This window comes from Micromonospora sp. NBC_01405, assembly GCF_045040155.1.
In the GTDB taxonomy this organism is placed as follows: Bacteria; Actinomycetota; Actinomycetes; order Mycobacteriales; family Micromonosporaceae; genus Micromonospora.
The window spans coordinates 176,564-232,344 of the sequence record NZ_CP109532.1 but is presented as its reverse complement, the minus strand read 5'-3'; the positions used below and the strand labels follow the sequence as shown (position 1 = coordinate 232,344).

The 55,781-nt window shown below is 74.3% G+C and carries 51 protein-coding genes and 3 pseudogenes (1 of these 54 cut by a window edge); 29 read left to right on the top strand and 25 right to left on the bottom strand.

Annotated features, from left to right (window positions below; genetic code table 11):
* The first annotated feature begins 9 nt into the window (after positions 1–9).
* Positions 10–600: a GNAT family N-acetyltransferase gene (locus tag OG559_RS01100; protein ID WP_405111206.1), complete on the top strand. Its 591-nt coding sequence runs from the start codon at positions 10–12 to the stop codon at positions 598–600.
* 168 nt (positions 601–768) lie between these two features.
* Here the strand turns inward: OG559_RS01100 and OG559_RS01095 are convergent, their stop codons facing one another.
* Positions 769–3,390 carry a glycoside hydrolase family 9 protein gene (locus OG559_RS01095; protein ID WP_405111203.1) on the bottom strand — a complete coding sequence of 874 codons (2,622 nt, stop codon included), beginning with the start codon at positions 3,388–3,390 and terminating at the stop codon, positions 769–771.
* Between the two features lie 221 nt (positions 3,391–3,611).
* Here OG559_RS01095 and OG559_RS01090 point away from each other — a divergent pair, with 221 nt between their 5' ends.
* Positions 3,612–4,340: a PP2C family protein-serine/threonine phosphatase gene (locus tag OG559_RS01090; RefSeq protein WP_405111200.1), complete on the top strand. Its 729-nt coding sequence runs from the start codon at positions 3,612–3,614 to the stop codon at positions 4,338–4,340.
* A 15-nt stretch (positions 4,341–4,355) separates the two neighbouring features.
* Here the strand turns inward: OG559_RS01090 and hrpB are convergent, their stop codons facing one another.
* Positions 4,356–6,890, bottom strand: coding sequence for an ATP-dependent helicase HrpB (gene hrpB, locus OG559_RS01085; protein WP_405111197.1), 2,535 nt, complete (start codon positions 6,888–6,890; stop codon positions 4,356–4,358).
* Between the two features lie 305 nt (positions 6,891–7,195).
* On the opposite strand from hrpB, the gene OG559_RS01080 reads away from it, so the two are divergent.
* Genes OG559_RS01080 through OG559_RS01070 form a run of 3 tightly spaced genes read left to right on the top strand, consistent with a single transcriptional unit; the run spans position 7,196 to position 9,980 of the window.
* Positions 7,196–7,822, top strand: a complete 627-nt coding sequence (locus OG559_RS01080) for a GPP34 family phosphoprotein (protein WP_405111194.1) — start codon at positions 7,196–7,198, stop codon at positions 7,820–7,822.
* A 41-nt stretch (positions 7,823–7,863) separates the two neighbouring features.
* Positions 7,864–9,390 carry an APC family permease gene (locus tag OG559_RS01075; RefSeq protein ID WP_405111191.1) on the top strand — a complete coding sequence of 509 codons (1,527 nt, stop codon included), beginning with the start codon at positions 7,864–7,866 and terminating at the stop codon, positions 9,388–9,390.
* Positions 9,387–9,980: a GNAT family N-acetyltransferase gene (locus tag OG559_RS01070; protein ID WP_405111189.1), complete on the top strand. Its 594-nt coding sequence runs from the start codon at positions 9,387–9,389 to the stop codon at positions 9,978–9,980. Before OG559_RS01075 ends, OG559_RS01070 begins: the two co-directional genes overlap by 4 nt.
* Positions 9,981–10,083: 103 nt before the next feature.
* Here the strand turns inward: OG559_RS01070 and OG559_RS01065 are convergent, their stop codons facing one another.
* On the bottom strand, positions 10,084–10,911 hold the full coding sequence (locus OG559_RS01065; protein ID WP_405111186.1) for a SigB/SigF/SigG family RNA polymerase sigma factor: 828 nt from the start codon (positions 10,909–10,911) through the stop codon (positions 10,084–10,086).
* Positions 10,912–11,381: 470 nt separating this feature from the next.
* Between OG559_RS01065 and OG559_RS01060 the strand changes: the two genes are divergently transcribed.
* Entirely contained in the window at positions 11,382–12,134 is a 753-nt protein-coding gene (locus OG559_RS01060; protein ID WP_405111183.1) for a hypothetical protein, read from the top strand.
* On the opposite strand, the gene OG559_RS01055 is transcribed toward OG559_RS01060, so the two are convergent.
* Positions 12,083–13,672 carry a phospholipase D family protein gene (locus tag OG559_RS01055; RefSeq protein ID WP_405111180.1) on the bottom strand — a complete coding sequence of 530 codons (1,590 nt, stop codon included), beginning with the start codon at positions 13,670–13,672 and terminating at the stop codon, positions 12,083–12,085. The two genes, OG559_RS01060 and OG559_RS01055, sit on opposite strands and share 52 nt — an antisense overlap.
* 145 nt (positions 13,673–13,817) lie before the next feature.
* Between OG559_RS01055 and OG559_RS01050 the strand changes: the two genes are divergently transcribed.
* Positions 13,818–13,946: a hypothetical protein gene (locus tag OG559_RS01050; RefSeq protein WP_396673967.1), complete on the top strand. Its 129-nt coding sequence runs from the start codon at positions 13,818–13,820 to the stop codon at positions 13,944–13,946.
* A gap of 54 nt (positions 13,947–14,000) precedes the next feature.
* Here the strand turns inward: OG559_RS01050 and OG559_RS01045 are convergent, their stop codons facing one another.
* The gene (locus OG559_RS01045; protein WP_405111177.1) at positions 14,001–14,987 is read right to left on the bottom strand and encodes a pirin family protein; all 987 of its coding nucleotides are present in this window, start codon (positions 14,985–14,987) and stop codon (positions 14,001–14,003) included.
* 10 nt (positions 14,988–14,997) lie between these two features.
* A complete protein-coding gene (locus OG559_RS01040; protein WP_387018878.1) occupies positions 14,998–15,477 on the bottom strand; it encodes a MarR family winged helix-turn-helix transcriptional regulator in 480 nt (159 codons plus the stop codon).
* 154 nt (positions 15,478–15,631) lie between these two features.
* On the opposite strand from OG559_RS01040, the gene OG559_RS01035 reads away from it, so the two are divergent.
* Positions 15,632–16,162: a GNAT family N-acetyltransferase gene (locus OG559_RS01035; protein WP_405111173.1), complete on the top strand. Its 531-nt coding sequence runs from the start codon at positions 15,632–15,634 to the stop codon at positions 16,160–16,162.
* Positions 16,163–16,279: 117 nt separating this feature from the next.
* Here the strand turns inward: OG559_RS01035 and OG559_RS01030 are convergent, their stop codons facing one another.
* A complete protein-coding gene (locus tag OG559_RS01030) occupies positions 16,280–16,870 on the bottom strand; it encodes a general stress protein (protein ID WP_405111170.1) in 591 nt (196 codons plus the stop codon).
* Positions 16,871–17,095: 225 nt separating this feature from the next.
* Between OG559_RS01030 and OG559_RS01025 the strand changes: the two genes are divergently transcribed.
* Positions 17,096–18,940 carry a glycoside hydrolase family 15 protein gene (locus OG559_RS01025; RefSeq protein WP_396673963.1) on the top strand — a complete coding sequence of 615 codons (1,845 nt, stop codon included), beginning with the start codon at positions 17,096–17,098 and terminating at the stop codon, positions 18,938–18,940.
* On the top strand, positions 18,940–19,719 hold the full coding sequence (locus tag OG559_RS01020; RefSeq protein ID WP_405111167.1) for a glucose 1-dehydrogenase: 780 nt from the start codon (positions 18,940–18,942) through the stop codon (positions 19,717–19,719). The genes OG559_RS01025 and OG559_RS01020 overlap by 1 nt, the downstream gene beginning before the upstream one ends.
* Positions 19,720–19,824: 105 nt before the next feature.
* Here OG559_RS01020 and OG559_RS01015 read toward each other — a convergent pair whose 3' ends face one another.
* Positions 19,825–21,201, bottom strand: a complete 1,377-nt coding sequence (locus OG559_RS01015) for a glycoside hydrolase family 6 protein (RefSeq protein ID WP_405111164.1) — start codon at positions 21,199–21,201, stop codon at positions 19,825–19,827.
* 129 nt (positions 21,202–21,330) lie between these two features.
* Between OG559_RS01015 and OG559_RS01010 the strand changes: the two genes are divergently transcribed.
* Positions 21,331–21,843 (top strand): metallophosphoesterase family protein, encoded by a 513-nt coding sequence (locus tag OG559_RS01010; protein ID WP_405111161.1) that lies wholly within the window; start codon positions 21,331–21,333, stop codon positions 21,841–21,843.
* A 123-nt stretch (positions 21,844–21,966) separates the two neighbouring features.
* Here OG559_RS01010 and OG559_RS01005 read toward each other — a convergent pair whose 3' ends face one another.
* Complete coding sequence (locus OG559_RS01005; protein ID WP_405111158.1) at positions 21,967–22,566, bottom strand: helix-turn-helix domain-containing protein; 600 nt, start codon at positions 22,564–22,566, stop codon at positions 21,967–21,969.
* A gap of 230 nt (positions 22,567–22,796) precedes the next feature.
* Between OG559_RS01005 and OG559_RS01000 the strand changes: the two genes are divergently transcribed.
* Positions 22,797–23,762 carry an NAD(P)/FAD-dependent oxidoreductase gene (locus OG559_RS01000; protein ID WP_405111155.1) on the top strand — a complete coding sequence of 322 codons (966 nt, stop codon included), beginning with the start codon at positions 22,797–22,799 and terminating at the stop codon, positions 23,760–23,762.
* Between the two features lie 188 nt (positions 23,763–23,950).
* On the opposite strand, the gene OG559_RS00995 is transcribed toward OG559_RS01000, so the two are convergent.
* Positions 23,951–25,228, bottom strand: coding sequence for a cation:proton antiporter (locus OG559_RS00995; RefSeq protein ID WP_405111153.1), 1,278 nt, complete (start codon positions 25,226–25,228; stop codon positions 23,951–23,953).
* A 161-nt stretch (positions 25,229–25,389) separates the two neighbouring features.
* Here OG559_RS00995 and OG559_RS00990 point away from each other — a divergent pair.
* Positions 25,390–25,554: pseudogene (locus OG559_RS00990) on the top strand (Scr1 family TA system antitoxin-like transcriptional regulator); the annotation flags it as partial.
* A 204-nt stretch (positions 25,555–25,758) separates the two neighbouring features.
* Positions 25,759–25,944, top strand: a pseudogene (locus OG559_RS00985) (DUF397 domain-containing protein); the annotation flags it as partial.
* A gap of 58 nt (positions 25,945–26,002) precedes the next feature.
* On the opposite strand, the gene OG559_RS00980 reads toward OG559_RS00985, so the two are convergent.
* Complete coding sequence (locus OG559_RS00980) at positions 26,003–28,129, bottom strand: SpoIIE family protein phosphatase (RefSeq protein ID WP_405111150.1); 2,127 nt, start codon at positions 28,127–28,129, stop codon at positions 26,003–26,005.
* Positions 28,130–28,340: 211 nt separating this feature from the next.
* On the opposite strand from OG559_RS00980, the gene OG559_RS00975 reads away from it, so the two are divergent.
* Positions 28,341–29,228 (top strand): mechanosensitive ion channel family protein, encoded by an 888-nt coding sequence (locus OG559_RS00975; RefSeq protein ID WP_405111147.1) that lies wholly within the window; start codon positions 28,341–28,343, stop codon positions 29,226–29,228.
* Between the two features lie 54 nt (positions 29,229–29,282).
* Here OG559_RS00975 and OG559_RS00970 read toward each other — a convergent pair whose 3' ends face one another.
* Positions 29,283–29,657, bottom strand: a complete 375-nt coding sequence (locus tag OG559_RS00970; protein WP_405111143.1) for a DUF6401 family natural product biosynthesis protein — start codon at positions 29,655–29,657, stop codon at positions 29,283–29,285.
* A 164-nt stretch (positions 29,658–29,821) separates the two neighbouring features.
* On the opposite strand from OG559_RS00970, the gene OG559_RS00965 reads away from it, so the two are divergent.
* The gene (locus tag OG559_RS00965) at positions 29,822–30,268 is read left to right on the top strand and encodes a hypothetical protein (RefSeq protein WP_405111140.1); all 447 of its coding nucleotides are present in this window, start codon (positions 29,822–29,824) and stop codon (positions 30,266–30,268) included.
* Positions 30,269–30,305: 37 nt separating this feature from the next.
* Here OG559_RS00965 and OG559_RS00960 read toward each other — a convergent pair whose 3' ends face one another.
* A complete protein-coding gene (locus tag OG559_RS00960) occupies positions 30,306–30,518 on the bottom strand; it encodes a hypothetical protein (RefSeq protein ID WP_405111137.1) in 213 nt (70 codons plus the stop codon).
* Between the two features lie 199 nt (positions 30,519–30,717).
* Between OG559_RS00960 and OG559_RS00955 the strand changes: the two genes are divergently transcribed.
* The gene (locus OG559_RS00955) at positions 30,718–31,914 is read left to right on the top strand and encodes an MFS transporter (RefSeq protein WP_405111134.1); all 1,197 of its coding nucleotides are present in this window, start codon (positions 30,718–30,720) and stop codon (positions 31,912–31,914) included.
* Positions 31,915–32,013: 99 nt separating this feature from the next.
* Here the strand turns inward: OG559_RS00955 and OG559_RS00950 are convergent, their stop codons facing one another.
* The 4 genes from OG559_RS00950 to OG559_RS00935 form a co-directional block, all read right to left on the bottom strand.
* On the bottom strand, positions 32,014–32,277 hold the full coding sequence (locus OG559_RS00950) for a hypothetical protein (protein ID WP_396673950.1): 264 nt from the start codon (positions 32,275–32,277) through the stop codon (positions 32,014–32,016).
* Positions 32,278–32,387: 110 nt separating this feature from the next.
* The gene (locus OG559_RS00945) at positions 32,388–32,849 is read right to left on the bottom strand and encodes an SRPBCC family protein (RefSeq protein ID WP_405111131.1); all 462 of its coding nucleotides are present in this window, start codon (positions 32,847–32,849) and stop codon (positions 32,388–32,390) included.
* Positions 32,850–32,901: 52 nt separating this feature from the next.
* Positions 32,902–33,318 (bottom strand): DUF2795 domain-containing protein, encoded by a 417-nt coding sequence (locus OG559_RS00940; protein WP_405111128.1) that lies wholly within the window; start codon positions 33,316–33,318, stop codon positions 32,902–32,904.
* A gap of 75 nt (positions 33,319–33,393) precedes the next feature.
* Positions 33,394–34,365, bottom strand: a complete 972-nt coding sequence (locus OG559_RS00935) for a YihY/virulence factor BrkB family protein (RefSeq protein WP_405111125.1) — start codon at positions 34,363–34,365, stop codon at positions 33,394–33,396.
* Positions 34,366–34,624: 259 nt separating this feature from the next.
* Between OG559_RS00935 and OG559_RS00930 the strand changes: the two genes are divergently transcribed.
* The gene (locus OG559_RS00930; protein WP_405111122.1) at positions 34,625–35,026 is read left to right on the top strand and encodes a ChaB family protein; all 402 of its coding nucleotides are present in this window, start codon (positions 34,625–34,627) and stop codon (positions 35,024–35,026) included.
* A 39-nt stretch (positions 35,027–35,065) separates the two neighbouring features.
* On the opposite strand, the gene OG559_RS00925 is transcribed toward OG559_RS00930, so the two are convergent.
* Positions 35,066–36,499, bottom strand: coding sequence for an aldehyde dehydrogenase family protein (locus OG559_RS00925; protein ID WP_405111119.1), 1,434 nt, complete (start codon positions 36,497–36,499; stop codon positions 35,066–35,068).
* Between the two features lie 72 nt (positions 36,500–36,571).
* Here OG559_RS00925 and OG559_RS00920 point away from each other — a divergent pair, with 72 nt between their 5' ends.
* Positions 36,572–38,176, top strand: coding sequence for a phytoene desaturase family protein (locus tag OG559_RS00920; RefSeq protein ID WP_405111116.1), 1,605 nt, complete (start codon positions 36,572–36,574; stop codon positions 38,174–38,176).
* 100 nt (positions 38,177–38,276) lie between these two features.
* On the opposite strand, the gene OG559_RS00915 is transcribed toward OG559_RS00920, so the two are convergent.
* Both OG559_RS00915 and OG559_RS00910 read right to left on the bottom strand, forming a co-directional pair.
* Complete coding sequence (locus OG559_RS00915; RefSeq protein WP_405111114.1) at positions 38,277–39,044, bottom strand: polyprenol monophosphomannose synthase; 768 nt, start codon at positions 39,042–39,044, stop codon at positions 38,277–38,279.
* Positions 39,045–39,164: 120 nt separating this feature from the next.
* Positions 39,165–39,593, bottom strand: a complete 429-nt coding sequence (locus OG559_RS00910) for an SRPBCC family protein (protein ID WP_405111111.1) — start codon at positions 39,591–39,593, stop codon at positions 39,165–39,167.
* Positions 39,594–39,732: 139 nt separating this feature from the next.
* Between OG559_RS00910 and OG559_RS00905 the strand changes: the two are divergent.
* The 8 genes and pseudogenes from OG559_RS00905 to OG559_RS00870 all read left to right on the top strand — a co-directional run.
* Positions 39,733–41,403 (top strand): annotated as a pseudogene (locus tag OG559_RS00905) (HAD-IIIA family hydrolase); the annotation flags it as partial.
* Between the two features lie 80 nt (positions 41,404–41,483).
* Positions 41,484–42,458, top strand: coding sequence for a glycosyltransferase (locus OG559_RS00900; protein WP_396673944.1), 975 nt, complete (start codon positions 41,484–41,486; stop codon positions 42,456–42,458).
* Entirely contained in the window at positions 42,443–43,660 is a 1,218-nt protein-coding gene (locus tag OG559_RS00895; protein WP_405111107.1) for a glycosyltransferase, read from the top strand. The genes OG559_RS00900 and OG559_RS00895 overlap by 16 nt, the downstream gene beginning before the upstream one ends.
* Complete coding sequence (locus tag OG559_RS00890) at positions 43,660–44,448, top strand: SIS domain-containing protein (protein WP_405111104.1); 789 nt, start codon at positions 43,660–43,662, stop codon at positions 44,446–44,448. Before OG559_RS00895 ends, OG559_RS00890 begins: the two co-directional genes overlap by 1 nt.
* A 12-nt stretch (positions 44,449–44,460) precedes the next feature.
* A complete protein-coding gene (locus OG559_RS00885; protein WP_405111101.1) occupies positions 44,461–45,963 on the top strand; it encodes a PfkB family carbohydrate kinase in 1,503 nt (500 codons plus the stop codon).
* A gap of 11 nt (positions 45,964–45,974) precedes the next feature.
* Positions 45,975–46,661, top strand: coding sequence for an SDR family oxidoreductase (locus tag OG559_RS00880; RefSeq protein ID WP_405116299.1), 687 nt, complete (start codon positions 45,975–45,977; stop codon positions 46,659–46,661).
* Complete coding sequence (locus tag OG559_RS00875; protein ID WP_405111099.1) at positions 46,658–47,656, top strand: glycosyltransferase family 9 protein; 999 nt, start codon at positions 46,658–46,660, stop codon at positions 47,654–47,656. The genes OG559_RS00880 and OG559_RS00875 overlap by 4 nt, the downstream gene beginning before the upstream one ends.
* Entirely contained in the window at positions 47,640–48,623 is a 984-nt protein-coding gene (locus tag OG559_RS00870) for a DNA topoisomerase IB (protein ID WP_405111096.1), read from the top strand. Before OG559_RS00875 ends, OG559_RS00870 begins: the two co-directional genes overlap by 17 nt.
* A gap of 306 nt (positions 48,624–48,929) precedes the next feature.
* Here OG559_RS00870 and OG559_RS00865 read toward each other — a convergent pair whose 3' ends face one another.
* From OG559_RS00865 to OG559_RS00845, 5 genes are all read right to left on the bottom strand, one after another.
* Complete coding sequence (locus OG559_RS00865) at positions 48,930–49,967, bottom strand: helix-turn-helix domain-containing protein (RefSeq protein WP_405111093.1); 1,038 nt, start codon at positions 49,965–49,967, stop codon at positions 48,930–48,932.
* Between the two features lie 577 nt (positions 49,968–50,544).
* Positions 50,545–51,711 (bottom strand): RNA polymerase sigma factor, encoded by a 1,167-nt coding sequence (locus tag OG559_RS00860; protein ID WP_405116297.1) that lies wholly within the window; start codon positions 51,709–51,711, stop codon positions 50,545–50,547.
* Between the two features lie 8 nt (positions 51,712–51,719).
* Positions 51,720–52,127: a YciI family protein gene (locus tag OG559_RS00855; RefSeq protein WP_405111090.1), complete on the bottom strand. Its 408-nt coding sequence runs from the start codon at positions 52,125–52,127 to the stop codon at positions 51,720–51,722.
* Positions 52,128–52,551: 424 nt separating this feature from the next.
* Positions 52,552–53,763 (bottom strand): sensor histidine kinase, encoded by a 1,212-nt coding sequence (locus OG559_RS00850; RefSeq protein ID WP_405111087.1) that lies wholly within the window; start codon positions 53,761–53,763, stop codon positions 52,552–52,554.
* A 44-nt stretch (positions 53,764–53,807) separates the two neighbouring features.
* Positions 53,808–54,470, bottom strand: coding sequence for a response regulator transcription factor (locus tag OG559_RS00845; protein ID WP_405111080.1), 663 nt, complete (start codon positions 54,468–54,470; stop codon positions 53,808–53,810).
* A 132-nt stretch (positions 54,471–54,602) separates the two neighbouring features.
* Between OG559_RS00845 and OG559_RS00840 the strand changes: the two genes are divergently transcribed.
* Together OG559_RS00840 and OG559_RS00835 are read left to right on the top strand one after the other, a co-directional pair.
* On the top strand, positions 54,603–55,259 hold the full coding sequence (locus OG559_RS00840) for a hypothetical protein (protein ID WP_405111077.1): 657 nt from the start codon (positions 54,603–54,605) through the stop codon (positions 55,257–55,259).
* A gap of 12 nt (positions 55,260–55,271) precedes the next feature.
* On the top strand, positions 55,272–55,781 hold the beginning of the coding sequence (locus OG559_RS00835) for a peptidoglycan-binding protein (RefSeq protein ID WP_405111074.1). 531 nt of this gene lie beyond the right edge of the window; the window shows 510 of its 1,041 coding nt (coding positions 1–510); its start codon is at positions 55,272–55,274; the stop codon falls past the right edge of the window.

Here is a 55,781-nt window from a genome sequence, read left to right as displayed (position 1 = left end):
GTGTCGAGCATGGAACCGGTACGGGTGCGGGCCGCGACGGCGGGGGAACTGGTTGCGCTCCAGCGGATCGAGGTGGCCTCGGGGGAACCGTTCCGCGAGATCGGGATGACGGAGATTGCCGACATGCCACCGCTGCCCCTGGCCGCCCTCGCCGCGTACCGGCATGCCGGTCGTGCCTGGGTGGCCGCCACCCCGGCAGCGGATCTGTCCGCCGTCCCGGCCGTTGCCCGGGCTGGTGAGCCGGGCGGCGGTCCGGGCGCTGACCCGGCGGGCGACCCGGTCGCCTTCGTGGTGGTCGACCTGGTCGACGGTGCCGCCCATGTGCAGCAGCTCAGCGTGCACCCGTACTTCGCCCGACGTCGCATCGGAGCCGTCCTGCTCGACCACGTCTCCGCCTGGGCCGCCAGGCGAGGGCTGCCGGCGCTCACGCTCACCACCTTCCGCGCCGTGCCGTGGAACGCGCCGTATTACGCCCGTTGCGGCTTCCGGAAACTGAAACCGGACGAGCTGACGCCGGGCCTCGCCGCGATGCTGGCCGCCGAGGCGGCGCTGGGGCTCGACCCGGCAGCCCGGCTGGCGATGCGCCGCCCGGCGACCTGACCCGCCCCCGCCCCCGCCCCCGTCCCGCCCGCCCCGCCCGCCGCTTCCAAGACCCGTCGCGGCGAATGACTCGTGCAAATACACGGAATTCGTGGCTATGCGGCGCGGAAAGGCCACTAATTCCGTGAATTTGCGTGGGCGGGGTGGGGTGGGGTGGGGTGGGGTGGGTTAGGAGAGGGTGCAGGGGGAGTTGTTGATCGTGACCAGGCCGGGGGCGGGGTTGGCGCCGCCGGCGGTGGTCGCGTTGAAGCCGAAGGTGGCGCTGCCGCCCGGGGCGATTCGGGCGTTGTACGACTCGTTCCTGGCCGTCACCGTGGCCCCGGACTGGGTCACCTTCGCCATCCACGCCTCCCGCACCCGCTGGTCACCGGTGAACGCGAACCGGGCGGTCCAGCCGTTCACCACGGCGGGGCCCGTGTTGCGGATGGTCACCTGGGCGGTGAACCCGGTCCCGCCCTGCCAGGTGCCGTAGTTGGTGTACGTCACGGCGCAGGTCGGGGCGGGCACGGCCGCCGCGTCGTCCTGGTCGGCGAGGAACGAGGCCAGCCAGGCCAGCGCCGAGTTCCAGTTGATCGCCACCTCGTTGGTCGAGTACGAGTTGATGTCGTCGATGTAGCAGAACTGCGGCTCGCAGCCGGCCAGCAGGTTCGCCGAGAACGGGTCCTGGAGGGCGGCGTTCGCGCCACCGGCCAGCGAGCCGGCCGGCGGGTTCGGCAGGGTCGGGTCGAACTGGTTGCCGAACATCCGGCTGTGCTGGTTCCGCGCGGCGTGCTCGCCCCAGCCGGTGACGTACGAGATGTTGAGCGCGTTGCGGCCGAACAGGTAGTCCGCCGCCTGCACCGCCCCGTCCCGGTACTTCGCGTCCCGGGTCAGGTCGAAGGCGGTGCCCAGCACGACCGCGTTGTTGGCGATGTTGCCGTTGCCGCCCCAGAAGTAGCTGGCGGCGTCGCCGGGCATCGGCAGCCCGTACGCCTGGCCGCGCAGGATCTCCAGGTAGCGGTCGGCGGCGGCGGTCACCGAGGCGCGCACCCGGTTCCGGTCGGCGGTGGGCAGGCCGCTCGGCACGGTGGCCAGGTCGAGCCGGCCCAGCGCGGCGACGCCCTGCCAGCCGAAGCCCTGGTCGCCGAAGACCGCGCCGGTGTGGTGCTTGGAGGCGGTCACGTCGGTCAGGTACGTCGGCTGGCCGGTGCTCAGGTACAGCTCCGCCGCGGCCCAGTAGAACTCGTCGCTGATGTCGGTGTCGTCGTACGCGCCGCCGCCGGTGGAGTCGGCCGGGCTGGCGTACACCGCCGGGTGGGCCTTGGCCGCCGCGTACGCGGTCTTCGCGGCGGTGCCGCAGCGGGTGGCGAACACCGCGTCGTACGGGGCGAACAGCCGGGCGCACTGGGCGGCGACGGCGGCCAGGTTGAGGGTGGCGGCCGTGGACGGCGGGTGCAGCTCGCGCGGCTGCGGGTCGGCGGCCGGGTCGAGCGGCAGGCCGGTCCAGTTCCTGTCGTGGATCTTGTGGTGGGCCATCCCGGCCAGCGGCTTGCCGGCCGGCACCTGCATGCGCAGCAGGAACTCCAACTCCCAGCGGGCCTCGTCGAGGACGTCCGGCACGCCGTTGCCGCGCTCGGGCACCCGCAGCGAGCCGTCGGCCAGGCCCGCGCCGGCGTCGGCCGTGGCCGCCGTCTTGGTCCGCTCGAAGGTGTTCAGGAGCTGGTAGGTGGCTATGCCGCCGTTGACCACGTACTTGCCGTGGTCGCCCGCGTCGTACCAGCCGCCGCGCACGTCGAGGGAGTAGTCACAGATTCCCGGCTGGCAGGGCACGCTGGTGTCGCCCTGGTTGGGGGCGACGCCGAGGTGGCCGGCGGGGCGGGCGTACTCGTCGCCGACCAGGTCGCCGTCGATGGCGATGCCGCTGCGCTGGACGTAGAAGAACTGGAGGGCGTCGGCGCGCAGCTTGTCGTAGAGCGTGCCGGATATGTCGAACGGGTGGCTGGTCTCGCCGTCGGCAACCAGGGTGTAGCCGGTGCCCGGGGTGCGGTAGGCGGAGAAGTCGACGGTCTGCACGTTCTGGCCGGACGCCTCGTCGACCCCGCGCGGGGTGCTTCGCCCGCCGGCCACCACGACGCCGGCGGCGGAGCGGAGCTGCCAGTCGAGGGGGCCGGTGGCCTCGGTGACCACGGTGGCGTTCTTGGGGCCGCCGGGCAGGTAGCCGACCTGGTTCACCCGTACCCGGGGGCCGGTGTCCGGCTCGTACGGCTCGGGCGGCTCGCCGCCGCGTAGCGAGACGTTGTCGAGGCAGACCGTCTGCTCGGCGGCGGCACCGCCGACCTGGAAGATGAGCTGCGCGCCCGGGTTGTCCTCGCCGGCGGTGAAGGTCTTGGTGAAGTGCTGGCTGCCGCTGGTGGCGGCGGCGTCCACACTGGCGTACTGCGTGTAGGGGGCGGCGCCGAGCTGGAGGACGGCCTTGACGTTCGCCCCGGGGGTGGCGGAGATGTCGAAGGCCAGCTCGTACTCGGCGCCGGCTTTCAGCGGCACGGCGTCCTGGCCGATGCCGGCGTCCCAGGGGTTGGCCAGCCCGCCGGGGACGGCGGCGCAGAGCCGGCCGTCGGTGACGCCGAGCGGGCCGGTGCCGTAGGAGAACCAGGGGGCGACGCCCGCGCCGAAGTCGCCGTTCTTCAGCTGCTCGGGGGCGTCCGGTGGGACCTCGGCGTGGGCCATGCCGGCGGTGGTGCCGGTGAGGGCCAGGGTGGTCGCCGCGGCGAGTGCCGCGAGGCGGCGTCGGCGGCGTCGGGGTGGCGTCACGGGGGTTCCTTCCGGGGGACGGGCTGAAGCCGGTTCTGGGAGCGCTCCCAGTATCGCTCCGATATTTCCAGCGGGTGTCCGCCGTGTCAATTGAGGATGCTGAATAAACTGGACCCGTTCACACCCCTGGTCCGGTCCGCCACGTGAGATTCGCCGCGCCACGCGACGTCGTGGCGATCTCCTAGAGACAACTGCGCCCTCCAACTGGCAGGCTGCGTCCCATGACCCTGAAGCTGCGTTCCGTAGGGGTGAGTGACCGCGGGCTGATTCGCAGCGGCAACCAGGACGCCCTGCACTCCGGCACCTGGCTCGTCGCCGTCGCCGACGGCATGGGCGGGATGGCAGCCGGCGACCTGGCCAGCCGGATCGCGATCGACGCGGTCGGGCCGCTGGACCTGGCGACCCCGGAGGACGCCCTGGTCGCCGCCCTGCAGAGCGGGATCGAGCTGGCGACCGCGGGGATCCGCGAGGCGGTGCGGGAGGACCCGGAGCGGCAGGGCATGGGCACCACCCTGACCGCCCTGCTCTTCGCCCGAACCGGAAGCTGCCTCGCCCTGGCCCACGTCGGGGACTCCCGCGCCTACCTCTACCGGGAGGGGGTGCTCAAGCAGATCACCCGGGACGACACCTTCGTGCAGATGCTCGTCGACCAGGGCGTGATCACCGCCGACCAGGCCGCGAGCCACCCCCGCCGGGCCGTGGTCACCCAGGCGTTGCAGGGCGAGCAGGTCTCCCCGGCGTACGCGACGATGGTGCCCCGGGCCGGCGACCGGTGGCTGCTGTGCAGCGACGGGTTGTCCAACGTGGTCCGCCCGGACACCCTCGCCGAGGTGCTCGGCGCCCACCCGGACCGGGACGGGTGCGCCCGGCGGCTGATCGATCTGGCGCTACACGCCGGCGGCCCCGACAACATCACCGTCGTCGTCGCCGACGTGGTCGTCGAGGACTGACCCGGGTGCGGCGGCTCAGCGGCGGCGCGGGGCGGCCCGGCGGGTGGGCTCGGCCGTGGTCGGGTCCTCCGGCCAGGGGTGCCGGGGGTAGCGCCCGCGCAGCTCGGCACGGACCTGCGGATAGCCGGTACGCCAGAACGACGCCAGGTCCGCGGTGACCGCCACCGGCCGGCCGGCGGGGGAGAGCAGGTGCAGCAGCACCGGCACCCGACCGTCGGCGATCCGGGGCGCCTCGGCCCAGCCGAAGGTCTCCTGGAGCTTCACCGCCAGGACCGGGGCGGCCGGGTCGGCGTAGTCCACCCGGACGCGGGAGCCGCTGGGCACGGCGAGCCGCTCCGGGGCCAGCTCGTCGAGCCGGGCGGCCTGCCGCCAGGGCAGCAGCCTACGCAGGGCGGCGGTCACGTCGACCCGGGCCAGGTCGGCCCGGCGTCGGGCGGCGGCCAACTCCGGGCCGAGCCAGGCTTCCACCCCGGCGAGCAGCGCCTCGTCGCCCACGTCCGGCCAGTCCGGGCCGAGGGCGTGCCGGCAGAACGCCATCCGCTCGCGCAGCGCCCGTGCGGCCGGGGTCCAGGTCAGCAGCGTCAGGCCGCCGCGGCGCAGCCCGTCGCGCAGCGCCGCGGCCACCAGCGCCGGCTCCGGCCGGACCAGCGCCCGGGCGACCAGCTCGATCGCGCCGAGCCGGGCCACCTCTCGGGCCACCACGTCGCCGCCGGACCAGGTCACCTCCCGAGCGGAACGTAGCAGCGGGCCGCCGGCCTCGCGGGCGGTCGCCTCGTCCAGGCCGGTGGCCAGCCGGACCCGGGCGGTCGGCGCGCCGGGGGAACGGTCGGCCACCGCGATGGCCAGCCACGTCGCGCCGGCCAGCCCCGAGCCCGGCGCCAGCTCCGCCTCGGTCCCGCCCGCCATCAGGTACGCCGACCCGCCGGCCCGGCGCACCCGGGCCAGCCGCTCCGGGTACGCCAGCCCGACCAGCAGCCCGGCGGCGAGATCGTCGGGCAGCCGGCCCTCCCCACGTTCCCGGGCGGACGCGCGGCCGTCCTTCCCGGGGGGCAGGGCGGCGCGGAGCCGGCGCACCTCGGTACGCCAGCGGGCCGTGGCGCCCGGGTCGGCACCCGAGCGCAGCCGGCGCCACCCGGCGGTCAGGTCGTCGCCCGGCCCGGCGGCGGTGTCCTCGGCGAGCAGCGCCACCACCTCGGCGGCCCGGTCGGCGCCGACCACCGCTGCTCCGTCCAGCAGGGCCCGGGCCAGCCGGGGATGCGCCCCCGCGCCGGCGATCGCCCGCCCCCGGGCGGTGATCCGGCCGGCCGCGTCCAGCGCGCCGAGGGTGGTCAGGGTCTCCCGGGCGACCGTCATCGCGGCGGCCGGCGGGGGGTCGGGCAGGGCCAGCCCGCTGCCGTCCGGCTCGCCCCAGGCGGCCAGCTCCAGGGCGAACCCGGTGAGGTCGGCGGTGGCGATCTCCGGCTCCGGCTGCGCGGCGAGCCGGGCATGGGTGGCCTCCGACCAGCACCGGTACACGTGCCCGGGGGCCTCCCGGCCGGCCCGGCCGGCCCGCTGGGTGGCGGCGGCCCGGGACACCGGCACCGTGACCAGCGCGCCCAGCCCTCGGGCCAGGTCCACCCGGGGCACCCGGGCGAGCCCGGCGTCGACCACCATCCGGACCCCGGGGACGGTGAGGCTGCTCTCCGCCACGGCGGTGGCCAGCACCACCCGTCGCCGGTCGGCGGGCCGCAGCGCGGCGTCCTGCTCCGCCCCGCGCAGCCGGCCGTGCAGCGGCAGCAGGGCGACGGAGCCACGCAGGTCGGCCAGTCGGCGGGTCACGGCAGCGATCTCACCCACCCCGGGCAGGAAGACCAGCACGTCCCCGTCCCGCTCGGCCAGGGCCCGGCGTACGGTCGCCGCGATGTGGTCCAGCAGCGCCGGGTCGACGCGGCCGGCCCCGGAAGGGGTTACCGGCCGGGGCGGCGGGGCCCAGACCCGGGTCACCGGGTGCAGGGCCGAGGCGGCCCGGACCACCGGGGCCGGCGTGCCGTCGGCGCCGAGCAGCTCGGCGAACCGGTCCGCGTCCGGGGTGGCCGACATGGCGGCCAGCCACAGGTCGGGGCGCAGTGTCGCCCGCGCCTGGACGGTGAACGCCAGCGCCAGGTCGGCGTCGAGCTGCCGCTCGTGGCACTCGTCCAGCAGCACCGCGCCGACCCCGGGCAGCTCCGGGTCGTGGTGCAGCCGGCGTACCAGTAGGCCGGTGGTGACCACCTCGACCCGGGTGGCGGGGCCGACCCGGCGCTCGCCGCGCACCGCGTACCCGATCCGGTCGCCGACCCGCTCGCCGAGTAGGGCGGCCATCCGGTGCGCCGCCGCGCGGGCGGCCACCCGGCGGGGCTGGGCGATCACCACCCGGCCGGCGACCGCCCCGGCCACGGCCAGCGGGGCGAGGGTGGTCTTCCCGGTGCCCGGGGGCGCCACGAGGACCGCGCCGCCGGCCGCGCGCAGCGCGTCGAGCAGCGCCGGCAGCACGGGCCGGACCGGCAGGTCGAGGGGTACGTCGTCGAGCACCTACCTACTGTCGCACCGACGGCGCGGGCGTCCGTCGGGGCCTACCGCGTCGGGGCCGGCGGGTGGGTGTGCCGCGTGGCGCTCCCGATCAACGCCTCGGCGTCGTCCCCGGCGAGCAGGTGGAGCGCCGGCGCGGCGGGGACGATCGGGTCGCCGGTCACCCTCCGAGTCGGTCTGGACAAGATCCGCAGGTCGCATGTGCACGGAGTGCAACTGTCGAGACGGGGAGTTGCGTTGCAAACAGAGGGCGTGCATCCTTTCACCCGGCGTCGATCTGTTGTGGACAATCCGTTCGGGAGGCTCGTTTGCTCACCGCCGACGAGTTCTATCTGATCGCCCACAACGACAGCCGGGGCCGGGCGAAGCTGCACCCCAGCGCGGTGGGCATCTGCCTGGCGGCCGGGCTCCTCGGCGAGCTGGTCCTGTCCGGCCGGATCACCGTCAGCGCCGGCAACGTGACGGTGATGGACCGCCGCCCGCCGGCCGACGCCCTGGCGCACACCGTGCTGGACCAGCTGATCGGCGAGTCCCAGCACCAGTCGGTCCGCACCTGGCTGAGCTTCCTCGGGCAGTCCGCGGCAACGTCGGTGGCGGAGCGGCTGGCCCGGGCCGGGGTGCTGCACCGGCAGGAGAGCCGCCGGCTGCTGCGCACCACCATCGGCTACGTACCGATCGACCTGAACGCGGTGGCCTGGCCGGCCACCCGGCTGCGGGCCCTGCTGGACCGGCCGGAGCCGCCGGCCGTGCCGGACGGGCTGCTCTTCGGCCTGGTTTCGGCCGCCGGGCTCACCCGCGAGGTGCTGTGGAGCGCGAACCCCCGCGCCCACCACCGGCTCGGCGTCCTCATCCCCGCGTTGCCCCCGCCGCTGAAGGAGCTCGTCGCGCACGCCGAGGCCGCCGTGGGCGCGTCGGTACTGCGCGGCATGCCCTGACCGGCCGGGCCCTCACCCCTCCCTGGAACCGGAGCACCCCAATGTCCCCAACAGCGACCGTCCAACGACCGAGCAACGTCTCCGACGCGTTGGCCCGTGGTCGGCTCGGTGTGCCGTCGGTGATCTTCTTCGTGCTGTCCGCGGCCGCCCCGCTGACCGTGGTGGCCGGCGTGGTCACCACCGGGTACGCCGTCACCGGCGTCACCGGCATGCCGCTGGCCTTCCTGGTGGTCGGGGCGGTGCTCGCCCTGTTCTCCGTCGGCTACGTGGCGATGGCCCGCCGGGTGGAGAACGCCGGTGCGTTCTACGCGTACGTCTCCCGGGGGCTGGGCCGGCCGGCCGGCGTCGGCGCGGCCTGGATCGCCATGATGTCGTACAACGCGCTCCAGGTCGGGCTGTACGGCGCGATCGGAGCGGCGGCCTCCCCGGTGCTGCAACGGCTCTTCGACGTCGATCCGGCCTGGTGGGTGGTGGCGCTGGCCGCCTGGGCCATGGTCGCCGTGCTCGGCCTGCTCCGGGTCGACGTCAACGGCATGGTGCTCGCGGTGCTGCTGGTCGCCGAGATCGTGGTGATCCTCGTGTTCGACCTGGGGCAGCTCAGCCACCCGGCGGGCGGCTCGGCCAGCTTCGCCGCCCTCTCCCCGGACAACCTGTTCGTCCCGGGCGCGGGCGCGCTGCTGGTGATCGCCGCGACCGGCTTCGTCGGCTTCGAGTCCGCGGTGGTGTTCAGCGAGGAGAGCAAGGACCCGAAGCGCACCGTCCCGAGGGCCACCTACCTGTCGGTGGCCGTCATCGCCGGGATCTACGCCCTGTCGTCGTGGACCATGACCGTGGCCACCGGCCCGGACCAGGTCTCCGCGCAGGCCGGCGAGCAGAGCGTCGACCTGATCTTCAACCTGGCCGGGGCGCACCTCGGCGACACCGCCGTCGCCATCGGCCAGGCGCTGTTCATGACCTCCCTGCTGGCCGCGATGATCTCGTTCCACAACACCACCGCCCGGTACATCTTCGCGCTCGGCCGGGAGCGGGTGCTGCCGGAGGCGTTCGGGCGGACCTCGCCGCGCACCGGGTCGCCCCGGGTCGCCTCGCTCGCGCAGAGCGTCCTCGGTCTGCTGGTGATCCTGCTTTACGCGACCAACGGCTGGGACCCGGTGCGCCAGCTCTTCTACTACACCGGTGTCGGCGGCGGCTTCGGCGTGCTGCTGCTGATCGCCACCACCTCCATCGCGGTGATGGCGTACTTCGCCCGCACCCGCGTCGAGGAGAGCCTGTGGCGGCGGTTGGTCGCCCCCGGGTTGGCCACCGTGGCGCTGGTCGCCATCATCATCGTGGCGTTGGACAACTTCGCCGTCCTGCTCGGCGTGGCGCCCGACTCACCGTTGCGCTGGGCCGTTCCGGCGGCGTTCCCGGTGGTGGCGCTGCTCGGCCTGCACTGGGCGCTGGTGTTGCGTGGCAGACGGCCGGACGCCTACGCCCGGATCGGAATGGGCGCGGAGAGCGCAGCCATGCTGGTCACGCCGGATCCCGCCGGTGAGCAGGCCCCGGTGGGGGCGGGGAGTCAGCGGTGAGCGACGTGCGCGTCGAGCGCCTCGGCGCGGCCGAGACCCGGCTGGTGGCCGAGCGGATCGCCCGGGCGTTCCTGGTGCTCCCGGCGACCCGGTGGCTGGTGCCGGACGACTCCGAGCGGGAGGCCGTGCTGGCCGACAACTTCGAGATCTTCGTCGGGCACGCGATGGCGCACGGCCACGTGTCCGCCACCGCGGACCGGGCGGCGGTGGCCGTGTGGTTCCCGCAGGTCGGCGACGAGGTCCCGCCGCCGGTGGACTACGACGCCCGGCTGGCCGCCGCCTGCGGAAAGTGGGTCGAGCGGTTCCGGCACCTCGACGAGCTGTTCACCGCCAACCACCCGCACGCCGACCACCACCACCTGGCCTTCCTCGCCGTCGCGCCGGACCGGCAGGGGCAGGGGCTCGGCTCCGCGTTGCTGCGGCACCACCATGCCAGGCTGGACGCCGACGGGGCGCCGGGCTACCTGGAGGCGAGCAGCGAGATCAGCCGGGACCTGTACGCCCGGCACGGCTATCGGGCGCGGGAGAGCTTCCGGCTGCCGGACGGCACCCCGTTCTACCCGATGTGGCGGGAGCCGGCGGGGGTCTGACGCGGCGCGGGAAGGGCCGGCACGCGGAAGGCCCGGTCGGCGCATCGCCGACCGGGCCTTCCGGGCTCACCGGTGGTCGGCCCGCCGACCACCGGTGGTGCCCCTAGTACGTGCCGTCGAGCTGCCCGCGCAGCTTGGTCAGCGCCCGGGCCAGCAGCCGGGACACGTGCATCTGCGAGACGCCGATCTGATCGGCGATCTGCGACTGGGTCAGGTTGCCGTAGAAGCGCAGAGTGAGGATCTTCTGCTCGCGCTCGTCCAGCGTGGCGAGCGCCGGGCCCAGGGCCACCCGCAGCTCGGCCAGCTCGAACTCGCCGTCCTCGCCGCCGAGCATGTCGCCCAGTTCGGTGGCCCGGTCGCCGTCGCCGGTCGGGGTGGACAGCGACACCGCGTTGTACGCGCGGGCGCCCTCCAGGCCCTCCAGGACCTCTTCCTCGGTGACCTTGAGGTGGGCGGCGATGTCGGCGACCGTCGGGGAGCGACCCAGCGTCTGCAGCAGCGAGCTGTTGGCGTCGGAGATGGCCAGCCGCAGCTCCTGGAGGCGACGCGGCACGCGGATGTCCCAGGTGCGGTCGCGGAAGTGGCGCTTGAGCTCGCCGATGATGGTGGGGATGGCGTAGCCGGCGAAGTCGACGCCGCGGGACGGGTCGAACTTGTCGATGGCCTTGATCAGGCCGATGGCGGCCGTCTGCGCCAGGTCGTCGGTGGGCTCCCCCCGGCCGCTGTAGCGGTGGGCGAGGTGGTTGGCGAGCGGCAGCCAGGCTTCGATCGCCCTGTCCCGCAGTGCGGCGCGCGACGGGTGGTTGGCGGGCAGCGCTGCCATCGCGTTGAGGACGTCGGCCGCGCTGTCGGTGAGCGCTCGCGGGTCCAGCTTCTTGGTGGCGACGGCCGGCGCTGTCTTCGTCTGCTCGCTGATCGTTGACGCGGTCATTCGGTGGTCCTCCCTGCACCTCGTCCGCGGATAAAGACGTGACGCTGTGGTTTAGCTTCAGATCGTCCGTTCGGGACCCACCTTAACCTGATCGGCTCCCTGAAATCTAGCCGAAAGTACGATGTACTTAAGGTATTTCTGGGAACAAACCCCGTGAAAGGTGCGTAGAGACCAGAAGATGTGATCGTGATTACCGGTTCGCTGGCCGATCGGCCAATCCGACGCGGGCCGGACGGCTCACGCCTCGCAGCCGCCCGGCGGTCGCCCCCACCCTATGGTGAGGGCCGCGCGACAGATCGGGGACTGCGTGCGGCTGACCCGCCCGGTCGCGGTGTCCGATCGGCCGATGCGCACGTGGCTCCCGTCTACATGAAAGCCGACAGACGGGGCGCCTGTCGGCTTTCCGTCCTTGTCCCGCCCGAGGGGCCGCCCGTAGCGTCGCGGGGAAATCCCCCTGGCCCGGAGGCAGCGTGCTCGACCCCGCCGATCCGCACCTCGTCGTGCACAGCCGGATGATCTATTTGAGCTGGCTGCCGGCGGACCCGGACGTGATCGCCGCCCTGCTGCCGGCAGGCCTGCGCGTCGGGGAGGACCGCCGGGTCTTCATGAACCAGTACGTGGTCGACGACGAGACCCAGACCTCCGGGTTCGGCGCGTACTCGCTGACCTACCTCGGCGTGTCAGTCGCCGGCCTCGACGCCCCGGACCGTCCCCTGGCGGGCGGTTGGTGGACGCACTACCTGTGCTCCAGCCCCCGGGTGCGCGGTTACGCCGCCGCGCGCGGCGCCCCGGTCGCCGCCGGCCGCACCTGGCTGGAGCAGCGGGGCGACACGCTGGTGGCGCAGACCGAGGTCGACGGGGTGCCCCTGATCCGCACCCGGGCCCGGGTCGGAGACACCGGGCACGTCATCCGCAGCGGCCACCACCGCTACCTCACGGGCCGGGGCGATGCCCTGGTCAGCGGCGTCTATCCGTACCTGGCCGAGCCGGTGGCCCCGTTCGAGGTCGAATCGGTGGACTTCTTCGACCCGGACCACCCGGTCTACCCGCTCCGCCCGGCCAACCCGCTGGTCATCACCGCCGGCTTCTACTCACCGCGCGCGTCGTTCGCGTACCCCGGCGGGGAGAGCATGCTCGCCCGCAGCCCGGCGGCGACGGTCGGCCGGGCCGGTCACCAGGTGCCGGCCAGCCGGGCCCGCAGCGGCCTGCCGTCCGGGTCGTAGACCAGCCGGTACGCGGGCAGCGCCCACGCCCGGGTGTACCAGGGCAGCCGCTCCGGCCGGTGCGGGCGCAGCCGGCCCGGCGGCCGGGGACCGACCCGCCCCGAGTCGTGCCAGCGTTGCAGCGCGTCGGCCGTGGCCACCATCGTCTCGACCGCCGACGCCGGGTCCAGCAGGCCGTCGTCCGAGCCGCCGTCGGGGTCCCGGTCCAGGTGCTCGCGCCACAGCCGCAGTCGCAGCTCCCGGGCGAACAGCCGGGCCCCGTCGCCGAGGCCGCCCGGGTCCAGCGGGGCCCGCTCGTCCCGGGTGTCGTCGAGCACCGCGCAGGACAGCTCGCTGTCGTGGGTCCACGAGCGGCGGTTGAAGTTGTCGCTGCCCACGCTGGCCCACGCGTCGTCGACCACGCACACCTTGGCGTGCACGTACACCGGGTCGCCCGCGTGGTTCTCCACGTCGAAGACGTGCACCCGGCCCGGGGCTGCCCTGCCGCACAGCGACAGCGCCTGCTCCCGGCCGACCATGTTCGGCGGCAGGGCGAATCGGCCGTCCACGTCGGGGTGCCGCGGGACGACGGCCACCAGGTGCAGGTCGGGGTTGTCGCGCAGCGCCCGGGCGAACAGGTCGGCCACCTCGGTCGACCAGAGGTACTGGTCCTCCAGGTAGATCAGCCGGCGGGCCCGGCGTACGGCCTTGGTGTAGCCGCGCGCCACCGTGCGCTCGCCGTCGGGGGCGAAGGAGTAGCGCGGGCGCACCGCCGGGTAGGTGCGCAGCACCTGGATCCGGTGCGGGCCGCACGGCGGGGGGTCGGCCGGCTTCTCGGGCAACGGGTCCGGGCGCAGGTCCGAGCCGCGCAGCCGATCCCGCAGGTACGCCAGCGGGTTCTCCGAGTCCAGCGGCGTCGGGTCGGTCCACCGTTCCCGGAAGACCGTGTCCAGCGCGCCGACCACCGGCCCGCGCAGGGCGAGCTGCACGTCGTGCCAGGGCGGGGTGTCGCCGTACCGGGGGGACATCCCGATCGCCTGCGGGTCGCCGTGGTGCTCGGCGTCGTCCCGGCGGCTGTGGCACAGGTCGATCCCGCCGGCGAAGGCGACGTCCCGCTCGGGGGCGGCGGGATGGCGCAGTACCACCAGCTTCTGGTGGTGCGAACCGCCGCGGCGGACCCGCTGGTCGAGCAGCACCTCTCCGCCGGCCGCGCAGATCGTCTCGCTGAGGCTGCGGTTCTCGGCCTCGCTGAACGACAACGAGTCCAGGTGCGAGCGCCAGAGCAGGCCCTTGACCACCACGCCGCGCTGGGCGGCGCGACTGAAGAGTTGGGCCACGGTCGGCCCGTCAGGGCGCATCCGCTCGTCGGGGTCGCCGCGCCAGTCGGTGAAGAAGAGGTGGTCGCCCTCCTGAAGCGACTCCACCTCGCTGACCAGCCGGTCGAAGTAGGCCGCGCCGTGAATCAGCGGCTCGGCGAGGTTTCCGGTCGTCCAGACGGGTAACTCGGAGGCTGGGTTGGCGCGTTCCTGCGCGGTGAGGAACCAGTCCCGGATCGGCACGCTCCATCCTCCCGAGGTCGACAACGTCCTCACGGTAGGCCCCCCGCGCCGGGTCTGCACGCCGGCCGGCACCCCCGGTGACCTGGCCGACGTTTCCCGCGCGACGCCCGACGACCCTGACGCGAAACACCGAGGAGGCCACACGATGCCCGCCGAGACGACCGACGCCGTGACCGAGGACCGCGAACAGCCGGTGGAGAGTGAGCGCGGGGCCCTGGTGGCCGTGTTGGTGATGGTGCTGCTGGGGGTGGCGGGGATCTTCGCGGTCTCCTGAACCCGCCGGCGGGCGCCACCGGGGGTCACCCGGTGACGCCCGTCACGTACGCGGTCAGGGGCGGTCGCCCTGGCCGCCGGTGTGCGGCAGCCGCTCGGCCGGGACCACCCCGAGCCGGCCGGCCTGGAAGTCCTCGAACGCCTGGATCAGCTCGTCCCGGGTGTTCATCACGAACGGGCCGTAGTGCGCCACGGGCTCCCGGATCGGCTGCCCGCCCATCACGTAGAGCTCCAGGGCGGGGGTGTTCGAGTCCTGCTTCGCGTCGGCGGTGACCCGCAGCGCGTCGCCCGGACCGTGGGTGGCGAGCTGGCCGGTGTGGAAGGGCCGGCGGTCGGTGCCTACCGTGCCGCGCCCGGCGAGCACGTAGACCAGCGCGTTGAAGTCCGGCTGCCAGGGCAGGCTCAGCTCGGCGCCGGGCTGCACCGTCACATGGGCGATGCTGATCGGGGTGTGGGTCGAGCCCGGCCCCCGGTGCCCGGCCACCTCGCCGGAGATGACCCGGATGAGCGCGCCGCCGTCCGGCGTGGTGAGCAGCGCCGACTCCCGGCCGCGGATGTCCTGGTACCGCGGCGGCATCATCTTCGCCACCCTCGGCAGGTTCACCCAGAGCTGGAGGCCGTGGAAGAGGCCCCCGCTGGCCACCAGGTGCTCCGGCGGCGCCTCGATGTGCAGCAGGCCGCTGCCGGCCGTCATCCACTGGGTGTCGCCGTCGGTGATGGTGCCGCCGCCGCCCTGCGAGTCCTGGTGGTCCATGATCCCGTCGATCATGTAGGTCACCGTCTCGAAGCCGCGGTGCGGGTGCCACGAGGTGCCCTTCGGCTCGCCCGGCGCATAGTCCACCTCGCCCATCTGGTCGAGGTGCAGGAACGGGTCCAGTTCGTGCGTCGGCACTCCCGCGAAGGCCCGGCGGACGGGGAAGCCCTCGCCCTCGTGCCCGCTGGGGGCGGTGGTCAGCCGGCGGACCGGCCGGTAAGCGGTGGTCTCGTCGAGCCGGGGCAGGCGGGGCAGGACGAGGACGTCGTCGACGGTGATGGCGGGCATCTCGAACTCCTTATTCGCTCAGGGTGGACGAGTCGTCGCGGTCGGCGCGCAGGCGCCGGCCGAGGCGTTCGAAGACCCGGTTCAGGCAGGCGATCTCGGCGTCGTCGAGGTCGTCCATCAGGTGGGTGCGCGCGGAGCGCAGGTGGTGCGGCGCGGCCTCGCGCAGCGCCAGCAGCCCGGCGGCGGTGAGCACCGCCTCGCTGCCCCGCCGGTCCGCGGGGCAGGCTTCCCTGGCCACCAGGCCGCGCTTCTGCATCGAGGAGATCTGGTACGTCAACCGGCTGGGTGAGAAGACCAACCGGCCGGCCAGCTCGCCCATCCGCAGCCGCTGCCCCGGCGCCTCGGAGAGCAGGACCAGCACGTGGTAGTCGGCGAAGCTCAGCTCGCTGTCGGCCCGCAGGTCGTCCTCGAGCTGGGTGAACAGCCGCTGGCTCGCCTCGATGTAGGCACGCCAGCAGGCCATCCGCTCGCCGTCCAGGCTCTCCGTCATGCCAGAACAGTAGCACTCTTTCAAAATTTAACCACTGACTCCGGGCTGCGTCGGGGGCATGGGCATGTGGATGAGGCTGTGAAGCTTCGGATTTGAAGGAACGCGGCCGGGGAAACCTCCGCATAGCCGGGCCGTCGGCGTGTCAGACTGCCCCGTGGACCACGTCGTACTCGCCGCCCCCGGCCTGCTGCTGCGCCCCTGGCGGGCGGCCGATGCCCCCGACGTGCTGGCCGCCCTGGGTGACCCGGAGGTGGCGACGTGGAACCCGCAGGGCGACATGGACGAGGCGCGGGCGCGCGACTGGGTGCGCCGGCGGGCGGACTGGTCGAGCGGCGAGCACATGTCCCTCGCGGTGGCCGACCCGGGCGACGCCGAACTGCTCGGGGCGGTGTCGCTGCACCGGATCGGTGGCGGCAACGCCAGCATCGGCTACTGGACCGTCCCCGCCGCCCGGGGGCGGGGCGTCGCCACGGGCTCGGTCCGGCGGCTCACCACCTGGGCCTTCGCGGCGCTGGGCCTGCACCGCATCGAGCTCTGTCACGCCGTGCCGAACGTGGCGTCCTGCCGGGTGGCCGGCCGGACGGGCTACCTCGTCGAGGGCACGTTGCGCGAGTCGTACCGCTACGGCGACGGTCGCCGCCACGACGAACACCTGCACGCGCGCCTCGCCACCGACCCCGGCTAGGACGACCCGGGTCACCCGTGACCTGCCGTGACGGCCTCCCCTCGCGTGGTCCGAGCGGTGATTCGGGCGGAGCGACAGCCCCGGGGCCAGCCCCGGGGCCGTCCGGTGGCGTCGACCTCAGCGGGCCGCCGCGCCCGTCGGCGTCAGGTGCATCCGGCCCAGCAGCTGCCGGGCCTGCTCGGCCTGGTCGGCGTCGACGGTGACCGCGTACTGGCTGGCGCGCAGGGAGCTGGCGGACGTGAAGTCCCGCTGCCCACCGGTCATCGCGTGCGCGACCGCGCCGAACACCGCGCCCCAGATCGCGCCGACCACCAGGCCGACCAGGATCACGGCCACCCAGTTACCGGTGGTGAAGATGCCGAAGAGCAGCCCGATGAACAGGCCGAACCAGGCGCCGGTGCCCGCGCCGACCAGGGCCGAGCGGCCCGTGGTCATCCGGCCCAGCACCGTCTCGACCAGGGTGAGGTTCGTCCCCACGATCGCGGTGCGCTCCACCGGGAACCGGTTGTCGGCCAGGTAGTCCACCACCCCCTGCGCGGACGGATAGTCCGGGTACGACCCGATCGTCACGGTCGGGGCCCCGGTCGGCGGGCCGTGGCCGTGGCCGCCGCCGGGCGGGGTGGGGTGGCCCGCCGGGCCGGACGGGAGGTTGTTTCCGCCCGACGTTCCGGATTGCAGGGTCGCGGTGGGATTCGAGGGCCTGATCATGAGCATCCTCCTTCGTCGACCTCCCGCCTTCCCCCGGGCAGCGGCCGGTAACGCGCCACCTTCTCCCGGTCCGGGAGGTCCCCGCCGCGATCCGGATGCCCGACGCGCCGGACCGGTCTCCGGTCGCCTCGCCCCCGACCGGGAGGGACGACGCGCGGGACCGGTCCGGCCGCATCCGGCGGTGCCCCGACGAATGCTGGTCGGCGCCGCCGGGTAGGCACGGCCGTGGACAGCGGACGGATCAGCGAGCACGGCTTCCTGGCCGACGGCCGCAGCGCGGCACTGGTCGACCGGGCCGGCTCGGTCAACTGGTGGTGCCCGGCGCGGATCGACGCCCCGTCGGTCTTCGGACGGCTGCTCGACGACGACGCGGGCCACTGGTCGATCCGGCCCGACGGCGACTTCACCACCGAACGCTCCTACCTGGAGGACACGCTGGTGCTGCGGACCGTCTTCACCACCCGGGACGGGTCGGTGGCGGTGACCGACACGCTGGCGCTGGAGCCCGGCGCGCGTGGCCACGACATCGGGCTGCACTCGCCCCGGGTGCTGGCCCGGCTGGTGGAGGGTGTCTCCGGCGCGGTGCCGGTGCGGCTGCGCTACCGCCCCCGGTTCGAGTACGGCCGGGTCGTCCCGTACCTGGTGCCCACCGACGACGGGGTGGAGGCGACCGCCGGCGCGGCCCGCCTGCGACTGCGCGGCGACGTGCCCGTGCGGTGCGGCGAGGGCGAGGCCGCCGCGACGTTCGTCGTCCGGGCCGGCGAGTCGTACGGCTTCACGTTGGGGTACGGGCCGACCTACGACGCCGACCCGCCCGCGACGCCGGACGCCGCACCGACGGTCGCCGAGGCGGCGGCGGGCTGGCGGTCCTGGGCCGGGCTGCACCCGTACCACGGCCGGTTCGCGGAGCAGGTGCGCCGCAGCGCGCTGGTCGTGCAGGGCATGACCTACCAGCCCAGCGGCGCGATCGTCGCCGCGGCGACGACCTCGCTGCCCGAGCAACTCGGCGGGGACCGCAACTACGACTACCGCTTCGTCTGGGTCCGCGACTTCAGCCTCACCCTGCAGGCGCTCTGGCTGGCGGCCTGTCCCGACGAGGCGAACCGGCAGTTCGCCTGGGTGGCCCGCGCGATGGGCCGCATCGGGAACCAGCCGGTGCCCATCATGTACGGCGTGGAGGGGGAGCGGGACCTCACGGAGCACCGCCTCGACAACCTCGCCGGGTACGCCGGCAGCCGGCCGGTCCTCGTCGGCAACGACGCCTGGAAACAGCGGCAGACCGACGTGCTCGGGGAGGTCCTCGACGCGGCGTGGCTGATGCGCCACTACCTCGATCCGATGGACCCCGAGGTGCACCAGCTCCTGCGCGCCCTCGCCGACCAGGTGGTCGCCGACTGGCACCGTCCGGACGCCGGGATGTGGGAGGCCCGGGACGCGGAGCGGCACTACGTCTCGTCGAAGGTGCAGTGCTGGACCGCGCTGGACCGGGCGGTGCGCTTCGGCCCCCGCCTCGGTGACTCCGCCGACCTGGCCCGCTGGGCCGCCGCCCGCGACGAGGTCCGCGCGGCGGTACTGGACCGCGGCTGGAACGACCGGCTCGGCGCGTACACGGGGGCCTTCGGCTCGGACGAGTTGGACGCCTCGGTGCTGATCATGCCGCTGGTGGGGTTCCTGCCCGCCGACGACGACCGGATGCGTTCCACCATGGACGTCGTCGAGGCCAGGCTGTCCCACGACGGCCTGCTGCGTCGCTGGGACGGGGATCCGGCCGGCTTCGTCATCTGCTCGTTCTGGCTGGCGAGCTGCCTGGCGCTGGCCGGCGAGCTGGACCGGGCCGAGCGGATGTTCACGTCGCTCGCCAGCCGGACGAACGACCTGGGCCTGTTCGCCGAGCAGATCGACCAAACCACCGGGGAGCAGCTCGGCAACTTCCCCCAGGCCTTCTCGCACATCGGACTGATCAACGCCGCCGGCTGGCTGACCGAGGCCGGCGAGCGGCGACGCCAGGGCGCGGACGGCCCGCGCCGGACCGTGCCGACAGGCGCGGGGCGAACGGAGGGAGCACGCTGATGACCGGACGGCTCGACGGAAGGACCGCCCTGATCACCGGCTCGGACTCGGGCATCGGCCAGGCCACGGCGATCGAGTTCGCCCGCGAGGGCGCCGACGTGGTGGTGCACTACCTGCACGACCACGCCGGGGCCGACCACACCAGGGACAAGGTGGCGCAGGCCGGCCGGCGGGCGGTGGTGGTGCAGTGCGACATCACCGACGAGTCCCAGGTCGAGGCGATGTTCGACGAGGCCCTGGCGGAGTTCGGGGCGCTCGACGTGCTGATGAACGACGCCGGGGTGGACGCCTCCGGCATCCCGGTGGCCGACCTGGACACCGAGACCTGGGACCGGGCCATCCGGACCAACGTCTACGGGGCGTTCTTCTGCTCCCGCCGGTTCGTCCGGCACCGCCGGGACCAGGGCGGCCACGGGAAGATCATCAACATCACCTCGGTCCACCAGGAGGTGGCCCGGGCCGGCGGCTCCGACTACGACGCAAGCAAGGGCGCGCTGCTGGAGTTCGCCAAGAGCCTGGCCCTGGAGGTGGCGCCGATGCACCTCAACGTCAACAACATCGGGCCGGGGATGGTGCTCACCCCGTTCAACCAGAAGGCCATCGACGACCCGGGGTACCTCCAGGAACAGGTGCAGAGCATCCCGTGGAAGCGGGCCGCCCAGCCGGAGGAGATCGGCAGGCTCGCGGTCTTCCTGGCCAGCGACGACGCCGACTACGTGACCGGTTCGACGTACTTCATGGACGGCGGGCTGATGCAGAATCAGGGCCAGGGCGCCTGAGCGCGTCCCCTCGATCGCCGACCCTCGGGCGTTCCCCGGTCAACGGCCGGACCGGAGGGGCACCGCACGTGCCCCGCCGGTCCGGCCGGCATCGTCGGCGTGGAGTCAGGAGCAGGCCGCCCCGTTGAGGGTGAAGCCGACCGGGGTGGGCAGCGTGCCGCCGGAGTAGGTGCCCTGGAAGCCGACGCTCAGCGTGCCGCCGGCCGGCAGGCTGCCGTTCCAGGCCGAGTTGCGCACGGTGATCTGCTCGCCGCTCTGGCTCCACTCGCCGTTCCAGCCGCTGGTGAGCCGTACGCCGGGGCCGGCGGTGAAGGCCACCGTCCACGAGCTGAGCGCCCCGCCCCGGTTGGTCACCCGCAGTTCGGCGGTGAACCCGCCGGTCCAGGTGTTCGGGGTGAAGGTGACCGCGCAGCCCCGGGCCGGCGTGGTGGGCGGCGCGGTCGTCGGCGGTGCGGTGGTGGGCGGTGCGGTGGTGGGCGGCGCGGTCGTCGGCGGCGCGGTGGTCGGGACCGGCCCGGCGGCGACCGCCAGGTCGTACGCCCGCTGCGGGACGAACTGGCCGGCCCCGGCGAGGCAGCCGTCGGCCTCGCCGGGCAGCTTCACCCAGAGGTGCGCGTCGATCGCGCCGTCCCCGGTGGCGGTGGTGCTCGGCGTGCCGATCGCCCGCCCCGGCGGGTCGCACCACTGCGAGCCGGCCGGACCGTTGCCGTTGCGGCTGGTGTCGACCACGGCCTTCAAGCGGGGCACGCCGGTGGCGGCGATGACCTGCTTGGCGTACCCGACGGACTCGGCGGTGGTCCGGTAGTTGGAGACGTTGAGCGAGATGCCGTCGGCGCTGTTGGCGATGTCCGCGCCGGTCAGCCGGGCGGCGATGTCGGCGGGGGAGAGCCACGCCGAGTGCCCGGCGTCGAAGTAGACCTTCGCCTGCGCCGAGCCGGCCTTGAGCTTCTTGCCGGCGTACGCCATGGACGCCTTCGTCTCGGCCTGCTGGGCGGCGCTCTGGCAGCTCGTCATCAGCGGGAGCACGTCGGGCTCCAGCACGATCGAGGCGGGTCGGCCGGCCAGTCCGGCGGCCACCTGGTCGACCCACTGCCGGTAGCTGGCGTGGTTCGGCGCGCCGCCGCCGCTGGCGCCGCTGCAGTCCCGGTTCGGGATGTTGTAGACCACCAGGATCGGGATCCTTCCCGCCGCGGCGGCGGCCCCGACGAACTGGTCCACCTCGGCCCGTACCGTGGAGGTGTTGGTTCGGGTGTACCAGCGGGCCTGCGGGACGGCGGCGATCCGGTCCCTGATCACGGTGGCGCGCTGGTCACCCGGGTTGGCGGCCACCCACTGGGCGGCGTTGGTCTGCGGGTCGACGTAGAACACGGAGTCGGCGGCCACGGCCGGCGCGGATCCGACGAGGCCGACCGCGACGGTGGCGGCGGCGGTGAGTGTGGTCGCGCCGGCGGCCAGGGCCGCGAGCGCCGGTCTGCTTCGCATGTGGCGTCCTCCACGTATCGATGAAAGTGCGTGGAAGCGCTCCCACGCGTTCCCGTCAAGGTACGCGCCCGTTGCCGGTGTGTGAAGACCCGGTGCCCCTCGTCGGCCCCCGGGGCGAGAATTGCGGGCATGCTCCTGGTGATCACTGCCGACACCCACGTGCCGAAGCGGGCCCGCGACCTGCCCGCGCCGCTCTGGGCGGCGATCGACGCCGCCGACGTGGTGCTGCACGCCGGGGACTGGGTGGACGTCGCGCTGCTTGACGCCATCGAGGCCCGCGCCCGCCGCCTGATCGGCGTGTACGGCAACAACGACGGGCCCGAGCTGCGGGCCCGGCTGCCCGAGGTGGCCCGGGTCGAGCTGGACGGCCTGCGGGTCGCCGTGGTGCACGAGACCGGCCCGCGAGCCCGCCGCGAGGAGCGCTGCGCCGCCGCGTACGGCGACGCGGACCTGCTCGTCTTCGGCCACTCGCACATTCCGTGGGACACCGTCGCCCCGGGCGGGCTGCGGCTGCTCAACCCCGGCTCGCCGACCGACCGCCGCCGCCAGCCGTACGCCACCTACCTGACGGCGCGGGTGGCGGCGGGACGGCTCGACCGGGTCGAGCTGCACCGCCTGCCGCCCCGTCGGGGTGACCGTTGATCGTCTGCTGGGTACGGGCGGTTCGCCCGGCGGGTCGTGCCGGTGAACAGCAGACGATCAAAGAAGTCATCCGGAGGGGTTCAGGCGGGGACACCGGGCACGGCCCCTGGACCGACCGTGGGGTCAGCCCTCCGGCGGGTGCTGTGCCTTCGGCCGGGCGCGCAGGTGGGCGCGCTCTCCCTGCCTGCCGAAGAGGCTGAGGAACTCGACCGGCTCGCCGTCGGCGGCCCCGAACCAGTGCGGCACCCGGGTGTCGAACTCGGCCGCCTCGCCGGGGGTCAGCTCCATGTCCCGCTCGCCGAGAACGAGGCGCAGCCGGCCGTTGAGCACGTAGAGCCACTCGTAGCCCTCGTGGGTCTGCGGATCCGGTTCCCGCCGGCGACTACCGGCGGGGATCACCAGCTTGTACGCCTGGATGCCGCCGGCCCGGCGAGTCAGCGGGAGCATGGTCAGACCGTGCCGGCTGACCGGGCGCAGGTGGACACGCGGGTCGCCGGTGGGCGGGGCGCCCACCAGGTCGTCGAGCGTCACGCCGTGCGCCCGGGCCAGCGGGAGCAGTTGCTCCAGGGTCGGCCGGCGGGTGCCGGACTCCAGCCGGGACAGGGTGCTCACCGAGATCCCGGTCGCCGCCGACAGGTCGGCCAGGGTGGTCTCGCGCTGCCGGCGCAGCGCGCGCAGCCGGGGGCCCACCCCGGCGAGCGCGCGGTCGAGGTCGTCGCCCATGCCACCAGTTTGCCAGAACGGCAATTGGGTTTGCAGTCCTCGCGGCCGGGTGTACACGGTGGTCGGGGAGGCGCGGCCGAGCGTACCGCCCCGCCGGTCTGCCCCGGCCGGTCCGCCCCGCGTGTCCGTTTCCGCACGCCGTTTCCGCACGCCGTTTCCGCGCGCCGTTTCCGGACGCCGGCCGCGTGTGCCGGGCCCGGGCCGGCCGCGAACGCCCTACCATCACCAAGGTGGATGCGGACCGGACACGGGTCGTGGTGGTCGGGGCGGGGATCGCCGGGGTGGCGTGCGCCGTCGAGCTGGCCCGGGCGGGCGTCCCGGTGCAGATCCGCGAGCGTGCCCGGGTGGCGGGCGGCCGGATGGCCAGCAAACGGTTCGACGGGCGCCCGGCGGACATCGGCGCGGCGTACTTCACCGTCAGTGACCCGGACTTCGCCGAGGTGGTGCGCGGCTGGGCGGCCGCCGGGCTGGCCCGGGAGTGGACCGACACCTTCGTGGCGTACTCCGCACAGGGCCGGCGCGAGGTCCCCGGGCCGATGCGCTGGGCGGCCCCGCGCGGGCTGCGGTCGCTGGTCGAGCACCTGGCCGCCGACCTGCCGGTGGTGGTCGACCGGCTGGTGCTCGGCGTCGACCCCGGGCCGGCCGTCGACGGCTCGCCCTGCGCCGCCGTGGCGCTGGCCGTGCCCGGCCCGCAGGCGGCCCTGCTGCTCGACCCGGCGCTCGCTGCGGCCACCGCCGCCGTGCAGGCGCAGCGGTGGTCGCCGACGCTGAGCGCGGTGCTGCGCTTCCCGGCCCGGTCCTGGCCCGACTTCCGCGGCGCGTTCGTCAACGACCATCCCCTGCTCATGCTCGTCTGCGACGACGGCGACCGGCGCGGCGACGGCGCCCCGGTGCTGGTCGCGCACACCACGGCGACGTTCGCCGCCGGTCACCTCGCCCAGCCGACCGGGGCCGGCCGGGCCATCGAGCAGGCCGTCCGCGACCTGCTTGGCCTGCCCGAGCCCGCCGCGCTCGTGCACGTGCACCGCTGGACGTACGCCACGCCGACCGTGCCCGGCGGGGCCGGGACGTACCACCTGGACGCCGACGGCATCGGGCTGGCCGGCGACGCCTTCGGCAAGCCCCGGGTGCAGAGCGCCTGGCGCTCGGGCCGCGACCTGGGCCGCGCCCTGGCCACCCGCCTAACCCCCCACTGACCCCACCCCACCGACCACGCCCCACCCCCACCCAGCCCCACCCCGCCCCGCTCCCGACCCCGACCCCACCTCGTCCTCGTCGATCTTGCACTTGCGGCCCACGTTCTGCGGCCTTGGCCTGTTATGCCCGGGCCGCAAGTGCAAGATCGCGGGTGGGGCCGGGTGGGGGCGGGGTGGGGTGGGTGGGGTCAGGCGGGGGTGGGGGTGGGGGCGCGTTCGGAGGGGTCCTCGGTGCGTTCGCCCGCGCGGTCGAGCAGCTGCATGACCGGGGTGGCGGCGACCCCGTGCACCACCACCGAAACGATCACCACCAGCCCGACCGTGGCCCAGATCAGGTCGGCCTGCGGGAAGTCCGCCTTCGTCGTCGCGTAGGCCAGGTAGTAGAGCGAGCCGACGCCCCGGATGCCGAACAGCGAGATCACCCAGTGTTCCGCCGGTCGGCCCGGCGCGCCGCGCAGCGACAGCCACCCGGCCAGCGGGCGGACCACGAAGACCAGCGCCAGCCCGACCAGCGCGGCCGGCCAGGTCAGCGGGGCGAGTAGACCGCCGACCACCGCGCCCCCGAAGAGCAGCAGCAGCAGGACGGTCAGCAGCCGCTCGATCTGCTCGGCGAAGTCGTGCAGCACCGAGTGGAACTCGTGGGTCCGCTCCGCCGCCCGGATCGCCCGGGCCGCCACGAAGACGGCCAGGAAGCCGTAGCCGCCGACCACCTCCACCAGCCCGTACGCGAGGAACGTGGCGGCCAGCGCGAGGAAGCCCTCGGAGTGCCGGGCGAGCCGCAGCTTGCTCGGGGCCCGGAAGAACAGCTTGCCGAGCAGCCAGCCGACCAGCAGCCCGCCGCCGACGCCGGCGGCCAGCTTGTACAGCACGTCCACGGTGAACCAGTCGACGAACCAGTCCGCCGGGGCGAGGCTGGTGCTGGCGATCGCGATGGCCGCGTACACGAAGGGGAAGGCCAGGCCGTCGTTGAGGCCGGCCTCCGAGGTCAGCGCGAAGCGCACCTCGTCCTCGGAGTCCTCCACGTCGGTCGGCTCGCCGACCTGCACGTCGGCGGCGAGCACCGGGTCGGTCGGGGCCAGCGCCGCGCCCAGCAGCAGCGCGGTGGCGGGCACCAGGCCCGCCCACCACCAGCCGAGCAGCGCCACGGCCGCGATGCAGATCGGCATCGCGATCGCCAACAGCCGCCAGGTGGACGACCACCTGGCCCAGCTCAACGGCCGGTCAATCTTGAGACCCGCGCCCATCAGCGCGACGATCACGCCGATCTCGGTGAGGTGGGTGGCGACCTCGGGATGCGCCAGCGGGTCCGGGCTGGGCAGCCCGGTGGGCAGGATGAAGATCAGCATGCCCAGGCCGAGGAACGCGATCGGCATCGACAATGGCCGGCGCTCCAGCAGCCGGGGGAGGATCCCGGCGAGCAGGGCGCCCAGCCCCACCACCGCGAACGCGACGTCTACCGGTTCCACCGCACCACCCTTCGCGACCTCGCCCACGGTCGTGGGCAGGTGGTGACGGACCTTGCCCCGTCGGCGGTCCCGGTATGCGTGCCGCCCGCAACTGATCCGCCGGCCCTGCCGGCGCGCAGGCTCCGCGCGGTCAGCCCCGAGCCCGGGCCCGATCGAAGCAGATGCTGATCCCGGAGCGGTCGGTCCCGCTGGTCGCGGTGCTCGACGCGATGGTGCCGCGCCGCCCGATCGAGGCACCCGGCGCGCTGCCCGACCAGCTCATCCACCTGGCCAAGGTCGCTGATCTGCCGCACGCGCGGAATCTCGTGGTGCCGGAGGGCACCGAGATCTACTCTGGACCGCAGGGCGGCTGCGTTCTGGTCACCCTGGCGGACGGATCGGTGGTGGGCGCACCTCGATCACCAGGTCCGCAAGCACGTCGTGGCCCAGGCGGACGACCTTGTCGCCCTCCAGCGCACATAGGAGGTCGTCCGGGGCGAAGCCCTCTCGCGGCGGCAGTCACTCGATCTGATCAGGGAGGCGGTGCAGGCATGGACGTGACCGGGGCCCGGTGGCACAAGTCGACCCGATCCGGCACCAACGGCGGGTCCTGCGTCGAGGTGGCGGACAACCTGCCCGGGGTGGTCCCCGCCCGGGACACGAAGGGTCGGGACGGCGGGACGCTGCGGTTCGACCCGGGATCGTGGCAGGCGTTCGTCGAATTCGTCCGGCGCCACCGGGTTCTCGGTGGCCGTACGTCCGCTCCTGCCCGGTCCGCCCGCCGCCGACGCCCGGCTACCCGGACGGGACGAGGATCTCGAACCAGACCGTCGAGCCGCGCACCGTCGGGTCGGTGCCCCAGGCGTCGCTGAGCTGCTCGATCAGGCCGAGCCCGCGGCCCCGACTGCTCAACGTGTCGGTGCGGGCCCGGGTCACCGTGCCCCGGGTGCCGGAGTCGGCCACCGACACCAGCAGCCGCTCCGGGCTGAGGTCGATCTCGACCCGGGCGGCGGTTCCGGCATGCAGCAGCGCGTTGGTGGTCAGCTCGCTGGTGCACAGCACGGCGGCCCCGACCACCGCCTCGGGCACCTGCCAGCCGGTCAGCTGGGCCGTCAACCAGTGCCGCACCTGGCTCGGCGCGGTCGGCTCCGCCGGCACCTCCATGCTCGCCGAGCGGCTCGGCATCAGCGCGTGTTCCACCGCCAACACCGCGACGTCGTCCTCGGTGGCGCCTTCCACGGCGGCGGTCGCGACCGCGCACAGCGCCCGGGGGTCGCCGCTGGGGGCGCCGGCCACGGCGGCGGCCAGGTCGTCCAGCCCGGCGGTGAGGCTCTGCCACCGCCGCTCCACCACCCCGTCGCTGAACAGCAGCAGGGTGTCCCCCGGGGCGAACGGGACCGTGGTGGTGCGCGGAGCGCAGCCCAGCCCGAGCGGGGCCCCGGGCGGAACGTCCAGGTACCGCGCCACCGGCTCGCCGTCGGGGCCGGCGCGGCGTACCAGCGGTGCGGGGTGCCCGGCGCTGGCCAGGGTGAGCAGCCCCCGCTGCGTGTCGACCACCCCGAAGAGCACGGTCACGAACAGCTCGTACGTCCCGGTCTCGGTGCCGAGGCTGCCCACCAGGCGGTCCAGCCCGGTGAGCACGGCGTCCGGCCGGGGATCGGCCAGGGCCAGCGCGCGCAGCGCCGCCCGGACCTGGCCCATCCTCGCCGCCGCCTGCACGTCGTGCCCGGCCACGTCGCCGAGCACGATGCCCAACTCGCCGGTGGGCAGCAGGAACGCGTCGTAGAAGTCCCCACCGGCGGCGTTGCCGTCGACGCCGGGGTCGTACCGGGCGGCGATCCGCAGCCGGGGCAGGTCCGGCAGGCGCGCGGGCAGCATGCTGCGTTGCAGGAGTTGGGCGGTGCCGTGCTGGGTCTCGAATCGGCGGGCGCGCTCGGCGGCCTGACCGATCAGCTCGGCCGAGGCGGCCAGCAGGGCCCGTTCGGCGGCCGGCCACGGGTGGGCCTCGTGGTAGCCGACGGTCAGGCCGCCGCGCAGGACCGACGTCCGCAGCGGCTGGGCGGCCAGCGCCCGGACCTTCTGGTCGTGCCGGTCCACCGCGATGTCCCGCAGCGGCTGCCCGTCGCCGACGAACTGGGGCACGCCGCTGCGGGCGGCCACGACCAGCGGCCCGGGGGAGTCGGCGGGCGATCGCCGCCAGAGCGGGGGCAGCCGCTCGTCGGCCTCGTCCAGCAACTCGCCGCGCACCCGCCGAACCGTGCGCCAACCCGCGCCGTCGTCCACGCCGAAGGTGACCCGGTCGGTGTCGAACGCGGTCAGCAGGTAACGCAGGGCGACCCGGGCGACGTCGTCCAGGGTGAGCGTGCCGGCCAGCGCGGCGGCCACGTCGCTGAGGCTCTGCAACTGCTCGGTGACCTGGCTGGTCTCGGCGGCGACGGTCAGCACCCCGACGATCCGTCCCGCGCTGTCCCGCACCGGGGAGTGGCCCCGGGTGAACACGGCCTGCTCGCGGGAGCCGGGGCGGTGCCGGTCGAACGGGAGCGCCGCCTCCTTCTCCAGGGACGACTCGCCCTGCCGGTAGGCGCGGTCGATCACGTCGCCGACGCCCGGCTCGGCCCACACGTCGGCGAACACCTCGGCTGCCGGCCGGCCCACCGCGCCCGGGTGGCGATCGCCGATCAGCGCCGCGTACCCGTCGTTGTAGAGCAGTAGGTGGTCGTCGCCGTACGTGAACGCCATCGGCACCGGCGAGGCGAGGATCAGATCCACCACCCCGCGTAACCCAGGGTCCCAGCCCTCAGGCGGGCCGAGCGCCGTACCGGCCCAGGGATGGCCGAGAACGACGCTCGCCGCCCCGGAGGCCCCTGTCTCCGACGCGGCGCGCGTTGCTGGCGTGGGCACTCGCCCGACCGTGCCTGGCATGCCCGCAGCCTAGCCGGAGCGCCCTGTCGGCGGCCCGATCGCGTGCCGGGGTGGCGGCAAACGGCCCGCCGCCGCCCGCTCCCGGTACGCGTCAGTGCAGGTCAGGGTAGTTCTGAGCGGAGATGCCGGGAAAATCGTTGCCCGTCGCGCGGCGTGCTGCCAGGTGGACCGGGTATGCGCCCGCCGAAGTCCATGCGACAGGAGGGACACCATGCAGAAAACCCTCGCGGTCGGGCAGGTAGACATCGGGACCGCCCTGACCGATATGTGGAGGTCGGTGCTGCTCTTCATCCCGAGGGCGATCGCGTTCATCGTGATCCTCGTGGTGGGGTGGCTCGTCGCCAGAGCGGTTCTCAAGATCGTGGACACGGTACTGGAACGGGTGGGGTTCGACCGCGCGGTCGAACGAGGCGGCGTGAAGCGCGCGCTGGAACGCACCAAGTACGACGCCAGCGACATCCTGGCGAAACTGGCGTACTACGCCGTCCTACTGTTCACCCTGCAGTTCGCGTTCGGGGTCTGGGGGCCGAACGCGATCAGCGACCTGATCCGGGGCGTGGTCGCCTGGCTGCCCCGGGCGTTCATCGCGATCATCGTCGTGGTGGTGGCCGCCGCGATCGCCAACGCGGTGCGCGATTTGGTAACCGGCTTCCTGGGCGGGCTGTCCTACGGTCGGGTGCTGGCCGACCTGACAGCGATCTTCATCCTGGCGCTCGGCGTCATCGCCGCGCTGAACCAGGTGGGCATCGCCACCACCGTGACCACCCCGGTGCTGATCGCGGTGCTCGCCACGGTGGCCGGCATCCTGATCATCGGCGTCGGCGGCGGCCTGGTGCGGCCGATGCAGAACCGCTGGGAGGGCTGGCTCAACCGGGCCGCCGAGGAGTCCCGGACGTTGCGGGAACACCGCCAGGCCCAGGCCGCCGGCCGGGGCGACGTCGAGCGCCGGATGGCCGACCGGGCGGGCGCCGAGCGCACCCAGGCCATGCCCCAGCCCGAGGGTTCGATGACCGGCGCCCGCGGCGGGCAGCAGGGCACGTACCGCTCCGGCGGCACGCCGGGCGACGAGACCCAGCAGTTCGGCCGCCCGGGTAGCTGACGGGAGGAGCACGGGGGAGGGGGTCCGCGCGGACCCCCTCCCCGCTCGCGTACGTCAGAGGGTGGGCAGCGGCGCCGGGCCGGTCTCCAGCGAGCGGGCCAGGGCGCAGACCGCCAGCAGGCGGGCCAGCGGCCAGTCGGGCTCCGACCAGTCCGTCGACGGGGTGGGCGGCTGCCAGCCGTGCTCCCGCGCCGCGTCCCGGACGCCCTCGGCGTACCCGGCGAGCGCGGCCGGACTCAACGGCCGGCGATCGCCGTCGAGGCTGTCCCGGACGGCCGCGGCGTGCTGGTCGATCTCGGCGAGCAACCCGGGCCGGGCCGCCGCCGCCGTGAGCCCGGCGGTGCCGATCACGACGGTCAGCCGGGCGAGGACGGTGTTGGCGGAGTCCGCTGCGGAACGGCTGACCACCTGTTTCGACGGCACACGCATGAGAAACGAGGTTAACCGGCGGGTAATCCGGGCGGAGTCGGCCGCTCGGCCGGTACCGGGTCATCCGCTCATCGGCCGGCACCCGGCCGGGGGGATTGACCCGGTCGGGACGGGGCAGAAGGGAGGACGCGCGTACGCCGCGCGGCTGACACGTGGAGGGACGGATGGGACACCAGGACGGACCCGACGAAGAGCACCGCCGCCCGCCGGGGGTGAGCGACGCCACCGTCGTGGCGCTGGGCCGGCTCAGCGAGGCGCTGGAGACCGTGGAGCGGGCCCGCGGGCACCTCTACTCGACGCACCAGCTCATCGGCCACGCCGACCTGATGCTCGACGACGCCGTGGCGAAGTTCCGCGCGGCCGGGCACGACGCGATCGCCGAACGGATCGCCACCGACCTGCTCGGCCGCAACGTGATCGCCGGCCGGTGGACATTTCAGATCGTCGAGGACTTCGACGACGGGTACCACGCGCTGTTCCGGGACCTCGACCGCCGAGCCCGTGAGGAGCTGGTCGGCGGTCGGCGGCACCTGTACGAGGCGGAGATGAAGGAGCGGCGGCGCACCCGGGGCCGGGCCGGGCACGAGGCGCGGCCGGACGGCGAAGGCTGAACCCGCACCCCGTGCCGGGCACGGGGCCGGCCGGGGACTAGTCGGAGGAGGGCGCGCCGGCGGGGCGGCGTCGCGAGGCGTCGTCCGCGACGATCACCGTGGCCACCATCAGGGCGACACAGAGGCTGAACAGCCAGGAGTCGTCGGTGGCGAACCTGGCGGCCACCGGCGCCTGGACGGCGGCGAGGAGGAAGCCGAGCCAGGCGAGGCGGCGTTGACGAACGGTGAGGAACCCGGATGCCTGTTGCATTCCGAAAGTCTTGCGCGGCAACCGTCGATCGCCGTCACCCGATCGGTCGATTCTGGATGACCTGTCCGCCTTTGCGGCCGCCCGTACCGCATTTTTTGTCGTTTCGGGGGTAGCGGTCGCCGCAGGTGTTTGTTCCAGATGGACGTGGTCGGACCGGCCCGTGGCGGGGCCGGCCGGGGGTGGGGCAGGATGGGCGGCCGTGTCCACCCCCGCCCCGCCCCGCGCCTCGCTGCTCCTGCTCGCCTACCTCGCGTTCGTCAGTCTGGGCCTGCCCGACGGGCTGATCGGGGTCGGCTGGCCGTCCATCCGGGCGGACTTCGACGTGCCCACCGAGGCGGTCGGCCTGGTGCTCACGGCCGGCACCATGGGCTACCTCACCTCCAGCGTGCTGGCCGGGTTCACCCTGGCCCGCCTCGGCGTCGGTCGGCTGCTGGCCGGTAGCACCCTGCTGGCCAGCCTGGCCCTCACCGGCTACGCCACCAGCCCCGTCCTGGCCGTCATGACGGCCTGCGCGCTGGTGCTCGGGCTCGGCTCCGGGGCGATCGACTCCGGGCTCAACGCGTACGCGGCCGGTGCGTTCGGGCCGCGTCACATGAACTGGATGCACGCGTTCTTCGGCCTCGGTGTGGCCATCGGCCCGCTGATCATGACCGGGGCGCTCGCCACCGGCCTCTCCTGGCGCTGGGGGTACGGCCTGGTCGCCGCCGCCCAGCTCGCCCTCGCCGCCGCGTTCGCCCTCACCGTGCGGGCGTGGCGGGACCGGGGGGCGGCGGGTGCGGGTGGGCCGGGATCACCCGCACCCGGGCCGCAGGAGGCCGCCGCCCCGGTCCGGGTACGCGAGACCCTGCGACTGCCGGCCGTCTGGCTGGGCTCGCTCGCCTTCGCGGTGTACGTCGCGATCGAGGTCGCCGCCGGGCTCTGGGCGTTCCTGCTGCTCACCGAGGGGCGAGGGCTGACCGCCGGGGTGGCCGGCGCCTGCGTCTCGGGCTACTGGGGGAGTTTGTTCGTGGGGCGGGTGGTCCAGGGCATCGGGTCCGAACGGCTCGGCTCCGCGAAGGTGCTGCGCGGGAGTCTGCTCGGCATGGCCGCGGGCGCCGCGCTGATCGCCCTGCCCGCCCCGGCCTGGGTGGCGGTGGCCGGCCTGCTGGTGCTGGGCTTCGCCGCCGCGCCGGTGTTCCCGCTGCTCATGCTCACCACCGCCGAGCGGGTCGGCGCCGCCCACGCCGACCGGACCATCGGGGTGCAGATCGCCGCCGCCGGACTGGGTGGCGCGCTGGTGCCCACCGGGATCGGCGTGCTGGTCGGCAACACCTCGGTCCAGGCCCTCGGGCCCGCGCTGACGGTCCTCGCCGTGGCGCTGTTCGCCCTCGTCACCGCCACCTCCCGGCGGCGCTGACCCGCCCCGCCACCTCCCGGCGGCACCGACCCGCCCCGCCACGGTGGCGCGCCGACCACGGTGGCGCCGACCCGCCCGCCCCGTCGTCGGGGCGGGGCATCACATGTTGTCCGGGCCGGTCCGTCCCATGGTCGACGCCCGGTACGCCCGGTCGGCGTCCGTGCGCTCGCGCTCCCGCTCGGCCGGCGCCGCGCCGCGGTCCACCGCCTCCGGGCCGTGCCCGAAGGTGGCCTCCTCGCCGGCGTCGTTGGCCGTCACGTCGTCGGACTGCCCGTCGAGCGTCGACCGGGCGATCGCCCGGTCCAGGTCCTCCAGCGGGAGTCGTTCCTCGTCGCGCCACACGTGGCTGTCGTTGTCAGTCATGCTGTCGCCGTACCCGAGGTCGGTGATCGCAAACGGCCGCGCCGCCGCCGTACCCGGACACGGCGATGGCCGCCGGAAGCCGGCGGCCATCGTCAGCGCGTTCCGGGGGATCAGGGCTGGGGGCGGTCGACGGCGCCCCGCCAGGCGCCGGTCTCCTGACCGCGCCGCTCGATGAACTGCCTGAACCGCTCCAGGTCGCCCTTGGCCCGGCGGTCGACGACGCCGAGCTTGTCGCCGGCCTGCTCCACCACGCCGTGCGGCTCGAACTCGAGCTGGAGGGTGACCCGGGTCTTGCCCTCGTCCAGGCGGTGGAAGGTCACCACGCCGGCCTGCTGGGTGCCGCCGGTGGACCGCCAGGCGACCCGCTCGTCGGGCAGCTGCTCGGTGATCTCGGCGTCGAACTCGCGCTTGACCCCGGCGATCTCCACCGTCCAGTGGGTCTTCGTGTCGGAGACCTGCCGGACCTCCTGCACCCCCTCCATGAAGTGCGGAAACTCCTCGAACTGGGTCCACTGGTCGTACGCGGTCCGGATCGGGACGGACACGTCAACGTGTTCGGTGACGCCACTCATCGACAATCCTCCTCAGTGCGCCGGTGCGTCGTCGGATCGTGGGCCGATCCGGTCACCAGCGCGTCGTCTCGTTCTTGTGCCCGAGGGCGGCCCACACCTCGGAGATCGTCTGGTAACGGGTGCCCGGCGGCAGGCCCTCCAGGGCGGCGACGATGTCGTCGGGCGCGTCGTTGTCGCGCGCGTTCGCGACCAACGTGTCCCGGTCGCCGGGCAGGGCGGTCATCGTGATGAACCGCCCGAGCCGGCTGCGCGCCTCCACGTCGGAGGAACTCATGCCCTGCGGGGAGCCGGTGCGCAGCTCGCCGGCCGGCGCCGTGGTCGGCTCCGGCTGGTCCTCGCCCGCGGGCTCGGGCTGCCGGGACTCGTCGACCCGCGAGCCACCGGTCCCCGGGCCCTGCACCAGGCCGTTGACCTCCTGGCTCATCTGCTCGTCAACCCTCGGGCTGTGCTTGCTGTTGCCACGGTCCATGTCTCCTGCGCTACCCGAGGGGGCCGCCGGTAAACCGAAGGGGACGCCCGGAAGGCGGCAGAAGGCGACAAATAGTCACGAATCGGCCGGCGACCGGGGCTGCAGCACCGGCTCGCCCGGGTCGGGGTCGCCGGCCTGGATCTGCCGGCCCCGCTGCAGCTCCGCGTTCATCTGCACGCCGAGCATCAGCGCGCAGTTGGACAGGTAGAGCCAGACCAGGAACGCGATCACCGCGCCGAGGCTGCCGTAGGTGACGTCGTACGAGCCGAAATTCGCCACGTACAGGCCGAAGCCGAAGGAGGCCAGCGCCCAGGAGACCAGGGCCACCGTCCCGCCCGGGGTGAGCCAGCGGAACCGCGGCTGGCGCACGTTCGGGGCGATCCAGAAAAGCAGCGACAGCAGCCCCATCATCACCATGGCCAGCACCGGCCACTTCACGACGCTCCACACCGTCCGGGTCAGCCCGCCGGCGTTGATCAGGTCGCCCACCGCGTCGGTGACCGGGCCGCTGACGATCAGGCCGGTGGCCACCACGGCCAGCAGCACCAGCGTCACGGCGGCCAGGCCGATCTGCAACGGGCGCAGCCTCCAGACCGGCCGCCCCTCCTGTACCCCGTAGATGGCGTTGGAGGCCCGGGTGAACGCCCCGATGAACCCCGACGCCGACCAGAGCGCGCCGAGCAGACCGAAGCTGAGCAGCACCTTCGCGCCGCTCTGCTGGTCCACCACGCCCCGTACGACGCTGACGAAGCCGTCGTTGCCGACCACCGACCCGGCCCCCACCTCGCGGGCCAGGTCGATCACGGTGTCCACCGTCCGCTCGCCGTCGGAGACGAGCCCGACCAGGGCGACCACCACGATGGTGGACGGGAACAGCGCGAGCACCCCGTAGTAGGTGAGCGCGGCGGCCCAGTCCGCGCAGTTGTCCTTCACGAAGTTCCGACCGCTGCGCACCAGCACCCCGCGCCAGGTGTGCCAGCTCAGTTGGCGTACCCGCCGGGGGAGCCGCACCGGCCCTTCAGGTGCAGCGGTACCCGTTTCCGTCATCGCTGTCATGACCGCCCCCTGCGCCCCCGGCGGCCCGGCCACCCCGTCGCTCGCCTGGCCCCGCCGGTACCCAACCCCAAAACTCACCAAACCCGCCCCTCCCGCTGTTCCCGGTGCGCGCACTTTCACGGAATGTGTGGCATCGGCGCGCGCCATAGCCACACATTCCGTGAAAGTGCGCGCAGGGAGGTGGGGGTGGGGTGGAGGAACGGTCCGTGGGTAGTCCGTGGGTAAGGAGTCGAGGCGGAGGAGGAATCACATGCCCGGGCGCGAGGTACTGCCCAGCACGCTGCGGCGCTCTCCGGACAAGGCGCAGCGCACCTGGGAGAAGACGCACGACTCGGCGGTGGAGACGTACGGCGAGGGGGAGCGGGCGCACCGCACCGCCTTCGCCGCCGTGAAGCACGAGTTCGAGAAGGTGGGCGACCACTGGGAGCCCAAGGGCCGCAAGGGACCCAGCGACCGCCAGGCGGCCGGCGGTGGCCCGGAGCGGCGGGCCCCCACGGCGGGCGGGGTGGACGCCAACGCCACCAAGGAGCACCTGATGGGGGTGGCCCGCAAGCTGGACGTTCCCGGCCGTTCCGGAATGACCAAGCCCGAACTGGTCAAGGCCATCGAGAAGGCCAACGACCGGCAGACCCGCAGGGCCCGCGGCGACTGACCCCGCAACCCGCACCGCCACCGCCCCGGCGGGGGTCACTCACCAGTGGCCGCCGCCGGGGGCCTGTAGGTGGACGGCCTTGGTGGCGGTGAACTCGTCGAGGAGTTCCGGGCCGTAGCCGAAGCCCTGGCCGCTGGCGCGGCGCGGTTGGGCGGCGCCGCCCGGAGCGCCGCCGAAGACGGCGTTGACCTTGACCGTGCCGACGGGGAGTTCCCGCCAGGCCCGATGGGCGTGGCTCATCGACGCGGTGAGCACCGTGGCGGCCAGCCCGTACGGCGAGTCGGCGGCGCACCGCAGCGCCTCGCTGAACGAGTCCACCACGACCACCGGGGCGACCGGGCCGAACGTCTCCTCGCGGACCAGGGCCATGTCGTGCCGGCAGTCGGTGACCACGGTCGCCGGGTAGAACGCCCCCGGCCCGTCCGGCAGCGCGCCCCCGGTGCGCACCCGCGCCCCGTCGGCCACCGCCGCCGTCACCTGCCCGTGTACGTGGTCCCGGTGCCGCCGGTCGACCAGCGGCCCGAGTTCGGTCCCCGGGTCCCGCCCGGGTCCCGTCCGCAGCGCCTCGGCCCGCCGCACCAGGGCGTCGGCGAAGTCCTCGGCGACGTCGCGGTGCACGTAGATCCGCTCCACCGCGACGCAGATCTGCCCGGCGTTGGCGAACGACCCCAGCGCCGCCTGCTCCGCGGCCCAGATCGGGTCCACGCCGGCGTCGACGACGAGCGGGTCGCTGCCGCCGTTCTCCAGCAGCGCCTTGGCCCCGGTCCGGGCCGCCGCCGCGGCGATCGACCGGCCGGTGGCGGTGGAGCCGACGTGCGCCACCACGTCCACGTCGCCGGCGGCCAGCGCCGCGCCGACCTCGCCGCCCCCGGTGAGCAGCGACAGCACCCCGGGCGGCAGCGCGCCGTCCAGCGCCCTGGCCAGCAGCCACCCGGTCGCCGGGGTCCGCTCGCTCGGCTTGTACAGCACCACGTTGCCGGTCACCAGGGCCGCGCCGAGCAGCCCGCAGGCGACCGCAACCGGGTCGTTCCACGGGGTGATCGCCGCGACCACCCCGCGCGGCTGCGGCGTCATGAAGTCGATGGCGTCCGCGCCGCCGAGCAGGGTCCGACCGCCGCGCAGCGGGGCCAGCTCCGCGTACTGTCGCAGGGTGCCGACACCCGCCTCGACGCCGCCCCGGGCGTCCGCCAGGGGCTTGCCCATCTCGGCGGTGACCGCCGCGGCCAGTTCCTCCGCCGTGGCCTCGACCGCGTCCGCGGCCCGGTGCAGGGCAGCCGCCCGCTCGGCCGGGGCGGTCGCCGCCCAGTCGGCCGCCACACCCCGCGCGGCCTCCACCGCCTTGCCGACCTCGTCCGCCGTCGCCACCGGCACGGTGCTGACCGGTGAGCCGTCGGCCGGGTCGCGTACGACCAACTCGCCGCCCGTGCCGCCCGCGCCCCACACTCCACCTATGAGCTGCGAAACCGTGTACATGCGGCGGTGGATGCCCCGGGCCCGGCGTCGCAAACGCGTTTCACCCGGTAACCGGCCGGGTAGCCGGATCGGATGATCTCGACCGGGGTGCAGACGGCGGACGCCGTGGTCGTCGGCGCGGGCCACAACGGCCTGGTGGCCGCCAACCTGCTGGCCGACGCGGGCTGGGACGTGCTGGTGCTGGAGGCGACCGGCGCGCCCGGCGGGGCGGTGCGCTCGGCCGAGGTGACCGCCCCCGGCTACCTCAGCGACCTTTACAGCTCCTTCTACCCCCTCGGGTACGCCTCCCCGGTGCTGGCCGGCCTGGAACTGGACCGGCACGGCGTGACCTGGACCCAAGCCCCCGACGTGCTGGCCCACCTGCTGCCCGACGGCCGGGCGGCGGTGCTGAACCGGGACCTCGACGCCACGGCAGCCTCGCTGGAGGCGTTCGCGCCCGGCGACGGCGAGCGGTGGCGCCGCTCGTACGCCGACTGGCTGGACGTCGCCGGGCCGATGCTGGAGGCCATCACCACCCCGTTCCCGCCCGTGCGCGGCGGGCTCGGCCTGCTGCGCCGGCTGAGGGTGGGCGGGGCGCTGCGGCTGGCCCGCCGCCTCGTCGTGCCGGTGCGCAAGCTCGGCGACGAGATGTTCGACGGCGAGGGCGGCACCCTGCTGCTGGCCGGCTGCGCCCTGCACACCGACCTGTCGCCGGAGGAGGCCGGCTCCGGCGTGTACGGCTGGCTGCTGGCCATGCTCGGCCAGCAGGTCGGCTGGCCGGTGCCGGTCGGCGGGGCACAGCGGATCACCGACGCGCTGGTGGACCGGCTCACCGCCCGGGGCGGCCGGATTCTCTACGACGCCCGGGTGGACCGGGTGCTCACCGCCCGGGGCCGGGCCATGGGGGTACGCACCGTCGGCGGCACCGCCTGGCGGGCCCGCCGCGCGGTGCTGGCCGACGTGCCCGCCCCCGCGCTCTACCTGGACCTGGTCGGCCCGGCGGCACTGCCGCCCCGGCTGGTGGAGGACCTGGCGCACTTCCGGTGGGACGGGTCCACCCTGAAGGTCGACTGGGCGCTGTCCGGGCCGGTGCCGTGGGCCAACCCGACGGTGGCCACCGCCGGCACCGTGCACCTCGGCGCCGACCTCGACGGCCTGACCGGCTACGCCGCCGAGCTGTCCCGGGGCGAGATCCCCCGGGACCCGTTCCTGCTGCTCGGGCAGATGAGCGTCGCCGACCCGAGCCGCTCGCCGGCCGGGACCGAGTCGCTCTGGTCGTACACCCACCTGCCGTTCCGGCGGAACTGGCGGGCCGAGGACGTCGCCGCGCACGTGGACCGGATGGAGGAGGTGCTGGAGGCGGCCGCCCCCGGCTTCCGGGCCCGGATCGTCGGGCGGCACGTCGCCGGCCCGGCGGACCTGGAGCGGGGCGACCCGAGCCTGGTCGGCGGGGCGCTGGGCGGCGGCACCGCCGCGGCGTACCAGCAGCTCTTCCTGCGGCCGATCCCCGGCCTGGGCCGCGCGGACACCCCGGTGGACCGGCTGTACCTGGCCAGCTCCTCGGCGCACCCGGGCGGCGGGGTGCACGGCGCCCCGGGCGCGAACGCGGCCCGGGCGGCGCTGGCCCGCGACCGGGCGCTCACCGGCGGCCTCTACGCCGGGGTGATCGGCGCGGCTCACCGGGCGGTCTACCGCTGAACTCGCCAGCCCGCCGGTCCGCCGGAGCCCGCCGGCCCGTGGCCGAGCGGCGACAAGGTGGCGCGGGCCCGGGCGCTTCGGGCGCCCGGGCGGCGGGCCGTCAGCGCTCGATGTTGCGGTGCCGGGTACGCAGCTTGAACGGCATCAGCGCGCTCTCGATCTTGGTGGCGGTGGTCATCTTCGAGTCGCCGTCGCGGCGCTCCTCGAAGCGGATCGGCACCTCCAGGATGGTGTGGCCGAGCTTCGTGGCCAGGTAGTGCATCTCCACCTGGAAGCTGTAGCCGTTCGACTGCACCCGCTCCAGGCCGATGTCGCGCAGCGCGTCGGCCCGCCAGATCTTGAAGCCCGCCGTGAGGTCGCGGATGCGCACCCTCAGCAGCGTGTGTACGTAGAGGTTGGCCCAGCCGCTGAGCGCGCGGCGGTACAGCGGCCACGCCTCGTCGAGCTGGCCGCCGGGGACGTAGCGGGAGCCGATGACCACCCCCGCCCGGGTGGACAGCAGCGCACCGAGCATGCCGGGCAGCGCCTCCGGCGGATGCGACAGGTCGGCGTCCATCTGCGCCACGTACTCGGCGCCGCCGTCGAGCGCCCGGGTGATTCCGTCGACGTACGCCCGGCCGAGCCCCTCCTTGCCGGCCCGGTGCACCACCCGCACCCGGTCGGGGTGTTCGAGCGTCAGCTTGTCGGCCACATCGCCGGTGCCGTCCGGCGAGTTGTCGTCGGCGACCAGCACCGTCAGGCCCGGCAGCGGCAGCGCGAGGAGCCGCTCGACCAGCACCGGCAGGTTGCCCGCCTCGTTGTAGGTGGGGACCACGACGGTCAGGCGCGCGTCCCGCCACGGCTCGGGCAACAGCACGGGTTCGATCATGACGGACATCCTCGCTTTGCCGACAGGTTCACCAAGAGGGTATCCAGTTACCCATTCCCTGTCGTAAGGGCTCCCCGTCCGGCACGTGTGACGTGGTGTGTTTCCCGGTTGGGCGGCCGGTCACCGGTCCGCCTTCTGCCGGGTCGAGATGTCGGCGAGGCGGCGCAGCGTCTCCTTGTTGCGCTGGTGCAGCACCAGGTCGTTGAGCTTGTTCCGGATCCAGCGCAGCGGGCCGGCGGCGAAGTCCTCGCCGATGCGGACCCGGGTGGCGTGCTCGCCGACCGGTTCCAGGGTGAACACCACGATCGCCTCGCCGGCCGGCCACAGCCCGGCCCTGAGCACCAGCTTGCGCGGCGGCTCGTGGACCAGCACGGTGGAGACGTCCTGGAGGGAGAACGGCCACGGTCCGGCCTTGTGGTGCAGCCGGGCGCCGACCCGGGGCCAGGTGTCGTCGACGTCGCGCACGTGCACCGTGCCGACCACCCAGTCGCTGTACGTCCAGCCGTCCGCGAGGACGTCGAAGACCCGCTGTGGGGATGCTCCGATCACTTTCTCCACAATCGCCACTGCGCTCCCATACCCGGCTCCGGGCGGGGCTAACGACCCGGTGGGTCAGCTTCTCCGGTGCGGCGGTGGTAGCGCGCCGGGGCCGACGTTTACTCCTCGGGGCGCAGGGAACCCGCCGCCCGTGCGACGGGACCAGTTGGAGCCGGATCGGCGCAGGTCAGCCCGGGTGGACCCGGGTGCTGACCGCGGTGCGTCCGGCGGTGTCCTGTTCGACGCCGTGCTGTTGGACCGGGACGGGACGTTGGTCGAGGACGTGCCGTACAACGGGGAGCCGGAGAAGGTACGGCCGATGCCGGGGGCGCGGGAGGCCCTCGACCGGTTGCGGGCGGCGGGGCTGCGGCTGGGGGTGGTGACGAACCAGTCGGGCCTGGCCCGGGGGTGTTTCACCGCCGGGCAGATGGGTCGGGTGCACGCGCGGATCGAGGAGCTGCTGGGGCCGTTCGACACCTGGCGGGTGTGCCCGCACGACGACGGGGCCGGGTGTGGGTGCCGTAAGCCGGCGCCGGGGCTGGTACGCGCCGCCGCCGCCGATCTGGGCACGACTCCGGGGCGGTGCGTGGTGGTGGGGGACATCGGTCGGGACATGACCGCCGCCCTCGCGGCCGGCGCGTCCGGGGTGATGGTGCCGACGCCGGTGACCCGGGCCGAGGAGGTCGCCGCCGCCCCGCACACCGCCCCGACGCTGCCGGCCGCGGTGGAGGAGATCCTGCGCCGACAGGCTGCCGTCGTTCCCGCCGTGCCGCGTACGGCGGGAACGGTGTTGGTGGTGCGGTCGGACTCGGCGGGGGACGTGCTGGTGACCGGTCCGGGGTTGCGGGCGGTGGCGGCGCACGCGCGGCGGGTGGTGCTGTTGTGCGGCCCCCGGGGGCGGGCGGCGGCGGGGTTGCTGCCGGGGGTGGACGAGGTCGTCGAGTGGCCCCTGGAATGGATCGACCCGAACCCGGCCCCGGTCGACCCGCAGCGGATCGGTCGGCTGGTGCGGCGGCTGGCGGCGGTGGGGGCGGACGAGGCGGTGATCTTCACCAGCTTCCACCAGTCGCCGCTGCCGCTGGCCCTGCTGCTGCGCCTGGCCGGGGTGCCCCGGATCGCCGCGATCAGCGACGACTACCCGGGGAGCCTGTTGGATGTGCGTCACCGGGTCCCGTCGGGGGTGCCGGAGCCGGAGCGGGCCCTGTCGTTGGCCGCCGCCGCCGGTCACGCCCTGCCCGCCGACGACGAACCCCGACTGCGCCTGCGCCGGGACGCGGTGCCGGCCGCGCCGTCGCAGCTCGGCCCGCCCGGGTACGTGGTCGTGCACCCCGGCTCGTCGGCCTCGGCCCGGGCCTGCCCGCCGGAGTTGGCCGCCCGGATCGTCCGGGTGCTCGCCGACGCCGGTCACCGGGTGGTGGTCACCGGCGGGCCCGGCGAGCGGGAACTGACCGCCCGGGTCGCCGCCGCCGGGGGCACCGACCTCGGCGGACGTACCGGACTCGCCGAACTGGCCGGGATCATCGCCGACGCCGGTGCCCTCGTCGTCGGCAACACCGGCCCCGCCCACCTCGCCGCCGCGCTCGGCACCCCGGTGGTCAGCCTGTTCGCCCCGACCGTCCCGTTCGGGCAGTGGGGGCCCTACCGGGTGCCGACCGTCCGACTCGGCGACGCCGACGCCCCCTGCCGTGACACCCGCTCGACGGGCTGCCCGGTCGCCGGGCACCCCTGCCTCGCCGGGGTCGACCCGGCAGCGGTCCTCGACGCGGTCCGGCTCCTCGGCGTGCCCACGGCGGGGGCCGCCCGCGCCGCCGCCACGGCCGGAGCCGGCGGCGTGGCCGGCGCCGACGCCACGGCGGGCGGGTCGCCGGCGTTCGCCGTGCCGGCCGGTGGCGGGAGCGGCCGATGAACGTCCTGGTCTGGCACGTGCACGGCTCCTGGGCCACGTCCTTCGTGCACGGCAGGCACCGCTACCTGGTGCCGGTCACCCCCGACCGGGGCCCCTACGGCCTCGGCCGGGCCCGCACCTACCCGTGGCCCGCCGGGGCCGTCGAGGTCACCCCGGCCGAGCTGCGCCGGGCCGAGGTGGACGTGGTGGTCCTCCAGCGCCCCGAGGAGTTCGACCTGGCCTCCGAGTGGCTCGGCCGCCGGGTCGGCCGGGACGTGCCGGCCGTCTACGTCGAACACAACACCCCCAAGGGGGACGTGCCCAACACCCGTCACCCGATGGCCGACCGCGACGATCTGCTGCTCGTCCACGTCACCGGATTCAACCAGCTCTTCTGGGACAACGGCGGCACCCGCAGCACCGTCGTCGAACACGGCATCGTCGCCCCGGACGTCGAGTGGACCGGCGAACTCGACCGGCTCGCCGTCGTCATCAACGAGCCGGTACGCCGCTGGCGGGTCACCGGCACCGACCTGCTGCCCCGGTTCGCCGCCCTCGCCCCGCTGGACGTCTTCGGCATGGGGGTCGCCGGGCTGGCCGACCGGCTGGGGCTGCCCGCCGACCGGGTCACCAGCCACGACGACGTGCCGCAGGACCGGATGCACGCCGAGCTGGCCCGGCGGCGGGCGTACCTGCACCTGTGCCGGTGGACCTCGCTCGGGCTCAGCCTGATCGAGGCGATGAGCATCGGCATGCCGGTCGTCGCGCTGGCCACCACCGAGGCGGTGGTGGCGGTGCCGCCGGAGGCGGGCGCGCTCTCCACCCGCGTCGACGACCTGCTGGCGGCGACCCGCCGGTTCCTCGACGACCCGCCGGCCGCCCGCCGGGCGGGCGCGGCGGCCCGGCGGGCCGCCCGGGACCGCTACGGCCTGGACCGTTTCCTCGCTGACTGGGACCGGCTGCTGGAGGAGGAAGTATGCGCATCGCGATGATCTCGGAGCACGCCAGCCCGCTCGCCGTCCTCGGCGGCGAGGACGCCGGCGGCCAGAACACGCATGTCGCGGAGCTCTCCGCCGCGCTCGCTGCCGCCGGTCACGACGTGCGGGTGTACACCCGTCGGGACGCGGTGGACCTGCCGGTGACGGTCCGCAGCCCGGACGGGTACGACGTGGTGCACGTGCCGGCCGGGCCGGCCGAGCCGGTCGCCAAGGACGCGCTGCTGCCACACATGCGGGCGTTCGGCCGTCGGCTGGTCGACTGGTGGCGCACCGGGGACTGGACGCCCGAGGTGATCCACGCCCACTTCTGGATGAGCGGCCTGGCCGCGCTGGCAGCCGGCCGGCAGACCGGGGTGCCGGTGGTGCAGACGTACCACGCCCTCGGTGCGGTGAAGCGCCGCCACCAGGGCGTCCAGGACACCAGCCCGCCCCGCCGGATCGCCCACGAGCGGGAGCTGGGCCGGGCCGTCGACCGGGTGGTCGCCCAGTGCCAGGACGAGGTCGGCGAGTTGGTCCGGCTCGGGGTGCCCCGGTCCCGGATCACCGTCGTCCCGTCCGGGGTCAACCTCGGGACGTTCAGGCCGCTCGGACCGGCCGTCGAGCGGGACCCGGGGCGGGCCCGCCTGCTCACCGTGGGCCGCCTGGTGGAGCGCAAGGGCTTCCAGGACGTGATCCGCGCGATGCCGCTGGTGCCGGACGCCGAGTGCGTGGTGGTGGGCGGCCCGCCGGAGGGGCTGCTGGAGACCGACCCGCACGCCCGGCGGCTGCGGGCCCTCGCGGAGTCCAGCGGGGTGGCCGACCGGGTGACGCTGGTCGGGGCGGTGCCCCGCGAGGAGATGAGCCGCTGGTACCGCTCCGCCGACGTGCTGGTGGCCGCCCCCTGGTACGAGCCGTTCGGGCTGACCCCGTTGGAGGCGATGGCGTGCGGGGTGCCCGTGGTCGGCACGGCCGTCGGCGGGCTGACCGACACCGTGCTCCACGGCGTGACCGGCGACCTGGTGCCGGCCCGGGACCCGCGCGCGCTGGGCGTCACGATCCGGCGTCTGCTCGACGACCGGATCCGCCGGTTCTCCTACGCCGGGGCGGCCCGTGACCGGGCCCGGCGCAGCTACTCCTGGGCCGCCACGGCCGAGCGGCTCATCGACGTGTACGGACAGGTGGCGGCGGTGCGCCGGCCCACCCGGGTGGTCGCCTGATGGCCGCCGCACTGCCTGGTCCCGCCGGCCCGACCGCCTCGCCGGCCGGTCCCGCCGGCCAGCCCGGTTCCGCCGGCCCGGCCGCCCCGTCGGTGCTCGACGGGCACCTGGCCAACCTGGCCGCGGCCCTGCTGCCGTACCGCAGTTCGGAGGAGGTGCTGGCCCGGTGGGGCGGGGAACTGGCCCACCGGCTCGCCGCCGGCGGCCGGTTGCTGGTGGCCGGCAATGGCGGCAGCGCCGCAGAGGCCCAACACCTCACCGCCGAACTCGTCGGCAAGCTCCGCGACGACCGGCAACCCCTCTCCGCCATCGCCCTGCACGCGGAGACCTCCGCCCTCACCGCCATCGCCAACGACTACGGCTACGACCACACCTTCGCCCGTCAGGTCCGCGCCCACGGCCGGCGGGACGACATCCTCCTGCTCATGTCCACCAGCGGCACCAGCACCAACCTCCTCACCGCGGCCCGCGCCGCCGTCGAGGCCGGCCTGCGTTGCTGGGCCCTCACCGGTCCCACCCCCAACCCCCTCGCCGACGCCTGCCACGACGCCCTCGCCATCGACTCGCCGGACAGCCAGGTGGTCCAGGAGCTGCACCTGGTCTCCGTCCATGTGCTCTGCGAGTACGTCGACCGGGTGCTCCCCGCAGCCCTCGCGGCGGCGGGCGAGCGCGGCCCGGGCGGCGTGGTGCCGGCGGTGGGCGTGGCCGGCGGGCCGGACCGGCCGGTGCGTGCCGGGGTCGAGGTGGTGCTGGACGGCGAGGCCGGCCGGCAGGTCGAGGCGGGCTGAGGAGGCGAGCTGATGGCGGGACCTGTGGTGGTGGTCGGTGACATCCTGCTCGACCGGGACGTCGAGGGGGTGGTGAACCGGCTCTGTCCGGACTCCCCGGTGCCGGTGCTCGACGAGTCGACGGCCGTGGACCGGCCCGGCGGCGCCGGCCTGGCGGCGGTCTTCGCCGCCGCGCTGGGCGCCGAGGTGGCCCTGGTGACCGCCCTCGCCGACGACGAGGGCGGGGCCCGGCTGAGCACGCTGCTCGCCGCCGCCGGGGTGCAGGTGTACGCGCTGCCGCTGCGCGGCGCCACCCCGGAGAAGATCCGGCTGCACGCCCGGGGGCGGGTGTTGCTGCGACACGACCGGGGCGGACCCGCCGGGGAGCCCGGCGAGCCGAGCGAGGCCGCCCTGCGGCTGCTCGCCTCCGCGTCCGCCGTGCTGGTCAGCGACTACGGCCGGGGGGTGGCCCGGCAACCGGCCCTGCGCTGCGCGCTCGCGGCGACCCGCGCGCCCGTGGTGTGGGACCCGCACCCCCGGGGCCCGGCGGCGGTGCCGGGGGTACACCTGGCCACCCCGAACGAGTCGGAGGTGCGCGAGCTGGTGAAGACCGGGCCGGGCGTGTCCCGGCTGGCCACCGCGTCCCGGGGAGCGCAGGAGCTGCGCCGGCGCTGGCGGGCCGGCGCGGTCACCGTCACCCTGGGTGGCGACGGGGCGCTGCTCTGCCACGCCGGGTCGACGCCGCTGGTGGTGCCCGCCCCGGCCAGCGCCGAGGGGGACACCTGCGGCGCGGGCGACCGGTTCGCCGCGACCGCCAGCATCGCCCTGTCCCGGGGCGCGCTGGTCTCCGAGGCGGTGCAGGCGGCGGTCACCGAGGCGTCGGCGTACGTCGCGGCCGGGGGAGTGGCCACGGCCCTGCCGCCGCCGGCCCGGACGGTCCCGGTGACCGGGTCCCGCCCCGGCGGCGGCGACCGGGTCGGGGTGGGCGCCGCCGCCGCGGTGGTCGCGGCGGTCCGCGCGGCCGGCGGCACGGTCGTCGCCACCGGCGGGTGCTTCGACCTGCTGCACGCCGGGCACGTGGCCACCCTGGAGGCGGCCCGCCGGCTCGGTGACTGCCTGGTCGTCTGCCTCAACTCCGACGCCGGCGTGACGGGGCTGAAGGGGCCGGACCGGCCGGTGGTGCCGCAGGGCGACCGTGGCCGGCTGCTGGCGGCGCTGGGCTGCGTCGACGCGGTGCTGGTCTTCGACGAGCCCACCCCGCAGGCGGCCCTGACCTGGCTGCGCCCCGACATCTGGGTCAAGGGCGGCGACTACGCCACCGGTGGCGGCGAGTCGGGGCTGCCCGAGGCGGAGCTGCTGAGCCGTTGGGGCGGGCACACGGTGGTCGTGCCGTACCTCGACGGGCGCTCCACCACCGACATGATCGCCGCCGCCCGCGCCGGCGGCGGGACGACCGGGCCCGGCGACCGGGTGCCCGGGCCGCCGCCGGGCGTGGCGGTAGGCGTGGACGTCGCGGCGGCGAAGGGGGCACCATGACCGGCAACGCTGTGGGGACGGGACCGACCGTCCTGGTGACAGGCGGGTCGAGCGGATTGGGGGCGGCCGTGGTGACGGCCGTGGCCCGGGCCGGCGGCCGGCCGCTGGTGCTGGACCGCAACGCCCCGGCCGACGGGGTGCCGTGGATCGAGTGCGACCTGGCCGACACCCGCGCCGCCGAGGCGGCCACCCGGCGGCTCGCCGAGCGCTCCGGGGGCCTCGACGCCGTCGTCACCGCCGCCGGCATCGACGTGCCCGGTCGGCTCGCCGACGTGCCCGGGGAGACCTGGGACCGGATCATCGCCGTCGACCTGCTCGCCACCGCCGCGGTGATCCGGGCCGCCCTGCCCTGGCTGGAGGAGTCGCGGGGCAACGTCGTCACGGTCGCCTCCACCCTCGGCGTGAAGGCCGTCAGCGACGCCACCGCGTACTGCGCCGCGAAGTTCGGCGTGGTCGGCTTCACCCGCGCCCTCGCCGCCGAGCTGGCCGGGGCGGTCGGCGTCACCCTGCTCGTCCCCGGCGGGATGCGCACCGCCTTCTTCGACGAGCGGGACGCGCAGTACCGGCCCGGCCCGGACGCCAACCTGAACGACCCCGCCGACACCGCCGCCGCAGTCATGTTCGCCCTGTCCCAACCGCCCGGCAGCGCCGTCCGCGAGCTGGTGGTCTGCGCCGAGCGGGAGTCGTCGTACCCGTGATCCTCGTGCTCCGGGCGCTCGGCGTCGGCGACCTCGCCACCGGGGTGCCGGCGCTGCGCGCCCTGCGTGCCGCGTACCCCGACCGGAAGCTGGCCCTGGCCGCCCCGCGCTGGCTGGCTCCCCTGGTCGACCTGGTCGGCGGCGTCGACCGCCTGGTGCCGGCGGACGGCCTGGGGAACCTGGGGTGGCCCGGCCCGCCGCCGGAGCTGGCGGTCAACCTGCACGGCCGTGGCCCCCGGTCGCACCGCGTGCTGGCCGCCACCCGCCCCGGCCGGCTGCTCGCCTTCGCCAGTCCCGACGCCGGCCACGCCGACGGCCCCGACTGGCGGGCCGACGAGCACGAGGTCGACCGGTGGTGCCGCCTGCTCGGCTGGTACGGCCTCCGCGCCGACCGCGCCGACCTCGCCCTGTGCCGTCCCGCGCCCGGCGGCGTGCCGACCGGGGCGACGGTGGTGCACCCCGGCAGCAAGGTCGCGGCCAAGCGCTGGCCGGCCCGGCGATTCGCGGCGCTGGCCCGGGAGCTGACCGGCCGGGGACACCGGGTGGTGGTCACCGGCTCGGCGGGCGAGCGGGAGCTGGCCGGGTGGGTGGCGTACCACGGGGGGCTCGCACCGGACGCGGTGCTCGCCGGCCGCACGGACCTCGGCGACCTCGCCGCCCTCGTCGCCCACGCCCGGCTGGTGGTCAGCGGGGACACCGGCGTCGCCCACCTCGCCACCGGGTACGGCACCGCGTCGGTGGTGCTCTTCGGCCCCGTCGCGCCGGCGCGGTGGGGGCCGCCGCCGGACCGCCCGTGGCATCGGGTGCTCTGGCACGGCGACGGTGGCCCGCGCGACCGGCCCGCCGTCCAGCCTCCCGGAGCGTGGGGCGATTGGACGGTGTTCGATGGGGTAACAACCGATTCGACACTGGCGGCCGTCCGCCTCGACGAGGTGCTGGCGGCCGTGGACGACGCGGAACGGGCGGTGCGGATCTCCGGTGCGGTTACGGCGTAGCGATCCGGGCAGGCCGGGGTACGGCCGCCGGCGAAGCGGCAGGGGCTGGACCTTCCTCGACCCCAGGGGCGAGCCGGTCCGCGAGCCCGGCGAGCTGCCCCGGCTGCGGGACCTGGTGATCCCGCCGGCCTGGCGGGAGGTGTGGATCTCGCCGCACCACAACGGGCACATCCAGGCCACCGGGATCGACGCCGCCGGCCGCAAGCAGTACCTCTACCACCCGCAGTGGCGGCGCAACCGGGACGAGGCGAAGTTCGACCACGTGCTGGAGGTCGCCCACCGGCTTCCGGTGCTGCGCGAGCGGGTGGAGCACGACCTGTCCGGCCACGGGCTGAACCGGGACCGGGTGCTCGCCACGGTCGCCCGCCTGCTCGACATGGGAATGTTCCGGGTCGGCAGCGACCAGTACGCGGTCGGCGACGACGCCACCTTCGGCGTCTCCACGTTGCGCCCGGAGCACGCCCGCAGCCGGCGGGGCTGCGTGGTGTTCGAGTTCCCCGCCAAGGGCGGCATCGACCAGGTGCGGCGGATCGAGGACCCGGAGCTGTGCCGGGTGCTGACCAACCTGCGCCGCCGGCGGCGCAGGGCCGAGCGGCTGTTCGGCTACTGGGACGGCCGGGACTGGCGGGACGTGCGCAGCGACGAGGTCAACGAGTACCTGCGCGCCGCCAGCGGCGGTGAGATGACCGCGAAGGACTTCCGCACCTGGCACGCCACCGTGCTGGCGGCCACCGAACTGGCCACCCGCGGGCCGGCCCGTTCCGTCACGGCCCGCAGGCGGGCGGTGGCGGCGGTGATGCGCGAGGTCGCCGAGCTGCTCGGCAACACCGCGACCGTGGCCCGTACCTCCTACGTGGACCCCCGGGTGGTCGACCTGTTCCACGACGGGGTGGTCGCCCCGGTGGAACCGGGCACGCCCCGGGCGGAGGCGGAGCGACGGGTGCTGGAGCTGCTGGAGGACGCCTGACCGGCCCCGTCGACGGTCCTGGGGGAGAGCGGCGGGGCCGGTGACCGACGCACGGGGATCGTCGCGTCGCGCGGCTGGGGACGCGGATGGACGGCACCGGGCGGTCGCCCGCGACGGTGGGCCGCGGACGCCTCGCCACGGCCCCCCGTTACGTGTGGGCCGCCGCCGCGGTGGTCCCGCCCGCCGGCCCGCCCCAGTATCGGTGGGCGGCGGCGGAACCGAGTTGACAGTGGACGCCGGGAGGTTGACGATCCGTGCCGTTGCGGACGGTGCGTCCGGGTAAGCGCCCCGCCGGGCGGTACGGGGTCACTCCGGCGGTGCGGCACCGGCCGTGGGCCGGTCGGGCCGGCCCGTCTCCCGCCACCGGCTCTCCCGGAAGGCGCGCGGGCTGGTGCCGTACGCGGCGCGGAAGGCGCGGCTGAAGTGGGTCTTGTCGCGGAAGCCCCAACGCGCCCCGATGGCCTGGACGGTCTGGTCGCGTAGGAGCGGGTCCGCGAGGTCGCGGCGGCAGCGTTCGAGGCGGCGTCGGCGGATGACGCCGCTGACGGATTCGTCCTGGTCGGCGAAGAGGCGGTGCAGGGTGCGCAGGGCGACGTGGTGGGCGTCGGCGACGGACTGGGGGGACAGGTCCGGGTCGCCGAGATGGCGCTCGACGAAGTCGCGTACCTGGGTGAGCAGGACCTGTTGGCGCATCTCGGTGGGGAGGGCGGCCTCGGCGTCGAGGTGGCGGGCGAGCAGCAGGGAGACCAGGGTGAGGGTGACGTCGGCGAGGTGTGGGGCGTCGGTGGCGCGGAACTGCTCGGGATGACGGGTGATCCTGTGCAGGTGCTGGGCGAGCAGCGCGCCGGGCCCCTGCGTGCCCGAGATCCGCACCGCCGAGAGCCGGTCGACCTTGTCCGAGTCCAGCGGCAGCAGCGCCCGGGAGATGACCACGGTGGCCGAGGCGGCGTCCTCCCGGCCGTGTTGGCGGCTGGCGTGCATGATGTCGTGTGGTCGACCCCAGTCGATGAGCGCGAAGTCACCGCTGCCCATCGCGGTGTCCCGGCGCCGGGCGCTGATCGCGCTGGTGCCGGCGACCGTCAGCGGGATCTGGTAGACCTCCGGGTCGGCCTGGCGGATCAGTCGGGCGGTCCGCCGCCCGATCAGGGACTGGTAGCGGAACCGGGTCAGCTGGATCCCACCGCCCAGGTCGACCAGCCGGGCGCGGCCCCGGAAGTCGGCCGCGTGGTCGCTGGCGAACGCGATCGGCGCGGAGACCCGTGCCGACATGTCGACCCAGAAGGGCCACCGCTCCGCCGGCGGCAGCCCCGCCGTGTCCACCGTCTCGGCCCGCAGTGTGCCCATCACCGACCTCCCCGTGTGGTGCCCGTGCCGGTTTGACGACGCGGCCGGCCGCCTCTCGTCGCCGGTCGGCGCGTCCATCGCCCACGATTCCGTCCGTGACACCGCTCCATTGTCGACACGGAGAGCGGCCGGGCCACCACCGGAGCCCCGCTACGGGTCGTTCCGGTCACGTGCGACTGCCCCGGCCGCCGTACCTCGCTACCGAACCGCTGCTCCGAGGAGGGGGCAAGATCCACGCACTTTCACGGAAAGAGTGGTCATTTCGCGCCCGGAGGCCACTCTTTCCGTGAAAGTGCGGGCCCGACACACCGCGGTGCTGGGTCGGGGAGGCGGTTGCGGGTCTGGGCCAGGGGGAGGTTGGCGCGGTCCTCGGGTCAGGCCGACCAGGGTGGCAGGCGCGCCACATCGGTCGGTGTCGGGCCGCCGAGCGCCACGCCGGCGATCACCGTACGACGACACCGGGCCGGACGGTTCCGGCATGCTCGAGATCCTGCTCGACGACATCGTTCGGTTACCCGATCGCCGCGAGGCAGCGGCGAACTCGGCAAGCCATGCGTGGAGCGACAGCGTATGCCCGTCACGCGCCAGGGACGCCTGTCGGCGACAGAAGGAGGGCGTTGAGCCGGGCGGCCTGGCGCGTCAGGTGGTCGCGCTCGGCGAGGTTGGGTGCCTTCTGGGCTGCCTCGGCGTACAGGCGTGCCGCCGTCGCCAGGGCGCCGTCGCGCTCGTGGAGGTGCGCCGCCACCGCGGCGTGGCGGGGCAGTGAGTCGTTCAGTGCCGCGAGGGCCGCCAGGCCGGCGCGTGGTCCGTCGGCCTCGCCGACGGCCACCGCGCGGTTGAGGCGGACGACCGGGCTGTCGGTCAGGCGCGTGAGCTCGTCGTACCACTCGACGATCTGCACCCAGTCGGTCTCCTCGGCGGTGGGCGCGTCAGCGTGGAGCGCCGCGATGGCGGCCTGGGCCTGGAAATCGCCCAGCCGGTCGCGGGCGAGGGCCGCCTGAAGGATCTCGACGCCCTCGGCGATCGACCTGGTGTCCCACCGGCGGCGGTCCTGCTCGGCGAGCGGCACCAGGCTGCCGTCGGGCGCGGTCCGGGCGGCGCGCCGGGCGTGGTGGAGCAGCATGAGGGCGAGCAGTCCCGCCACCTCGGGGTGGTCGATCGCGGCCGCGAGTTGCCGGGTGAGCCGGATGGCCTCGGCGGCGAGGTCGACGTCGCCGGAGTAGCCCTCGTTGAAGACCAGGTAGAGGACGCGCAGCACGGTGGCGACGCCGCCGGGCTGGTCCAGCCGCACGCCGGAGACGGTGCGCTTGGCCCGGCTGATGCGCTGCGCCATGGTCGCCTCGGGCACCAGGTATGCCTGGGCGATCTGGCGGGTGGTCAGCCCGCCGACGGCGCGCAGCGTGAGCGCGACCGCGGACGACGGTGTCAGCGACGGGTGGGCACACAGGAAGTAGAGCTGGAGCGTGTCGTCCACCGCGGACGTGGGCCCTGGTGCCGGTTCCTCGTCGACGAGGTCCTCACGCCGGCGGCGGGCGGCGTCCGCGCGGGTCGCGTCGAGGAACCGGCGCCAGGCCACGGTGACCAGCCAGCCCTTCGGGTCCCGCGGCGGGTCCGCCGGCCAGACGCGGACCGCCTCGACCAGCGCGTCCTGCACGGCGTCCTCGGCCGCCGCGAAGTCGGCTCCGCGGCGGACGAGGATTCCGAGCACGTTCGGCGTGAGGCTCCGGAGCAGGACCTCGAACACCTGCGAGGTCACTCCGTGATGGTGGGCGGCGCGGCCAGGAACGGGCGCAACTCAAGCCACTCGTGGATCGGCTTCCCGCCTGCCCCGGGGGCGGCCGACAGGTTCCCGGCCAGCTCGACGGCGCGCTCGTAGCTGTCGACGTCGATCACCATCCAGCCGGCGATGAGGTCCTTGGTCTCGGCGAACGGGCCGTCGGTGACCGGCGGGCGACCCTCGCCGTCGTACCGGACGAACGTCCCCTCGGGGGCGAGCGCCTGACCGTCGACGTACTCGCCGGTCCCTTCGAGCCGGGCCGCGAAGTCGTTCATGTACTGCACGTGGGCCGAGATCTCCTCCGGCGTCCACCGGTCCATGGGCACGTCGTTGACCGCAGCCGGAGCGCCGCGGTAGTGCTTGAGCAGCAAATACTTGGCCATCGTGTTTCTCCTCGATGCTGGTGCGACCCATTTTGGTCGTGTTCACCTCGGGGACGAAGCCAGTCCCGAGATCTCGACATCGCGTCCGGATCTTTCCGGGTCCGTAGGTGAACCTGTCGGGGAAGCCTCTGGCGCCGGTGGGGCGTCGGCCATGGCGGTGATCGCCTGTTCGAGGTGGTCCGGGGTGAAGGCGGTGGCGCGCCAGGTGTCGAGCGGGTCGGTGCGGGCTGCCGGGCGGCATAGACCGCTGCGGCACCGGTAAGAACATGGGCATCCGTGTTGATATCTGCGCCTGGGCCGACCCTCACACGGCCGGGGCGGTGGATCCTGGACGAAGCGCCTGCGGGTCGCCGCCGAGTGGCTGTTCCACCTGGCGTGCGCGATGCCGGCGGCCAGCTACATATCGCCTGGCGGAACTTCGGCTTCACGCTCGACTTCGGCGTGACCAGTCTCTGCGCGGCTGGCAGGCGAGGTCCGGTACGTGCGCGTGGACGACGAGGCCGCCGTTCTCTCGGGCGGTGATGGTCAGTGTGCCGTTGTGGCGTTCGATGATGCGCTTCATGATGGCCAGGCCCAGCCCGTAGCCCGGGTTCTGATCCTGTGCGAGCCGAGTGGTTCTGCCGTGGTTGAAGGGTGCGGTGAGATCGTCGATCGTGTCGGGGTCGACGGGCTCCCCGGTGTTTGAGATGGTGATGTCGATGCCGTCGGCGTGGGCCAGGGTTCGGATGCTGACCTGGCCTTTGTCGATGTTGTGTCGCACTGCGTTGATGATGGCATTGCGAAGGAACTGTTCGATCAGCGTCTTGTCAGCGGTGAGCGGCCTGTCCGTTGTTTCGACGGTGATGTCCAGGCCGCGGGTGACGATCAGCCCGTCGAGGTCGGTCAGGGCTTCGCGGATCGCCGCAGCCAAGTCGACCGGCTCTGGTTTCCCCAGCCGGGAAGTCTCGGCGCGGGCGAGATCCAGAAGGGCGTTGAGGATGGTCTCGCTGCGCTTGGTCGCGGTGAGCGCACGGGTGACGGCTGGTTCGAGTTGGGTGGGGACCCGTCCCTGTTCGAGGGGGATTTCGAGGGCCGTGCGGGCCGTGGCGACCGGGGTACGGAGTTCGTGGGAGGCGTTGGCGATGAACTCGCGTTGCCGGGCGAAGGAATCTTCGAGCCGGTCAAGCATCTGGTCGATCGTGTCGCCGAGTTCCTTGATCTCGTCGGTCGGGCCGGGCAGGTTCAGCCGTGCGTCGAGTTGGTGTTGGGTGATGGAACGAGCGGACGAGGTGATGTCGGCGATCCGGGCGAGGGCGGCGCGGGAGAGCCTGGATGCGGCGAAAGCAGCGAAGACGGCGAAGACGGCGAGGATTCCCAGGCACCACCACACGAGGCCGGCGAGTATGTCGTCGCGAAGCGTGACCTGGGTCCGATCAATAACTCCTTGGATTCCCCCCGTTGGCAGCTCGCCGGGGTATGTGACGGAACCCGGTTCGAGTAGCGGGTCGCCGCTCTGCCAAGCAACCACCGTGCCGTCGGTGCCGATGAACTCATTGACCCCGCCGTGCTGAGCGGTGTCGAACAGGTGAGCCACCGCGATATAGACGACGGCGAGCAGGACGATTCCGGCGGTGAGAAACGCGGCGGTGAAGGTCACCGTGAGTCGGGTGCGGAAGCTGTGCAGGCGGGGCGTCCGGCGACTCATGACGGGGCCTCGATTCGATAACCGCGTCCATGCTCAGCGACAATCAGGTCCGGTGTGCCGAGCTTACGGCGGAGGGAGTAGACGGCCATCTTCACGGCGGCGCGTTCGGTGTTGTAGTCCTCGTCCCAGGCATGGTCGATGAGCTGCCGATAGGTCACGAGACCTCCGTTTGCGACAACAAGGGCTTCGAGTACCGCGTACTCCTTGGTGCTGAGGCGCACCGGTATTCCGCGCCGGGTCACCTTCTGCCCAGCAGCGTCCACGATGAGGTCCGCAACGCTGCGGGAGGTATCGCCGGGGTCGAGCCGGCGGGCGAGGGCGTTGATGCGGGCGGTCAGCTCACGGTAGGCGAAGGGCTTCGTCAGGTAGTCGTCCGCACCGAGGTCCAGGCCTTCGACGCGGTCGTCAAGTCCGGCGGCGGCGGTCAGCATGAGAATGCGTACGGGGTGGCGCATGGCCGACAGGGTCCGGCAGACGGTGTCACCGTCGAGGATGGGCAGGTTGCGGTCCAGCACCATCACCTCCGGATCGCTGAGCTGAATCCGGCTGAGCGCGGTCGCGCCGTCGTGAGCGACGTCGACCGTGTACCCATCGGCGCGTAGCCCCTCGGCCAGGCTCGTGGCGAGGTCGATCTCGTCCTCCACGATCAGCACTCTCATCACCCCATTGTCCGGCCGGACGGTAAGGAAACGGTCAGGAACGCGCTGACCGTTCGCTGACCGCCGACCGTCTAGAACTTCTCCTGACCGATCCCGCGACACCGGGATGCAACCCGTCAGTGAGGACGAACCATGTTCAGCAACGACCACCGGCCAGCCACGACGAGGCTGCTCGTCGCGGGCGCCGCGCTTGCCGCGGCTCTCACCCTTGCCGGCTGCACGTCCACGCCCAAGGTGCCTTCCGCCGGCGACGTACCCGTAGGTAAGGGTGATGCGAAGGCGGCGGCGGAAGCGTACGCGGGCTGTTTGCGCGCCGAAGGGGTGCAGAACGTGATGGTCGGGCCGGACGGCTATGTCGGACCCGGTATCTCGATTGATTCCGCTCAGGGAAACAGCAGCCCTGGCGCGGTCCAGTTTGACGCGGCAGCGGCCGAACTCTTCGCGGCTGCCGAAAAGGTCTGCCGGGCGAAGGTGTCCCGGTACGAGCCGCCACGCAACGGCGACGGGCTCGACCCGGCCCTGGCCGAGGCGTCTCGTGCGTTCGCGAAGTGTGCCAGGGAGAACGGCATCGCGGCCTTTCCGGACCCGGAAGGTGCGTCCGCGGAGATGGCAGTGCCGGCCGGGACGACGAAGGAACAGTTCTTCGCCATGTTCACGTCATGCAAGAAGACGATCGTGCCGGACGGTGACAAGAAGGGCACGTTCGTTGCCCCGAACTTCACGGGCGCGTTCGACGCAGCCTGGAGCGAGGAACTGTACTCCCGCATTATCGACGGCGCGAACTCCTAGGCGAGGCGAGCAGTGCGAAGCCGTACCCGCGTCGCCGCCGCGGCCGTCGTCCTGGTGCTCGGTGCTGTGGCTGCCGCCTACGTATGGCAACCCTGGCGCAGGGACGCCGCCGTGCCGGGCCCGAAGATGAACACCCAGACGATCGTGCGAGAGGCATTGACGTCGAACACGATCCTGAATGCGCAGCTCAGCTACGGCGACCCGGACACTCTCATCGGTGGCGGCGGTGGCATCCTCACGGCGCTGCCGCCCCCCGGGAAGGTGGTCAAGGTTGGTCAACGCGTCTACGAGACGGACGGGCGACCCGTCGTGCTCCTGAAAGGCGCCCGGCCATTCTGGCGCGAGCTCAGAGCCGGAGTTTCCCCGGGCGAGGACGTGCGCCAACTCGAACGGAATCTCGTCAAGCTGGGCTTCAGTGTGGGCCTCACCGTGGACGACACGTTCACCCGGTCCACCGCCCTGGCGATCAAACGCTGGCAGGAGTCCCTCCGCGTCAAACCCACCGGTGTGTTCGCCCCGGGC

Excerpts from the sequence above, each read along its gene's own strand:
- OG559_RS01100 (WP_405111206.1), top strand. The coding sequence starts at position 10 with ATGGAACCGGTACGGGTGCGGGCCGCGACGGCGGGGGAACTGGTTGCG.
- OG559_RS01090 (WP_405111200.1), top strand. The coding sequence starts at position 3,612 with ATGACCCTGAAGCTGCGTTCCGTAGGGGTGAGTGACCGCGGGCTGATT.
- OG559_RS01075 (WP_405111191.1), top strand. The coding sequence starts at position 7,864 with ATGTCCCCAACAGCGACCGTCCAACGACCGAGCAACGTCTCCGACGCG.
- OG559_RS01065 (WP_405111186.1), bottom strand. The coding sequence starts at position 10,911 with ATGACCGCGTCAACGATCAGCGAGCAGACGAAGACAGCGCCGGCCGTC.
- OG559_RS01050 (WP_396673967.1), top strand. The coding sequence starts at position 13,818 with ATGCCCGCCGAGACGACCGACGCCGTGACCGAGGACCGCGAACAGCCG.
- OG559_RS01045 (WP_405111177.1), bottom strand. The coding sequence starts at position 14,987 with ATGCCCGCCATCACCGTCGACGACGTCCTCGTCCTGCCCCGCCTGCCC.
- OG559_RS01040 (WP_387018878.1), bottom strand. The coding sequence starts at position 15,477 with ATGACGGAGAGCCTGGACGGCGAGCGGATGGCCTGCTGGCGTGCCTAC.
- OG559_RS01030 (WP_405111170.1), bottom strand. The coding sequence starts at position 16,870 with ATGATCAGGCCCTCGAATCCCACCGCGACCCTGCAATCCGGAACGTCG.
- OG559_RS01020 (WP_405111167.1), top strand. The coding sequence starts at position 18,940 with ATGACCGGACGGCTCGACGGAAGGACCGCCCTGATCACCGGCTCGGAC.
- OG559_RS01015 (WP_405111164.1), bottom strand. The coding sequence starts at position 21,201 with ATGCGAAGCAGACCGGCGCTCGCGGCCCTGGCCGCCGGCGCGACCACA.
- OG559_RS01010 (WP_405111161.1), top strand. The coding sequence starts at position 21,331 with ATGCTCCTGGTGATCACTGCCGACACCCACGTGCCGAAGCGGGCCCGC.
- OG559_RS01005 (WP_405111158.1), bottom strand. The coding sequence starts at position 22,566 with ATGGGCGACGACCTCGACCGCGCGCTCGCCGGGGTGGGCCCCCGGCTG.
- OG559_RS00980 (WP_405111150.1), bottom strand. The coding sequence starts at position 28,129 with ATGCCAGGCACGGTCGGGCGAGTGCCCACGCCAGCAACGCGCGCCGCG.
- OG559_RS00975 (WP_405111147.1), top strand. The coding sequence starts at position 28,341 with ATGCAGAAAACCCTCGCGGTCGGGCAGGTAGACATCGGGACCGCCCTG.
- OG559_RS00970 (WP_405111143.1), bottom strand. The coding sequence starts at position 29,657 with ATGCGTGTGCCGTCGAAACAGGTGGTCAGCCGTTCCGCAGCGGACTCC.
- OG559_RS00965 (WP_405111140.1), top strand. The coding sequence starts at position 29,822 with ATGGGACACCAGGACGGACCCGACGAAGAGCACCGCCGCCCGCCGGGG.
- OG559_RS00960 (WP_405111137.1), bottom strand. The coding sequence starts at position 30,518 with ATGCAACAGGCATCCGGGTTCCTCACCGTTCGTCAACGCCGCCTCGCC.
- OG559_RS00950 (WP_396673950.1), bottom strand. The coding sequence starts at position 32,277 with ATGACTGACAACGACAGCCACGTGTGGCGCGACGAGGAACGACTCCCG.
- OG559_RS00945 (WP_405111131.1), bottom strand. The coding sequence starts at position 32,849 with ATGAGTGGCGTCACCGAACACGTTGACGTGTCCGTCCCGATCCGGACC.
- OG559_RS00940 (WP_405111128.1), bottom strand. The coding sequence starts at position 33,318 with ATGGACCGTGGCAACAGCAAGCACAGCCCGAGGGTTGACGAGCAGATG.
- OG559_RS00935 (WP_405111125.1), bottom strand. The coding sequence starts at position 34,365 with ATGACGGAAACGGGTACCGCTGCACCTGAAGGGCCGGTGCGGCTCCCC.
- OG559_RS00930 (WP_405111122.1), top strand. The coding sequence starts at position 34,625 with ATGCCCGGGCGCGAGGTACTGCCCAGCACGCTGCGGCGCTCTCCGGAC.
- OG559_RS00925 (WP_405111119.1), bottom strand. The coding sequence starts at position 36,499 with ATGTACACGGTTTCGCAGCTCATAGGTGGAGTGTGGGGCGCGGGCGGC.
- OG559_RS00920 (WP_405111116.1), top strand. The coding sequence starts at position 36,572 with ATGATCTCGACCGGGGTGCAGACGGCGGACGCCGTGGTCGTCGGCGCG.
- OG559_RS00915 (WP_405111114.1), bottom strand. The coding sequence starts at position 39,044 with ATGATCGAACCCGTGCTGTTGCCCGAGCCGTGGCGGGACGCGCGCCTG.
- OG559_RS00900 (WP_396673944.1), top strand. The coding sequence starts at position 41,484 with ATGAACGTCCTGGTCTGGCACGTGCACGGCTCCTGGGCCACGTCCTTC.
- OG559_RS00895 (WP_405111107.1), top strand. The coding sequence starts at position 42,443 with ATGCGCATCGCGATGATCTCGGAGCACGCCAGCCCGCTCGCCGTCCTC.
- OG559_RS00890 (WP_405111104.1), top strand. The coding sequence starts at position 43,660 with ATGGCCGCCGCACTGCCTGGTCCCGCCGGCCCGACCGCCTCGCCGGCC.
- OG559_RS00885 (WP_405111101.1), top strand. The coding sequence starts at position 44,461 with ATGGCGGGACCTGTGGTGGTGGTCGGTGACATCCTGCTCGACCGGGAC.
- OG559_RS00865 (WP_405111093.1), bottom strand. The coding sequence starts at position 49,967 with ATGGGCACACTGCGGGCCGAGACGGTGGACACGGCGGGGCTGCCGCCG.
- OG559_RS00855 (WP_405111090.1), bottom strand. The coding sequence starts at position 52,127 with ATGGCCAAGTATTTGCTGCTCAAGCACTACCGCGGCGCTCCGGCTGCG.
- OG559_RS00845 (WP_405111080.1), bottom strand. The coding sequence starts at position 54,470 with ATGAGAGTGCTGATCGTGGAGGACGAGATCGACCTCGCCACGAGCCTG.
- OG559_RS00840 (WP_405111077.1), top strand. The coding sequence starts at position 54,603 with ATGTTCAGCAACGACCACCGGCCAGCCACGACGAGGCTGCTCGTCGCG.